We start from the raw sequence: 56,136 nt of genomic DNA, 5'->3' as shown, positions 1-56,136 counted from the left end.
GGCGCGAGCATGACGGGCATTTCCAAGGTGGTGCCCACACCGGTGTAGAACTCGACGTTCACCAGGTGGATGTTCTTGCAGTCCAGGGCGTACGCGAGCCCGCCGGCGACGAAGACACCCCCACGGGCGATGCTGAGCACGATGTCGGGCTCGTACCCGTCGTCGGCGATGGTCTGGGCGAGCTCACGGACGGCGGCACCGAATCGCTCGTAGGTCAGATTCTCCCGCACGGCGCTCATGTCGTTCATGGGGCTCACACCTGCGTCCGATGGAAATTGAGGAAGGAACGGGAGGCGGTGGGACCGCGCTGTCCCTGGTAACGGGAGCCGTAGCGCTCGCTGCCGTACGGGTAATCGGCCGGGGAGCTGAGCCGGAACATGCACAGCTGCCCGATCTTCATACCCGGCCAGAGCTTGATGGGGAGGGTGGCGAGATTGGACAGCTCAAGGGTGACGTGCCCGCTGAAGCCGGGGTCGATGAATCCGGCGGTGGAATGCGTGACCAGCCCGAGCCGCCCGAGCGAGCTCTTGCCCTCCAGCCGGCTCGCGAGATCATCGGGAAGCGAGATGACCTCGTACGTGCTGGCGAGGACGAATTCCCCGGGATGCAGAATGAACGGCTCGTCCCCCTCGGGCTCGACCAGCCGGGTGAGATCGGCCTGCTCGATGGAGGGGTCGATGTGGGGGTACCGGTGATTCTCGAACACCCGGAAGAAGCGGTCGAGGCGCACATCGATACTGCTGGGCTGCACCATGGATTCGTCGTAGGGATCGATCCGCACCCGCCCGGCATCGATCTCGGCCCGGATGTCCTTGTCTGAGAGAAGCACGCCCCGAGGATACGCAAGCGCGCGGAGTCGCCCCAATCGGGACGACTCCGCGCGCTGCCTGCGGTGACGTGCTACCGCTTCTGAAGAACCACCGGCACGGCGCTGCGGAGCCGGGCACACCGAGGACAGCGGACGAGGCGTCCGGGGCCGAGTCGCTCGGCCTGCTGCATCGGGAACGAAGCGGTGCTGAACACGTGCCCATCGGCACAGCGGACGAGGGTGCGTTCCATCAAGTCCTAGAGTCCCTTCCCCAAGAGCCGCGTCACGTGTGGCTGGGATGCCGTGACGACAAAAGCCACATTACGGGACGAGGGGTACGGCCCTCCAGGCGGCACTCCGACCCCGGCGGGACCCTCTTGACCACCCCCACCGTACGCCCCAACTCCGGTCCCCCGCAGCCGGATCCCACCCCTGAAAACCACTCAGACCCCGCGGCTTCAGCGCCGGGGGTCTGGGATGAGGTAGAGTGACCGAGCAGTTCGGACACCGACTCGGTCGGCGTCTTACGCGGGTGTAGTTTAATGGTAGAACATCAGCTTCCCAAGCTGAGAGCGCGAGTTCGATTCTCGTCACCCGCTCCATGCGAAACCCCCAGGTCAGAGACCCGGGGGTTCTTTGTTGTCTGGACCGGTGGGCGGCCATCGGGACCATCCTCAGGGTGCTTCGCACGCTCTGCACGGGCCAAGTCGTCGAGGCCGGCGACTACCTCGCGCTGCCGTTCGTCCGAGCGCTGACTCACTGCGCCCTTCTCGGAGCATGGGCCGACGCTGACCGTCGTGTCGTTGAGTGTGATGCCCGAGCGTGCATTGTGGCTCGTCCGCCAGCCATTCGACCGATCCGCCCCCGCCGTGGCCGGTGAGGATGAAAATATGGGCGAGTCGGAGGGGGTACGGGGGCCGAGTGGAAGAGAACCGACGCATAGCCCTGCTCATCGGGGTGCGTGAGAATCCGGGGGCTGAACACCTTTTGCCCTCTCTGGCTGCGACGGTCGACGCGGATCTACAAGTGCTGGGCGCCTCCTTGGAGGGCAGTGGCTACGCGGTAGAGACCCTCCTGGAACCCACCCGCAACGCGATCACCGAACGTATCTCCGCTCTCTCCGCGAGCGCGCCGCCCAGCAGCACACTGCTCCTCTACTTCACCGGGCACGGCATCCGGATCGGCACCACCGACTACTTGGTGCCCTCCGATGCCCGCGTCCCTGCCGACCACAGCGACGGCACGGCCGGCTGGGAGCAGCCCCACGTGCGGGAGTCGCTCCTGGAGGCCGACATCAGCCGTTATCTGGCCAACTGCTCGGCCGGCACCGTGCTGTGGTTGATCGACGCCTGCCGCTGGACTGGGGACGAACAAGGAGCCGCCTTCGGCAGCAACGTCGTCAAAGGTCCCCCGCACAGCGGTTTCGCCATGATGACAAGCTGCGGCCCAGGTGAACCCAGCGGCTTCGCGGAGGCGGGCAGCTTCTTCACGTCGGCGCTCGCCCGGGCCTTCGACCCGCTGACCGAGGCCACGACCGTGGAGCAGGTGTACGAGAAGACCAGACGCGATACCCGGGCCCTCGCCATACGGGCTCTGGCCGACCCGCAGAAGGTCCTGATCCACTACGGCAATGATCTGGCGGACCAGACCAGGACCCTGGCAGTCGCCGACGGCAGGCGGTTGCTGGAGGCCTGGCAGGACGCCGTACGCACCTCTGCTCTCTGGGAACTGCTCCCGGACGGCGACGCGCAGGCAGTCGCCCACCTTCAGGGTTGTCTGTCGGACCTGGCCGCACAGGCTGCCCGCCACGTCCACCGTGCTCAGGAGCGGCTGCCCGATCCATGGGCCGATGAGGACTACCCGGTACGGCTGCTGACCGACCGCCTTCCCCAGCTTCTGCCCAAAGACGCCGAGCTGTCCGCCTTGGAGGTCACGGCGCTGATCGCCGGCGTCCTGCTGCACGAGACGGCCTGGGCCGAGCGGTTGAGCCAGGCCGCCGAGTTCCGTCCACACTTCGTGCGGCGCCGTGCCGAGGCCGACGACCGGCGACGGCACTACGAGCAGATCACCGAGCACTACCCCCAGATCACCGAGAAGCTCGCGGACTGGTACCTATGGCTGGCGGACCCCGCGGACGACCGCCACGCCGTCACGCTGTGGCTGGTCCACCGCTGGATCGAGGAACGCTTCTCGACCGACGAGGAGGCCGTGCCCGCGGTACTGGCCGACGGCTTCGTGGCCCGCCTCCTCGACGTAGCACAGCCGATGACGAGCGAGCCGCTCGGCGGCCGGGCGGAAGCACTCTCCACAGCGCTGCGCACGGTCGCCGCGGGCCTCGCCGTCGGAGCCCCCGCGGAGGACCAGCGGCTGCCGCCGGATCGCCACATCGTCCGCAGAAAGCCGTGGCGCTTACGGGTACACCCCCTCGCGGCGTTGCTGCGGCTCGCGGGGCTGCTCGCCTTTGACGCCCGTTGTCTGCCGGAAGTCCTCGCCGAGCATCTCGCCGTCTCCGACCCGGTCGTGCCGAGCAAGGTGATCACCGTGCTCCGGGACGCCTTCTGGGACCTCGACCACGACGGGAGCGCTCCGTATCTGCATCTGGACGCGGTCTGCCCTCATCCGGCCATCCACGCGGCGCTCACCTCGGTCGTCGAGGATGCCGACGACCTCGGGCACCTGCTGCGGGAGTCGGCCCGCCGCCTCCCGCACGACGAGGCCGCGCTGCTGCGCGGACTTCCCGCTCGGCTGTCCGACCACCGGCTCCGACCCGGCCGCGAGCACGGCATGGACGCGTACGACGTTCCGCTCGCCCGGTTCTCGCTGGCGCAGACGGAGATCCGCCGTCTGCTGATGGGCGAGAGGCTGTACGAGGGCGAGCCCGAACTCGCGCTGCGGGAGCTGTACCAGAACGCCATGGACGCCTGCCGCTACCGGGAGATGCGCGTGCGGTATCTGCGCGACCTCGGCCGGGAACCGGCCAAGTGGGCGGGCCGGATCCGTATCGAGGTGGGCGAGGACAGCCGCGGTCGTTACGTCGAGTGTGTGGACAACGGCGTCGGCATGACGCTCGACCAGTTGAAGAACACCTTCACCCGGGCCGGCCGCCGCTTCGACCAGTCCCATTCCTTCCGCCGGGAGCAGGCAGCGTGGCTTCGCCACGACAGTTCGCTGCGGCTCTACCCCAACAGCCGTTTCGGTATCGGCGTCTTCAGCTACTTCATGCTCGCCGAAGAGATGACGATCGTGACCCGGCCGGTCGGCCCGGACGGCCGCCCGGCCGAGAAGGCGCTACGCGTCGAGATCCCGGTCAGCGGCAGTCTCTTCCGGGTACGGGAGGAGGACGAGCGCGGCGGCACGACGTTACCCGAGGGCGGCACACGCGTGCGGCTGCACCTGCGCGATGCGGGGGCACTGCCCGGGGGCTCCGCCGTGTCCGTGCTGCGCTCTCTCATCCTGATCAGCGAGTTCCGGCTGGACGTGTGCGACCAGGACGGCACGGAGGAGACCTGGCTGCCCGGATGTCTCAAGTTCGGGGAGGAGCCTGGGTCGTTCTCCACCCGGTTCGCCGTCGAGGCCGTCCCGGGCACGTTGTGGTGGGTCTCGGGCGACGGGGCGATCGTGTGCGACGGGATCGCCACGGACAAGCGACCCTTCGGGTACGTGCTCAATCTGTCGGGCGCTCACGCGGGCGAACTCAGCGTCAATCGCAAGAAGTTGGAGAGATACGACACCCTGTGGGCACGGAAGCAGTTTCAGCAGGGCGCCCAGGCGCTCTCCAGCAGCGCGGGGTTGAGCCTTCAGTGGCTGTGGAGCATGGAATCCCGAGAGCCCTCGGTCGCTCGTATCCTCTGGATGGCCCTGCGGGATCAAGGATTGCTCGCGTCTGCCGACCTCGGTCGACAGGTGAACCTCGACGAGGTCGGCTGGTTCAGGCTGGACGCCTCCTTGGACGACCGACGCGGGAGGCACGAAGAGGAAAAGCTCTCCGAGACGGTCCGGCCCTGGCGGCTGGCCGTCCTCGGCCCCGAGTACCGCACCCGCAACGAAGCGGCTCCGCTGTCCCTCTCCGGCCACCCCGTTCCACAGCCGGGCTGGTCGGACATCGCTGCGAAGGTCGAGGGCGACTGGCGTACCGCGGTTCTGGTGGCCCACGAACAGGACACCACCGTGGCGGAGGTGCTCCGCGCGACGCGAGGCCTGCGCATCGCCCATCCGCGGCTGGCGGGCCCGGCCGTCGTCGGTGACGGCGACCTGGAATGGAAACCGGAATTCACCGACTGGTACGTGATGAAAGGGCTCCTGGGCAGCAAGCCGGATCGACTGGACGGCCTCTCCATCACTGTCTGGGGGCGCCCCCTGCCGCCCAAGCGTCGGGCCTCAAATGAGATCTACTACCGGCACCCGCCCGAGGATCTCTCCGGCATCGTCCGGGCCTCTGCGAGTTTCCGTGAGCCACTGGGCAAGCTGGCCGAAGCGTGCACCCGGTACGCGCCGTTCGTCGGCGAACCGCTGCGCGCCGTCCCCGAGCATCACCGCGACCACGTCTGCACGGACGCCGAGCTGAAGCTTCTGTACCTCCAGGAGGACAAGCACCACTGGCGACCCGCCGTCCACCCCTGGGACGTACCGGTGGTGGCAGCCACGACAGGCCTCGACACGGACGAAGTACACCGGCGCATGGCCGAGTTCGCCTGGCTGGGCCGACCCGCACCCGATCCCGTGCTGGCTGCCCGATGGGCTGCTGTGTCGCCGGAGGTACTTCCGTTTCTGCGCCACTACATCGTCCTCGGCACCGACGGCCGCCCCACACTGCCCTGGGCCGCCACCATCGAACTGGCTGCGGAGTGCGACATGTCCGTGTGGGAGGCCGAGCGCGTTCTCGCCCGCGAGGCGGAGCGCCTCGGAGTGGCCCACCGCCGGCGCTACACCAAGCGCTCCTCCGGACGTGACGTGGCCCCCTCACCCGACACGGGGAACCTCGTACGGTGGCTGCACCAGGAGAACATCCGCCTGGAGGACGGCGTCTCACTCCGGGACCTCGCCTTCGTCCGCTCGCACCAGACGACATCTGAGGAACTGTCCTGGTACCTGGACGAGTTGAGAGCGGCTGAGGTGGATCTCCCGGACGCGGCGAACCTGCTGCGCGCCTGGGACGATCTGCCCACGCCGAGCAGATACGCATTCTCCGGGGAGGACCCCAGCTGGGATGGCGCCGACTATCCCGTACCGGCGACCTCAGCCGTGCTGTTCACCGGAAGCCAGCGGCTGAGGCAGCAGCTGTCGGTGCTGTGGAACACCGCGCAGCGGGAAGCCCAGAACCTGGGGCTGGGCACCGAACTCGTTGCCCCACGCCCGCCCAAAGCGCTGAGGAAGTTCGTCCCGACGGGGGACGAGGTCGCCGCGCTGGTCGACGAAGGCATGCGCGAGGACGTCGATTATGTGTGGTTCGAGACCCCTCGCTGGGTCCCGCTCACCGCGCAACGGTTGGTGGGCTACGCCCGCGCCCGCACTCTCGGTGCCCGGGCGGCGTACCGGGCTCTGGCGCCCTTCCGGGCCATCGGCGCTCTCGTACCGGAACTGACCGCCGAGGCAGAGGCGGCACTGCCCGACGAGGTGCCCACCGTGCACGATGCCGTGGCGGTCGACCCGGCGCACCGCGTCTCCGAGCCCGGCACCCCGCTGCTGCCTCTCGACCTGATCAGCATCGCGGGACGTCTCGGTGAATCGGTACGGCACACCTGGCAACGGCGCATCACGCCGTACCTCGCTCTGGAGGAGACACCGCCGTCGATCACCGATGTCCCCGACGTCGTACCCGGCTGGCAGGACCTGGCACTCCTTTCCGAGGGCCTCGACGGAAGGCTTCCCGCGCTCACCGGTCCCGTCCGGCAGGACTGGATCGAACACTGTGCCCAGGCGGTGGGTGAGACACCCGAATGGGTGCACGAGCGTCTTGAGGTGTATGCGGGCCTGTTCGGTCTCCAGCTGAAGCCTGCCGCCGAGAAGGGAGAGAAGCGATGACGCAGGCCCACCGCCACGATCACCGCATGCCGTACGCCGATGAGGATCTCGGTGAGCTCGATGCCGCCCTGTTCACCCAGCAGCCGGCCCCGGACGGTGGGGGTGTGATCGTCGCAGGGACGTGTCCCCGCTGTCACGGCGCCACCAGAACGCTGTTCCCGTGGGCCCGGCCGGGAACGGGGACGAAGGGCGGACTGAGGTTGCTCTTCGGGAGGGGGAGGACGCTGAGGGAGGAGGGAGCGGAACCCTTGCTGGCAGAGGTGCACCTGTGCGAGTGCGGACACGCACATCCCCATGTGCCCCCGGACACGTCGTTCTTCGGGTGCGGCGCGGTCTGGCGAATCCGACGATGAGCACCCGTTCCGAGCGCCGCTGGGCCGAACTCGCCCGTGAACTGGAGTTCACCAGGCTTCCGGAACTGCGCAGACAGGCGGAAGGGTGGCGTAACGGTCTCACGGGACTCACAGCCCTGCTCGCGGTCCTCGTGCTGCTGAAGGGGCGCGACAACCTCGACGACCTGCCGGACTCTGCCAGCGCGACCGCCACCGGGCTACTGATGACCGCCTTCGTGCTGTTGGTCACGGGCTCACTCCTGGCCGCACGAGCCGCACACGGGGCTCCGGAGCGAGAGATCCTCCTGGGCGGGCAGGCCCTGCGTCGCTGGACCGAGCAGGAAGTGGCCCGAGTGACACGAGCACTGGCTTGGGCCTACCTGTCCTACGTCTTCGGAGTAATCCTCGTCGTCGGCGCACTCATGGTCGCATGGGTGACGACCCGTGATTCCGGCACGCAACTGGTCGTGGTGCGGACGAACACGGATGTGGTGTGCGGCGAGTTGATCCAGGCAGACCGGCATCACGTGGAGATCAGCTCCGAGGACGGCAAAGTCTCCTTGCCATGGACCGCTGTGGTGCGCGTGAAACCTGGCAAGACCTGCGATGGAGTCCCGTAGCGTACTGCCGTGGGACGCATGACTTGCGTAGGTCACGTCCGCGGGAGTGATGTATCGACACCGCCCGGTGATCTCCAGCCGAGGTACTGCGTCAGAGCGGGAGGTCGTCGGGGAGTACCCGGAACGCCTTGTAACGGCCCAACGGGCGTACGGCCCGGAAGTCTCGTCGGTCGAGGGTAAGAATCGCGTCCGTGTCGTAGTCGGCGGCAAGCGCCACGTTCACCGCGTCGGCGAGGTCGAGGTCCAGCGCGCGGTAGCGGACACGAACGGACTGTGCGGCGCCCAGGTGATCTTCCGTGATCTCCGGCAGGACGACACGACCCCGGCTCATCCAGCGCCGAAGGTCGTCGACCGCGCTGACGGCAGCCTCCCTGCCGAGCTCGCGCGTCGCCACGTGATCCAGTTCGGCCAGCAGGAGCGGGGACATGACCAGCAGGCCCGCCGCCATGATGGCCTCGTTCGCCGCCCGGTGTTCCGGGTGCGCCGAATCCAGCGCTGCCAGAAGGCCGGACGTATCGGCGATGACAATGATCACGCCGCGGATCCGGAGCCCGAGCCGGTCTCACGTCGGACCGCTTCGGCGACCGTGTCGCGGACTTCCGACTTGGGCAGCGTGCGCCCCGGCCCCTCGAAGGTGCGCGAGAACAGCGGCTCGTCCCAGACCCGGTTCGCCATGGCTGCGAGGTGGATGCCCTGGCGGATGATCTCGGCCTCGCTTATACCCCGGCGCTTGGCAGCCTCTTTGATGATCGCCAGGTCCTCGGGGTCCGCGTAGACGTTCGTGCGCTTCATGGACATGTACCAATACTAGTCCATGTACCGGATTGATGTATCCGCGCAGCTACCTCTCGTCCCGTTGTCGAGGTCCGGCCGAGCCGACCTCACAGGCCCCGTCCGAGTGCCAGACCGATCCTGGGGAGACGGGTGTGTCATGGGGTTCGGTTTCCGTGTCGGTGTACCTGGGATGAGTGTGCGGGTCTCGACTCGTGGAGTGCGCACCTCGGTCGGGCCACGTGGGCGAGGCTCAGCATGGGCAGCGGCGGCGCCAGGATGTCGACCGGGTTCGGCCCCTTCTACGCCTCGAGTTCCCTCGGCGGCAATCGACGGCGCACCAGTACACGGCGTACGACACGCTCTCGTGCGGTCGCCCCCTCAGCCGCGCAACTGGACCGGGCGCGCCATCAGGCGGAGCGGGCTCAGCAGGAGGCGGAGCGCGATGCCGCCATCACTCAGTTGCGCGAGCTGAGGCGTCAGATGACCAGCGTTCACCTGGGGTCCTTCCCCGCGGCGCATCCGCCCGTCATCCCGGACGCTCCCCAACTGAGCCTGTCATGGGCGCTCGGAAGCCGAACCACCTGCGCACCCGCAACCACGCATCTCCTGGGCAAGAGGCACCTGGACGCAGGATCCTCCGAATGTCCGCCGCCCCGTCTCCCAGACCAATGGCTCGGGAAAACCACGGTCAACAGCGGTGCAATCCGGCCTACACGACCACCTCAAGGACCAGGTATCTGCGCTGGTCAGGGCCTATGAACCCGCCCAAGCGCCGTCGTTCCCAAGCTGAGAGCGCGAGTTCGATTCTCGTCACCCGCTCCATGCGAAACCCCCAGGTCAGAGACCCGGGGGTTCTTTGTTGTCTAGACCGGCGGGCGGCGAGTGCACCACAACCGCACCACCAGGGCCGCCGCACCACTACCTAGGCGATCCGATCCAAGATCGGCTTCAGCCCAAGCTCCCTGGCGACAGACCGCAAGAACTGCTTCCGATGCTTACCGTTGATCATCTCGTCGAACGCCCTTCCGGCCCAGAGGAGGCACATGGCCGACGTCACCTCGACCGCGGATGCCTGAACCTTCGGCTCGGTTCGGAGGCTGGGCGGCTTGGTCATCGGCTCGAAGCCGTTCGGCCCGCCACCCGCGGACACGGGGTGCGGTGATCTCGTCGAGGTCGAGCGTGCCGAAGGTCGGAAGGATGTAGAGCCGAAGCAGGTGTTCGTACAGGTCGACCGTACGAACGGCCGGGGAGAGTGGTGGGTGCTGCTCGCGCAAAGAAGCGCGGCACCGCGAACGTGGGGCCGAACGGCACTAGCTGTCCTGTACTTACTGTCCGCGCTTGCGCCGCGGCGCCGCCGACCTCGGCGGAACGGCGCGCATGTGATCGCGGACCCGGCCGAGGACGTCGCCGAGCACGGTGACGTCCTCGTCGTTCAGCGGCGTGAAGAAGAACCGCCGCACCATCTCGACGTGACCGGTCATCACCCGCCCCAGCAGCTCGCGGCCCTTCGGCGTGAGCACCACGACGACGCTGCGCTCGTCCTCCGGCGAGGACTCCTTGGCCACGAGGCCTGATTCGGCGAGCTGCGAAACCTGGTAGGTCAGCCCGCTGCGGCTGTGCACCAGCTGGTTCGCGATGTCCGTCATCCGCTGCCGGCCCTCGGCGCTCTCCCCCAGCGCGGCCAGGATCTGGAACTGGATGTAGCTCAGCCCGCCCTCCTCGCGCAACTGCTGCTCGACGGCGTGCTGGAGCAGATTGCCCACCTCCATCACGGCGAAGTAGGCGGCGAGCTGGTCGGGGCGCGGTTGCGGGCGCGCGGAGTCCTCGGGCATGCAGACCATTTTACTTGCTACGAATTCGAAGCACATGTAGCCTCGGCTTGTGCTTCGAATTCGAAGCACCGAGGGCGAACGAGCTGGAGGCTCCCCCATGTCCACCATGAAGGCGATCCGTTTCCACGCGTACGGCGACTCCGACGTACTGCGCTATGAGGAGGCCGCGCGGCCCGAGCCGGCGGCGGGCGAGGTGCTGGTCGAGGTCGCGGCGACCTCGTTCAACCCGCTCGACGCCGCGCTCCGCGCGGGCTACATGAGCGGGATCTTCCCGCTGGCACTGCCGCACATTCCCGGCCTCGACGTGGCCGGCCGCGTGGCCGCGCTCGGCGAGGGCGTGACCCGTTGGCAGGTCGGCGACCAGGTGTTCGGCCCCGTGCCGCCGCTGAGCGACGGGGCCGCGGCCGAGTTCGTCGCCGTGCCCCAGGACTTGCTCGCCGCGGCGCCCGGGAGCATCCCGCTGACGGACGCCGCGGCCATCCCGCTGGTCGGCGTGACGGCCTGGCAGGCGGTCTTCGAGCACGCCGGAATCGAGGCGGGACAACGGGTCCTGGTCAACGGCGCGGGCGGCATCGGCGGAATCGCGGTGCAACTGGCCAAGCGCGCGGGCGCCTACGTCATCACGACCGCGAGCCCGCGCAGCGCCGACGCGGTCCGCGCGCTGGGCGCCGACGAAGTCATCGACTACACCGTGACGAGCCCGGCCAAGGCGATCACCGAGCCCGTCGACGCGGTGCTCAACACCGTCGCCGCCTCCGAGACCGACATGGCCGCGCTGACCGGCCTGATCAAGGACGGCGGCGTGATCGTCAGCCTCACGACCCCGGCGGCGGGCGACACGGCCCGCGACGTGCGCGGCGTGAACATGCAGACGCGCGGCGACGCGAACCAGCTCGCCAACCTCGCGAAGCTCGTCGACGCCGGAGAACTCCGCATCGAGATCAGCGCGCGGTACCCGCTCGCCGAAGCCGCGACGGTCCACGACATCTACGCGCGCGGCGACATCCGCGGAAAGGTGCTGCTCACGCCGTGAACCGAGCGCTCATGCGAACTCCCCAACGGCCTGCCCCTGACGATCCAGGAGTTCGGCGAGAACACTGACGGCAGCGCGGTCCCGGAGCTGCACGCGGGCTCCGGACCGCGGACGATCACCGGGTTCTCGGCCACGCTGTCCGCCTTCGCCAAGAAGGCGTTCCGCCCCGACTTCTCCGCCTTCCCGCCCGAGCTCGCGAAGCCACCCCTGGAGCGGGCTGAGAGTGCGGCAGAAAGCCATACGTGCCCGCTGCGTGCCCGATCGAGCGGCGACCGGCGGGGAAATGAACTGCGCTGCGGCAGATTCGCCCGCTCCCTCCAGTGGGCTGGGTCGCGGGATCCGCTAAGCCAGTCCACCAGGACGTGCGCAGCCACTTCAAACGCCTAATCCAGCGAAGTGGTGTCGTCGACAGGCACGTTGAGAAGCGGGGCGTAGTGGGTCCCGTGATCCTCCGGGCACCAACACGCAATGCCCCTCGCTGCGCAGACGTTCAGCCGGCCAGCAGGCGTCCACTCGACATCGATCGCCGCCTCAAGCCAGTCGCCGCCCTCGTCGTAGGGGGAGATCTCAGAGAGCAGGATCTCCGGAACAGCACCGTCACTCTGGACGTCAGGGCGCTCGATGTGGTCCGGAAACCACTGCCACCGAGGCACCTGGCCCGTGGGGCGAGCGGCATCCACCGCGGCTGCGGCATGGAGCATGCGTTGTCTTTGCCAGGAGCATCAAGGCCATGGAAGAGACCCTCCAGCGGCACGCTGTCGAGGGGGCCACACATCATGGTCATGTAGGCGAGCATGGTTCCTTGGACGGCATTGGACAAGGTCGCAAGCGGGGCCATCTCCGGGTCGGCCAGAAGCAGCCGCTCTGTCGGGGCCCGTCTCAGTTTCCGTCTCATTCAACCCCGTTCACGGCCGTTCAGAGGGGACCGCACGCCGTCCTCCTCTCACAGGCCAATCGCCCATGAACGCAGGTGAACGCCCTTGCACACAGCGCCAGACGCCACCAACACAGTTGGAAAGCGTGTTGGCATCGGAGTTGGGCAACGACCCCCGGAGGACGGCGATGCGTGATCAGCTTGAGATGTGGAGACCATCATCGCCAGCGGCATAGCCGTCCTGGGGACGCTGCTCGGTTCGGGGATCACTCTGGCGTTCCAGCAGCGCACCACCGACAGGAGTCACCAGTTCACCCGTCGCGAGAAGCTGCGGCAGGAGCGACTCGACGCATACTCTGCCTACGCTGGCGCGTTGGTCAACTACCGCCGATGCCTTGTGCACCTCTGGTTTTGCGAGCACGAACAGCCACCACCGGAGGATCCTGACACGGTGCGGATCCGAGCCTATGACCTACGCTCCAACGCCCAAGAAGCGCTGTTCCGAGTACAGATGCTCACCGATGACGAGACGCTGAGTCAGTCCGCGGAGGATGTACTCGCAGACGTTACGGCTCTGTCCAAGACAGACAGCAGAACGGAACTCGACGAAGCCAGGGTACGGACCCGTGACGACATCAGCCGACTGGTCCGAGCAGCCAAGGAACACCTCTGAGACTCGTGCAGACGCACCGGACTGCACCACAAGCGCACCAGATCGAGCGGGGAACAGCGGGGAATCACGGTGAAACAGCCGAGCCCTCAGAGACCGCGAACATGCCGTTCGAGCAGGTCAGCGCCTACAACGGGACCCGGTGACCGCAGCTTCCCAAGCTGAGAGCGCGAGTTCGATTCTCGTCACCCGCTCCATGATGAAACCCCAGGTCAGTGGCCTGGGGTTTGTTTGTTATGTAGACCAATTTGGGGGTGGCGTGCCCTCTGTGTGCCCTGAGTCGAGGCGAAGCGGCCGCTTCAGAGGCATTCAGGGGCCCCTTTGGGCAGCCCGGCCCCCAGGCATCAGGCCCAGACCTACCTCGACGAATCCGCCACGTACGCCGGCCTCTCTCAGGACGGCCCCACCGAGATGCGCGTGTGGGGCAACTTCTCGATGCTCGCCTACGCGGGCCTCGGGGACAGGCGCGCGGGCCTGCGGTCCCTCGAAGCCGCCCAGGACACCTTCACGAAGGTGGCGGAACGAGGTGTTGCGGTCGGTACAGGCGGGCGAGGTCAGCGGTACTGGAGGCGGGCCTGCCGCGGGACGTCGCCGAACTCGCCGGCGTGGAAGTCCATGAACGCCTTGGTGATCTCGGTCTTGGTGTTCATGACGAACGGGCCGCCCATGGCGATGGGCTGCCGGATCGGCGGGCCGCTGAAGGTCAAGATGCGTACCGGCCGGTCGCCGTCGGCGGCCTGGAGGCTGATCGTGGACGGTCCGGTGCGGCCGATCGGATCCGACCAGGCGGTCTGACCGGTGCGGACCGTGCGACCGGCGACGGTGACCGGACCGGCGAGCACCGCGAAGAACGCACGGTCGGCCGCGGGCAGCTGGTGCTCCAGGGTCCGGCCGGGTTCCAGGGTGAGCATCGCGCCGCTGATCGGCCAGTGGGTCAGCGCGGGCCCGTCGGCCCCGCCGACCTGCCCGGCGATGAGGTCGATCTTTGCGCCGTCACGTTCGATGACCGGCCGCTTCGTGACGAGCAGGTCCTGGTAGCGGGTGTCGATCAGCTTCTTCTCGGCGGGAAGGTTGACCCACAGCTGCAGAATGTGGGCCCGTTCGTTGCGGAAGGCCAGCTCGCGGTGGATGATGCCGCGCCCGGCGGTCATCCACTGCACGTCACCGGTGGTCAGAGCGCCGGCGTTGCCGAGGCTGTCGCCGTGCTCGAGGACGCCGTCGAGAACCATGGTCACGGTCTCCAGGCCGCGGTGCGGGTGCCACTCGAACCCCGGCGAGGAGAACAGGTCGTCCACCAGCAGCAGGAACGGGTCGGTCAGCTCCGGCGCGGTGGGCGGGAAGAATACGGCCTTCTGGTCGACCTGGGCGTCCGGGCCCAGGTCGATCCTGTCGTCCACCCGGGCGACCGTGCGATGGCCAGGAAGTCGCTGAGCCTGCATGGGGTGCCTCCACGATCACGAAAATCGAGTTGATGTGTCACCTCGGCCTCAGCGGCCCGCTTGCCAGGAGCAGGTGGTCGCCGACACTGGGGGACGCTTCCGAGGCTGGGTTCGGGACCCTCCATCGGATCTGATCGGGTCAGTGGCACCGGCACCCCTCGGATTGCACGGGTCCGCAGCCGATTTACCGCCCCGCCCCGGCGGTCGCCGGGCAGCTCGCGGTGGCCCACGCGGGTCTGGGTCGGCCTGCCTGCGTCGCCAACGCGCGTGCCGCGCGCAGAAGGTGGGCCACCGCCGGAGGTTCGCAGGTGGCCGTCAGGCGCCGGCGAGGGCGTCCTTGTGCGCGGCGACCCACTGTTCGAAGGTCTGCAGATCGGGGTTGAGGCTGCGCACGAGGTCGAGGTCGCGTGCCGCGACGAACTGCGGCACCTCGGCGTAGTACTGGAACATGTTGCCGTTCTCGGTGGCGCCGGGCCACGGCTGGGCGCGCAGCGCGTCGAAGGGCACGGGCACGTAAGTGACCTCCTCGCCGAGGGCCTTGCCGAGGACGGCCGCCATCTGCGCGCCGGTCAGGTGCTCGCCGGCGATGCTCACGGTCCGGCCGACGAGCTCCTGGCCGCGCTTGAGGATTCCGTAGGCGGTGCGGCCGATGTCCTCGGCGGCGATGCCGGCCAACTGGCTCTCGCCCATCGCCAGGGGCAGGATCAGCCGCCCGTCCTGGTCCCGCTGGACCCTCATGAAGTTGAGGAAGTTGTCCCAGTAGAACGTGGTCTGCAGGAAGGTGGTCGGCACTCCGGCGTCGGTGAAGAACTGGTTGGCCTCCGCCTTCGCGTCGAAGTGCGGCACCTTGTAGCTGTCGAGCAGTGTCGGCATGCGCTCGTCGCTGAGCGGGATGTGCTCGCGGGTGTCCTCCAGCGTGGACCAGATCACGTGGCTGAGGCCCGCGCTCTTCGCCGCGCCGGCCATGGTGGCCGCGTCCGACTTCTCCTTCTGCGGGGACGCGTGCTCCCAGAAGTTGGTCACCAGGTATGCGCCGTATGCGCCTTCGAATGCCTTGGTGAGGCTTGTTTCGTCGCTGATGTCGGCCTCGACCACCTCGACGCCCTGTGCGGCGAGCTCTCGGGCCTTGTCCGAGGCGGCGTTACGGGTCAGGGCGCGGGCGACGAACCCGCCGTCCGGGTCGGCGAGGATCGCGCGCACGAGGCCGCCGCCCTGGGCGCCGGTCGCGCCGACCACCACGATGATCTTCTGCTCGGTCACGGGTTTCTCCTGGAGTTCCGAGAACAATTTGGTTGACGTGTTATCCAACGTATCGACGAAAGGTTAACGCGTCAACCAAGTTGGCGTGGGCGCGGTGGCGACCCGGTGCGGCTCGGAGTGGTTGATGCGTTAACCAAGTGTCCTGTACGGTTTGGTTAACACATCAACCACCCTCCCAGGGAGTCGCCATGTTCATCGCCGCCGCCGTCCTCAGCGCCCTGCTCGCCCTCGCCGCCCTCGGGGCGGGTATCCCCAAGATCACCCTGAAGGGCAGCGTGCCCGAGCTGTTGCAGGAGCACCTGGGAGTCAGCGCCTCGCTGACCCGGCTGATCGGCGTGGCCGAGGCCGCCGCCGCCGTGGGCCTGGTCGCGGGAATCTTCTGGCACCCGCTGGGCATCGCCGCAGCGGCGGGCCTGGTGATCGTCTTCGCCGGAGCCGTGGTCTACCACGGCCGCGCGGGGGACTACGCCGACCCCAAGGCCCGCGGCGGAGCGATCGGCCCGATCATCCTCGGCCTGGTCGCACTCGCCGCGATAGCCACCAGCGCGCTCGCGATCTGACCCGGACCTCGAACAAAGGACAAGGGACACAGGGCAAAGGACCGCCATCATGGAAATCGGCATCTTCGGGGTAGGCGACGTCCACCCCGATCCGAACACCGGCCAGGCACCCACGGAGTTCGAGCGCATCCACGCGATCACCCGGATCGCCAAGCACGCCGAGGACGCCGGATTCGACGTCTACGCCATCGGCGAGCACCACAATCCGCCGTTCATCTCCAGCGCGGGCTCCACGCTGCTCGCGTACATCGCGGCGCGCACCGAGCGCATCACCCTGTCCACCTCGACCACGCTGATCACCACGAACGACCCGGTGAAGATCGCCGAGGACTTCGCCACGCTCCAGCATCTGGCGAACGGCCGGGTCGACCTCATGCTCGGACGCGGCAACACCGCCGAGGTCTACCCCTGGTTCGGCCAGGACATCCGCCAGGGCATCCCGCTGGCGGTGGAGAACTACGCCCTGCTGCGCCGGCTGTGGCGTGAGGAGAACGTGGACTGGAGCGGTCGCTTCCGTACTCCACTCAAGGGCTTCACCGCCATGCCCCGCCCGCTCAACGGCACCCCGCCGTTCGTGTGGCACGGCTCCATCCGCAGCCCGGAGATCGCCGAACAGGCCGCCGTCTACGGCGACGGCTTCTTCGTCAACAACCTGTTCATGACGATGGAGTACTTCCAGCAGTACGTGAACCTCTACCGGGAACGCTACGCCCACCACGGCCACGGACGCCCGGAGGACGCCATCGTCGGAGCCGGAGGGGGCGTCTTCGTCCGTCCCAACTCCCAGGACGCCTTGACCGAATACGCCCCCTACTACTACGGCCACCCCATCAACCAGGGCGCCGACCTGGAACACGCTGTGGCCAACACGGGCCTGACCGTGGGAAGCCCCCAGCAGGTCATCGACAAGGTGCTCCGCTTCCCCAAGTACTTCGGCCGCACCTCACGCATCCTGTTCGGCCTCGACTTCGGCGGCATTCCCGAGAAGACCGTCCACGAGCAACTCGACCTTCTCGGCGAGCAGGTCCTGCCCGTACTGCGCCGCGAACTCGGCGACGCCTGAGCCTTCCCCACCCACCAGAGAGTCACCCCATGTCCGCCGTTCTCGCTCTCAGCGGCAGCCCGTCCCCCGTCTCACGGACCGCGAGCGCCGCGCAGGCCACCCTTGCCCTGCTCGAAGCCCGCAGACAGCCGGCGCGCTGGAACGGATCGCGCAGGCCGACGGCCTGATCGTCGCCACGCCGATCTTCAAGGCCTCCTGTTCCGGACTGCTCAAGTCCCTCCTGGACCTGCTCCCCCAGGAGGCGCTGGCAGGAAAGGCCGTCCTCCCGCTGGCCACCGGCGGCACGCCGGCGCACCTGCTCGCCGTCGACTACGCGCTACGCCCCGTGCTGTCGGTGCTCGGTGCACGGCACATCGTCGAAGGGACGTTCCTCCTCGACTCGGCCTTCACCGAACGCGCAGCCGGCTCCGCCCACCAGCACGTCCCCACGGCCGAGGCACACACCCGCTTGGCCGACGCCGCCGACCGGCTGGCCGACGCGCTCGGTTCCACACCCTCCGCCTCGTCGGCGCCTCCGAAACGGCTCGTCGTCGAGCTCCCGCTGGAGCCACATCGAGCGGGACGGCAGGCACACGGCTCGAGGGGTTCACGTGTCAACCATTCCGTATCATGGACTCATGGGTGACGGCGACTGGTTGAACGAGCGCGAGCAAAGGGCGTGGCGGGGGTTCATCGAGCTGGCACAGTTCCGTGACCGGTTCGGACGGGAACTTCAGGCCGAGACCGGGCTGTCGGGCGCGGACTACGCGGTTCTGGTAAGCCTCTCGGAGGCCGCGGACGGCCGAATGCGCGCGATCGAACTGAGGAAGGCGATCGACTGGGAGAAGAGCCGGCTCACCCAGCATCTGAACCGCATGGAGCGCCGGGGCCTGGTCACCCGGGAACCCTGCCACACCGACAATCGCGGCATCCACGTCTCGCTGACACAGGCGGGCCGCGAGGCCATCGAGGCGGCCGCGCCCCACCACGTGGGCCATGCTCGCCGCTGGTTCGTCGACGCGCTCACCCCCGACCAGCTCGACACCTTCGCGGATCTCGCCGAAGTCATCCTGGCGCACATCGCGGCGCAGGATCCCACGGAGCAAGCAGACTCGGACTGACCGCCCGGGCCGGGCCCCGACGGCGGGACCGCTGCGCCAGCCTGAAGATTCCTGTACTGGCGCGATCCGGGAGCTGTCCAAGTCGGCGGCTGACCACGGCAGCCGGAAAGGCCGGCAAGTCGGACTGGCACATTGGGTCGTCGTGACCGATGCCCGGGGTGGTGACCGGAGCCTAGGTTCGGGCTGTCCTCGTCGGCCGCCCGCGGCCCGACGGTCACCCAGCGAAGTGATCAACAATGTCCGCCCCCGCATGCCGGCCCGGGCTACAGGCGCGCGGTCGGCGTCGCCGTCCTGTTCGGCGCGGGTCACTTCCAGAACTATCTGTTCTTCGGTGCCCCGCTCGACGACACACTGTGGCAGATGCTGTCCGCCGGCTTCTTCGGCTTCACCTGTGCCGCTCTGCGCTTCGCGATCGGCTCGGTGTGGCCGATGGTCGTCGTGCACGGGCTCGACGACTTCTTCCAGGTCCGCTCGCCCGGCTCGGCGCCGGACTGGTGGCAGGCGGGCGTGTACGTCTTCCATGCCGCCTACGGCCTTTGGCTGCTGCGCCGATACGGCCCTGACGTCACGCCCGTACCCCACGAAGCCGTCCGTACGGACCCCGACGAGCGCTCCGAGGGAGCCGGGGCGCTCGATTGACGCCTGCCGCAGGCCGGCGGCTGGCCTGTGGTTGCAGGAAGCGGGCCAGCAGGTCACATCGTCCCCGGTGTGCGACCGGCCGTCCCTCGCGACAACCGCGGCACGGACGCCGAGGTACTCCTGGTATTCGACGTATTCGACAAGAGCGGCACTTTTGGAGACTCGTGAGCCGCTGCCGGATTCTTCAGGCCGATCGTGTTCTCCCCGATGACACCCGCGCATCGTGGCGTGTTCATGCCCTGCTTCTAGCGTCGCTGTCGCCTGGCCCGTCCGGGCGCGCTCGCGACCGGCACACCAGGGGGGTCGGGTCGCGACGCCCACAGTCCAAGGAGCATCCCGCATGCGCAGACCTGTCAGGATCCTGACGGTCCTGGCCACGACCGGCGCGTTGGCCGCCGGTGTCACCGTGGCCGCCCATTCCGCGCCCCAGCAGAGCGACCGCCACCAGGAGATCCGTAACGTGATCTACCTGCTCGGCGACGGCATGGGCCGCACCCACGTCACCGCCGCCCGAGAGCGCTACTACGGCGCGAGCGGCAAGCTGAACATGGAGCGGCTGCCGAACTACGGCGCCGTCGCCACGTACGCCGTCGAGAAGGGCGGCAACCAGCCCGCCCTGGTGACCGACTCCGCCAGCTCGGCCACCGCCTGGTCGTCCGGCGTGAAGACGTACAACGCCGCCATCGGTGTCGACGCCTACGAGAAGAAGGTCGCGACGCTGATGGAGCAGGCCCACAGCGCGGGCTTCGCCACCGGCAACGTCTCCACCGCCGAGGTCACCGACGCGACCCCGGCCGCGCAGTACAGCCACGCGCTGCTGCGCGGCTGCCAGGGCCCGGTCTACTCCGACGCCTCCTGCCTGCCCAAGAAGGCCGACGGGACGTACGAGGACAAGCCCGCCGACCAGACGCTGATCACGCCGATCGCCGAGCAGATCGCCCGCAACGGCACCGCCGACGTGATCTTCGGCGGCGGCCTGGCCCGCTTCGAGCCGGACGACCAGAAGGCGCTGCAGGCGCAGGGCTACCAGGTGCTCGGCAGCTTCGGCGACCCGGCGCTGCCCGCCCAGACCGCCGCCAGCCAGAAGGTCGCCACCAAGGCCGACCTGGACAAGGCCACGGGCAAGAAGGTCATCGGCCTGTTCAACCGCGGCAACCTGACCGTCGAGCAGGCCAAGGCCCAGCTCCCCGCGGACGCCCCGCAGAAGCAGGAGCCGACCCTGGCGGAGCTGACCAAGAAGTCGCTCTCCCTGCTCAACGGCCGCTCCAAGAAGGGCTTCCTGCTCCAGGTCGAGGGCGCCCAGATCGACAAGCGCTCGCACGCCAACGACGCCGCGCAGACCCTCGCCGAGGTCAAGGCGTTCGACGACGCCGTCAAGGCCGCGGTCGACTTCGCCAAGAAGGACGGCCACACCCTGGTCGTCGTGACGGCGGACCACGAGTGCGCCGGCTTCAACATCATCGAGAAGGGCTCCTTCACCAACGCCGAGGCGGCCGCCCCGCCGGCCAACACCGACGCGGGCAACCCGGCGAACAACTCCACGCCGTCGCGCTCGTCCTCGGCCAACGTCAAGGACCCGGCCCGCTCCTCGGGCATCGTCAACGGCGCGGGCTCCGGCGACGCGAAGAACTTCGGCCCCGCCACGTTCCGTACGCCCGACGACCCGGCGGACGTCAAGGACGGCAGCCCCGAGGCCAGCCTCTGGCTGACCTACCTCTCCGGCAACCACACCGGAGCGGACGTGCCGATCTACGCGTACGGCCCCAACGGCAAGCGGTTCGCCGCCAGCCAGAACAACATCGAGCTGTACGGCAAGATGTACCGCTCCCTGTTCGGCACGGCGCCGCGCAGCTGATCCACCCGCGGGGCCGGGCGCGACGTCCGCACCCGGCCCCGCGCCGGTTCCCGATGTACCGACCGCCCCCGACGCCCGCCCGGGAGTACGCCCGATGAGTCCGCTCACCCGCACCAAGGCCGCCGCGCTCGGCCTCCTCGTCCCCGCCCTGGTGGCGCTCTCCGGCTGCAGTGGCGACAAGGCGACCGACAGTCCGAGCACCCCGGGCGCCTCCGCCGCCGGGGTCGCCCTGCCCGCCCCGCGCACCGCGCCGGCCCCGGCGCCCACGCTCTCACCGGCCCCGGGCAAGGACGAAGTCCGCGTCGAGGATGGCCCCTTCACCGATCGGGTACGCCTCACCGCCCTCACGCTCACGAACAAGCCCACGGTGACCGGCCACCTGGCCATCACCGCCGATGTCAGCGACGTCCTCGCCCTCGAACTGCGCGCCGCCTACTACGACTCCCACGGCCGCCTGCTGGGGACCGGCACCTTCCAGTACCAGGAGGAAGGCGAGGACGCGAACGGCAGCGACCACCACGACGGCCCACACGCGGCAGGCGACGGCATCGACGTCACCATCCCCGCGGAGCACCTCACGGGCACTCCGGCCGCCGCGGTCGTCTCCATCCCCGTGCTGGTCAACGAATAGGGCAGTGGAGCGTCGGGCGCGTTCGCCGTTGTGGCGTCAAGGGAGGTCAGAGGGCCGTGGGCGGACGTCACGGCGGGAAAGCCACGCCTACGGAGAGCAATATCTGTACCCGTGAAATGAGAAATAGGTGCGGGGTACGGCGAGTATTCCTCGACCGCCTGGCGGAGCGGAATTATCCACCACGCAAGGCCGATCGCACCGTGCTACTGTCGAACTCAGTTGCAGGTGTGGTTGCCAGAAGGTTTTTCCGACGGCTGATCATCACGGCGACACGGAATGCGCACAGGGCGCATTCCCGTACACCGTCTCCGAAGGAGAAACAGCATGGCTACTGGCACCGTGAAGTGGTTCAACGCGGAAAAGGGCTTCGGCTTCATCGAGCAGGACGGCGGCGGCGCCGACGTCTTCGCCCACTACTCGAACATCGCCACCCAGGGCTTCCGCGAGCTGCTCGAGGGCCAGAAGGTGTCGTTCGACATCGCGCAGGGCCAGAAGGGCCCGACGGCCGAGAACATCGTTCCCGCCTGACGCGCCGGCACCGACGCATACTTCGCAGCTGGGGCCCGCACCTTCGAGGTGCGGGCCCCAGCTCGCTTCATTCCAGGTGATTAGCCCCTGTCATTTTCCGGCCCGTTTTCGCGATTATCTGCGCCGCTGATTCCGCTGCGGTAATTCCTTGGTACGTGCCCGACGCGGATTCGCCTGCGGGACGTCCTCGACGGACATGCGGCCGGGCGCGGCCGGCGTCTCACCGGTCGAAATGGACGAGATCTCCGACGGTCCATGCGCTGACGTCCTTGATCGCGACGCGATACATGCCGCCCGTCTCCGGGATGCCCAGGCTGCCCTGCAGGATCCGAGCGAGATGAAAGTGCAGATGCGTGGGCGCCTCGCCGCGACCGGACCGGTTCCCTCGCTGACCGCGCGCGAAGACGTCCGAGAACGCACCGACACGGTCCGAGTCCTTCAGGATCTCCGCCACCCGCTCCCTCCACACGGCCTCCGGAGCCAGCCGGCCGGTGATGACGGCGCCGCCGACGACCACGGTCAGCGACATCTGGTTGCTTCGCTCCGACTCCACCGCCGCGCAGATGGCGACGAGCAGCTCATCAGGGTTCGACATGACAGCGCAGCTTATTCGGCTCACCTGTACCTGGGACCACCCGTGGGGCTGAAGCACGTGCGTGCTCGGCAGGAGGCGGCTTCCGTCAACCGGTGAGGCCCGGTCCCGGCAGGCTTCCTGCTCCACCAGAAGGGTGAAATCTACTTCTGCTGGAGTAGATTTTCGTGCGCGACATGGGTACGCTTCTTCACGTAGACACGGTCTGAGGAGACCCGCCAGACACGAACTGGCGGGTGGCTGAATACGAAGTACGCAGGTCAGTGCGGCTCTCGAGCCTCGAAGCCAGAGATTTCCCAAGATGGTGACGGGACTGAGAGCCGCACTGGGCGGCTCGCACGTCGAGGAGCTGCCAACAGCAGTAGTGGTTGGTTCGGATCAGAGAGGAACGGAGGAGCAGACGCCATCAGGATCGCCCGGCCCGAGAAGCACTCGGCCCGGGTACCGCAAGACCCCGGAATGGATGGTGGTCCCCGGTCAAGCAGCTGCGATCCCCCCGCACCCCCCTCTGCCGGGCCGGGTAGCGGAAACAGAAGGTCGGCACAGCAGTAGGGCCGACAGATGGTGTTCAATTTCCTTCGGGGCCCTGGTGCCGTACGGCGCCAGGGCCCCTCGACGCGTTGCACAGCGAGGTGACATGACATCGGACAACCCCCTGAATGATCGTCTGGACGACGACGATTACCCCGCGTACACCATGGGCCGGGCAGCCGAGATGCTCGGCACCACCCCGGCCTTCCTCCGGGCCATCGGCGAGGCTCGGCTGATCACTCCGCTCCGCTCGGAGGGAGGACATCGCCGGTACTCCCGCTACCAACTGCGGATCGCCGCCCGCGCCCGCGAGCTCGTCGACAAGGGGACTCCGATCGAGGCCGCGTGCCGCATCGTCATCCTCGAGGACCAGCTCGAGGAAGCGCAGCGCATCAACGCCGAGTACCGTCGTGCCGCCAGCGAGTCAGCGAGCCGTGCCGGCTCCGGCTCCGCCTGAACACGCGTGCGCGTGCCGTATCCGAAACGCCGCCCTGCGGCCGTTCCCCAGCTGGCCTTTGCAGGACCCCGTCACCCACCCGGTTCAGCGGGACAACCACGTCAGCACCGTTGTCACCAGGAACACGGCGATCGCCGCCAGCCAGATCGCGAGGTGTGGCCACACCCGCCCCGAGGGGCCGGGCGTTCGCTCGTCTTCTCCTCGTGACAGCAGTGCGTCCGCGAATGCCTGTGCGGTTTGTGGGCGGTCCTCGGGTTCTACGGACAGTGCCGTACGAAGAAGTGCCGCGATGCCGTCCGGGACCTCGAGTTCTTTGGGGATCGTCGGCAACGACGACGACGTCGAGGTCTCCTGCGGTACGAGGAAGGCGCGGCCGCCCGGGCCGAACGGCTTGTGTCCGGTCAGCAGCTCGTACGCGACGACACCGAGGGCGTACACGTCGGCTCGGCCGTCGAAACCGCCGGTCTGGAAGGCCTGTTCGGGTGCCATGTACGCGGGCGTGCCGGTGGTCACGGTCAGCCCCGACGCGTCGGCCAGTTGCTTCGCGCTGCCGAGGTCCGCGACCAGGACGGACATGGGCGTGCGGTCGGTGTCGAGGAGGAGGTTCGACGGCTTGATGTCGCGGTGGATGACGCCCGCTTCATGGAGCACCTGAACGGCGTACGCGGCCTCGGCCGCCAGCTGGAGCGCCTCCGCGGGGCGGCAGTGCCCGATCTTCTCGGCCAGCGTGCCACCCCGGACGTAGTCCATGACGAAGTACGGTCGGTCGTCGTGGACGCCGACGTCGTGCACCCGCACGACACGCGGGCTGGAGATCCTGCGCAGCAGCCTCGCCTCCGCCAGGAAGCGTTGTCGCACATCGGCGTTCGAAGCCCAGTTGTCGGCCAGCACCTTGACCGCGACATCGGTGTCGAGCTCGGGGTCGTATGCCCTCCAGACCGTGGCGAACGAACCGGCTCCCAGCCTGTCCTCGAGGAGATAACGACCTAGCTTCTGCATGCTGCAACATTTCCTGGGGTGATGCGGTGGGGGCGGTTGATGCGGCGGGTGCTGTTCGGAACTACTGTGCGACCTTGGGTCCAGGTCGGACGATATCGGGGGGACAGCAAGGTGTTCGAAGAGGATGACCTGACGCAGCTCGTGGCGTCTGCGCAGGCGGGTGACCGGGCGTCCCTGGAGCGTCTCCTCGTCAGGCTTCGGCCCACGGTCATGCGCCGCTGCTCGCGGTTTCTTCCGCACCACGCCGACGCCGAAGAGGCCGCGCAGGACGCCCTGTTGTCCATCAGCACGCATCTGCACGAGTACAGCGGGCGGGGTTCGTTCCTCGGTTGGGTGACCGTGATCGCTTCGAACGCCGCCAGGTCCACGTATCGCTCGATGCGCCGGCGCGCGGAGGACAGTCATGCGGTCCTTCCCGACGGGGTCGACCCGCGGACGACGAGCGTCATCGCGGGGACCCGCCTGGACCTGATGGAGTCGCTGGCCGCGCTGGAGGAGCGGCACCCTGCCCTGGTGGAGTCCTTCGTGCTCCGCGATCTCGGTGATCTGACCTATCTCCAGGTCGCCGAGATCACCGACGCTCCCCTCGGCACGGTCAAGGACCGTATCCATCAGGCTCGTCGCTTCATGCGGGATCGTCTCGGCGGTGGCGTGTGAGACGCCGCCGGACGATCGTCGTCATCCTGTCGGTGGCCGCCGTACTCGGTGTGCTGACCGGCCGGTTCGTCCTGCCGACGCCCTCCGCTCGGGCCACCCCGCCCGGCCGGCCGGGCGCCGCGGTCTCCCCGTCGAGTAGCGCCTCTCCCCTGCCGAAGCCCGCGAGCGGCCCCATGACGTACCGGCACTTGGTGACGGCGGCCGACTTCACGACGGTCGGCCTCTCCCGGCGCATCTACGTCCGGGACCGGGTCGGAGACGGCAACTACGCCAACGCGGCCTGCACCGGCGAGAAGACCCTCGCCGAGACCTTGGGATCGAACGACGCGCACTTCCGCGGATTGGTGACGAGCCAGGACACGGGCAGCGACGACCCGACCATCGCGACGCACGTCGACGATCAGGTCGCGCGCGAGGTCGCCGCGGACGCCGGAAGCCGGGCACTGGCCCAGAACTTCGCCCAGCGCCTGCTGCTGGAGGAGGTGCCGTGCCAGGACGAGCCGGCCACCCACTGGGTCTACGGGCCGACGCACACGATCGACATCACCGCGGACATCAGCGCGAGTTGGATGGGTTCCTACGCCGGTGACCTGAACACCACAGGGACCGCACCACGAGGCAAGGAGCCCTGTGGAGGCATCGCCGTGCTCCGCAACGGCTCTCACTACGGGGTCCTGGAGGTGCATGCCTGCCTGGACACGGCCGCGATGACGCGGATCGTCCGGGCGGCCGTGACACGGCTCTGAGGCCGCTCCCGCCTCGCCGACACAGCGTGATGTGGATCACACCAAACTCGGCAGGCCGTCATCCAACATCTCCCGCACCTGCGGCATCTCCCCAGGTGTACGACGACGCCAACCGCGTCGCGACAGACAGGAGATGAGATGTTCGACAACCAGGCAGCCGGCAGCAAGTCCTCGCGTCGCCGTCGTATCGCGGGAGCAGCCGCCTCGGTCGGGGCCGCCCTGATCGCGGTCGGGATCGCCGCGCTTCCCGCCGCCGGCGCGAACGCGAACCCGGCGGGCCGGACGGCCACCGCGCACACCACCGCCGCTGCCGCGCCCGCCCTCGGATCCGCCGCCCTGCTGCAGAGCGAGGACTTCTTCCAGCAGGGTCTGACCCCGGTCGGCGCGACCGTGGACCTGACCGGGAAGCAGGCTCTGTCGGCGTGCTCCGGCGAGGAGACGATGCGCTCGCTGACCAAGGGGAAGGCCGCCGCCTACGCCGCCGTGACCTGGTCCTTCGACACCGGCCGCACCTCGCTGACCGAATCCGCCGCGGACGGTTCCACCGACACGTCGGCGGCCTCGTACGAGAAGAAGCTCAACACAGTGGTGCGCGGCTGCCAGGACGAGCCGCAGGGCCACTGGTACTACGGCAAGGGGCACGCGATCACCCTCAAGGCCGGTAGCGGTACGTGGTACCCGGCCTTCAACGGCGACGGCAAGGTCTCCGGCGGCGTCGCGGTGATCCGCAGTGGCCACAGGTTCGGCATCGTCGAGCTCTCCGGCCAGCCCAGCGACGACCCCGGCTACATGGCGGGCATCACCGCCGGTGCCGTCAACCGACTGGCCGGCTGACCCCGCTCACGCGGTCACGGCGAAAAAATCCGGGGATCTTCGCGGCAACCTTCTCGGCTTCTGGGACCACTCAGTGTTGTCCGGCCAAGTGGTTCGGTCAGAGCGACAGCTGAAAGAGAGCACAGGCATGTCCCTGGAACGAGAGCACAGACATGTCCCCGGCCCACCCACGGCATCGGTGGCGTCCGGCGGCGGCAGCCACCGTGCCGACGGCGGCGCGCGCGGTGGTCGCCCGAAGCATCGGGGCCGTCGGTTGCTCGCGCGTCGGGGTCTGTGGGCGGGTATCGCCACGGTGGTCGTCGCCGGCTCGGCTGTCGTGGTCACCCAGGCTTCGGCGGACCAGAAGACCGTGGATCTGAAGAAGTGGTACGTGCTGGTCAACCGCAACAGCGGCAAGGTGCTGGACGACAACGCCTACGCCAAGAACGACGGCGCGGCGGTGGTGCAGTGGGCGCGCCACGGCGGGGCCAACCAGCAGTGGCGGTTCATCGACGCGGGTGACGGCTACTACCGGCTGCAGAACCGGAACTCCGGCAAGGTGCTGGACGACCTGGGCTGGTCGAAGACCGCCGGCTCCGCCCTCGTGCAATGGAAAGACCTGAACGGCACCAACCAGCAGTTCAAGCTGGCCAAGTCGTCGGACGGCTACGTGCGGCTGGTCAACCGCTTCAGCGGCCTGGCCGTCGATGTCCGCAACGCCGCCAAGACCAACGGAAGCGGTGTCGTCCAGACCCGCGACCGGGGCGCCGTCGATCAGCAGTGGCAGCTCGTCCCGGTCGGGAGCGTCGGCAGCTCCGGTACGCCCACCACGCCGGGCGGCGGCGCAACCGCGAGCCAGACGCCGAGCGGCACCCGGCCGTCGACGTCCCCGTCGTCGCCGTCGCCTTCGACGCCCGCGGCCGGTGGCGGCAGCTCGACGAAGCGCTTCCTCGGCAGCGACAAGGTGCTCATCGGCGGCTCGATGGACGACGCCTCGGCGAAGGCCGCGCCGTTCGACGGGCGCTACGCCTATGTGCACAGCCAGCCCGCGCCCTCGTCGGACTACTACACGGCGGCGAAATGCCACGACGACTGGACGGGCTGGTGGGGCTGCTGGAACGGCAGCACCACGGCGCCCGGCACGTACGTGACCTGGCGGGACGACGTGGTGTCCCAGGCGACGTACAAGGGCAGCGCGCGTCCGCAGAAGATGCTGTGGACCTGGTACTCGCTGCGCGACCTCGGCGACGCGGCGGGCGAGGGCGACGGTCCGGGTGAGGTCAAGGCCATCAACCGCACCGACCTGCTCACCCGCTACCTGAACGACTACCGCTTCTTCCTCCAGAAGATCGGCAAGACGCAGGCCGCGATCGACCTCGAGCCCGACTTCTGGGGCTACGTCCGGTCGCTCGGCGATCCGCACCAGGTTCCCGCACAGGTCAAGAGCGCGAACCCGACGGACTGCGGATCTCAGGAGAACAGCGCCACGGGGCTCGCCCAGTGCCTGATCTCGATGGCGCACAAGTACGCGCCGAACGCCGAGGCGGGGATGCACCTCTCCTGCTTCGACTGGGAGACCAACACGCAGGCGTGCGTCAAGTCCTACGAGAGCTTCGGGGCGAAGAACGCCGACTTCCTGGCCACCGATGTGTCGGACCGCGACGCGGGCTGGTACGCGCAGCCGGCCCACGGCGGCAGCAACCACTTCTGGACCGACCAGAAGGCCGCCACCACGCTGCAGTTCTACAAGACGATGGCCGAGTCCGTGGGCAAGCCGGTGGTCCTGTGGCAGATCCCCGTGGGCAACATGGCGCAGAACAACACCCTCAACCACTACAAGGACGACAAGGTCGACTGGTTCTTCGGACACATGGACCAGGTCGCCAGCGCCCACATCGCCGGCCTGTTCTTCGGTCCGGGGCAGCAGGAACAGACCTCGGTGGAGACCGACGGCGGAAACCTGATCAACAAGGTGATCGCCTATCACAACTCGGGCGGTACCCCGCTCAAGTAGTGAAGACAGCGAAGTAGCGAAGACAGCGAAAGGCGCCCCCATCGAAGAGATGGGGGCGCCTTTTGGTTGGGCTGAGGTCAGCGCTTCAGGGTGAGCACGCCCGGACGGTACGGCAGGCTGTCGTAGGAGGTGTTCGGCGGGGTGTTGGGGGACTTGCCCTGGTAGAGGAACTGCAGGTTGCAGGGGTCGATGGTCATGGTCTGGTCGGGGTTGGTGCGGACCAGGTCACCGTGGCTGATGTCGTTGGTCCAGGTGGCGCCGCTGTTGGCCTTGCCCGCGAAGGGGTTGGACTCGGTGGCGGCCTGCGGCGTCCACGGGCCGTTCAGGCTGGAGGCGGTGAAGGAGCGGAAGTAGCGCTGCTCGCTGGCACCCCGGGCCTCGACGATCATCAGGTACTGGTTCTGGCCCTTGACCTTGTAGACCTGCGGCGCCTCGAAGAGGTTCTTCACCGTGTCGCTCATGACCGTCGTGTACGAGGAGCCGAAGCTGCCCGGGAAGTTCCCGATCGGCATGGACGCCTTGTAGATCTTGCCGTTGTCACCGGCGAAGAACAGGTACATGTTCTGGCCGTCGGCGATCAGCGTCTGGTCGATCGGGCCGGTGGAGGAGTCGGTGCGGGGGATGCTGCCGGTGAACAGCGGCTGCGGCGCCGACCAGCCGTTGGGGTTGGTGGGGTCGCTGGAGGTGCGGTAGCTGAAGGGCGCGGCACCCCACTGGTACGCCAGCACCCAGATGTTCTTGGGCGCGAAGTAGAACAGCGTCGGCGCCACCGCCTTCTCGCTCATGCCGGTCTGGCGGGCCGACGCCATGTCCGACCAGTTCGTGAAGGGGCTGAACGCCATGGAGCCGTAGCCCGATCCCGAGTAGTCCGTCCCGTAGACCAGGTGCTTGCCGTTGTACGTCACGGTGGTGAAGTCCTTCAGCGAGGCCCACCCGTTAGCCGGCTGCGCCAGCGCGTCCGTCGAGGTCCACTTGTACGTCGACGGGAGGGCGCACGTGTCGCTCTTCGGCGGCGTGGTCGTGTCACTCTTGGGCGCCGCGGTCGGCTTGAGGTTCCAGTGCTGGTTGGCGCCGCCGACCGAGTCCCAGATCTGGACGGGAGTGCCGTTGGCGGTCCGACCGCCGGGGAGCTCCAGCGCCCGGCCGCTGGCGACGTTGGTCAGCGTGTAGGAGCCGTCGCTGTTCCGGCCGGCCTTCCAGTGCTGGTGGGCGCCGCCGTTGGCGTCCCAGACCGTCATCCTCGTCCCGTTGGCCGTCTGACCGGCCGGCTCGTCCAGGACCCGGCCGCTGGCGACGTTGGTCAGCGTGTAGGAGCCGTCGCTGTTCCGGCCGGCCCGCCACTGCTGGTTGGCGGCGCCGCTGGCGTCCCACACCTGGAGCGGGGTGCCGTTGCCGTTGTATCCCGCGGGCTCGTCCAGGACGCGTCCACCGGCCGCGTTGGAGAGCGTGTAGACGGTGCCGGAGGTGATGCCCCCGGCCTGCGTGCCGCTGCCACCGCTACTGCTGCTGCCACCGCCCAGGGCCGTGAGCACGGCGTTGTAGGCGGGCTTCTTGTTGCCGCCCGCGTCGAACAACAGGGCGTTCTCACCGGTGCGCCAGGAGTCGCTGTCGCGGATGCCCCACACGGTGATGCCCGTGCAGCGGGCGACGTTCATGCACGCCTGGACGGCGTTGGTGTACGCCGAGGCGGACGCCTGGGCGATGTCGAGTTCGGTGATCTGGACGTCCACGCCGAGCGCGGCGAAGTTGGAGAGGGTGGTCTGGAAGCTGGCCGGCGGGCCGCCCGCGCTGAAGTGGCTCTGGAAGCCGACGCAGTCGATGGGCACACCGCGGGACTTGAAGTCCTTGACCATCTTGTAGACGCCCTGGGTCTTGGCGTCGGACCAGTTCTCGATGTTGTAGTCGTTGTAGCAGAGCTTGGCGGAGGGATCGACGTCCCGGGCGGTGCGGAAGGCCTCCTCGATGAAGCCGTTGCCCAGCACGTCCTGGAAGACCGAGCTGCGGTGCTGACCGCTGCCGCCGTCGGCGAACGCCTCGTTGACCACGTCCCAGGCGTAGATCTTGCCCTTGTAGTGGGTCATCTCCTGGGTGATGTGGTTCTTCATCACAGCGCGCAGCGTGTTGGCGTCGGTGATGGACTTGACCCAGCCGGGCAGTTGGGAGTGCCAGACGAGGGTGTGGCCGCGCATGCGCTGGCCGTGTGCGGAGGCGTGGCTGACGATCTGGTCGGCCGGCCCGAAGTTGAAGTTGCCGCGGGAGGGCTCGATGGCGTCCCACTTCATCTCGTTCTCCGGGGTGATCATCTTGAATTCCCGGTCGAGAAGGGCGGAGTAGGTGGAGTCACCGAGCCTGCCCGCGGCCACTGCCGTGCCGAAGTAGCGGCCGCTGCCTGCCGCCGCGTCGGCGGCCGTGGCCGGTGTGCCGGCCTCCGGACTGCGTGCGGCCAGCGCGACCAGGGGTACGGCGGCACCCGCGGCGGCGACCACCACGGCGGCGGCGAGCACGCGGCGGGTTGCCGGGCGGCGGCGATGAGAGCGGTTCTGATCTGACAACGGGATGTCCTTCTGGCGCAACGGGCCTTGATCAGGCCCCGGTTGCCTGCCAGTTGCCGCCCCGCACTGAAAGGTTGCCGCGATCGGGGGAAGAATTTCCCCATGGGGGCCGGCTGTGCGGCAAGGGGACTCATCCCGCCTTGCCGCACAGCGGTGTTCACCGGGCCGGGACGAACCCTCCCCGGACCGACGCCGTGCCGCCCGAACCCTGGGCGTCGACGCGGTAGCCGTCGCCCGTGGCCTTGCGCACGCCGGGGCCGTTGTTGAACTGCGCGGCGAACTCATGGTTCCCGGCCGGCACGGTCAGACCCGGCTTGAGCACCCAGCGGTAGACCAGCGCGCCGCCGGCCTCCTGGACGGTGACGGTGAAGTCATCGCCCGGCAGGGTCTGCCAGGTGCCGGTGCTCTTCGCCCCGCCGGTCTGCGCGATCCGGATCTCGACGGTGAGCGAGGTGAGCGGCTGCGCCGTCGTGAGGACGAGGTTGCTCTGCGTCCAGTAGACGGTGCTCTTCGGATCCAGCGAGCCGGACGACCGCAGCGGTCCGTCCTGGCTCTCGTCGGCGGTCGGCGAGGAGCTGGGGGCCGACGGAGTCGGGTTCGGCCGCGGGCTGCCCGGGGTGGTGGCCGGGGGCGGCGCGACCGGGGTGGGGCGGGCCGAGGTCGGGGGCGGGGAGCTGACGGCCGGTGCCAGGGTGGCGGGCGTGGTCACGGTGGGCGGCGGGGACGGGTTCGCGACGATGGCGGCGACGGCGAGGCCGCCGGTCGTCAGGATGCCGCCGGCGGCGAGCCCGGCGAGGGTGATCCTGGTCCAGGACTTCGCGAACGGTCGCGCGCGGTGCCGGACGGCGGGGCCGGCCATGCCGCGTTCCACCCGGGCCAGCATCCGCGCGCGGTCGGGCCGGTGGGCCTCGGCGGCCTCGCGCAGCCGACGGTCGATCTCCTCGTTCACCGGTTCCTCCTCCCTGGCACCAGGTCCCCGGCCGCTCGTGCGCCCAGCATCTTTTTCAGTTCGGCCATTCCCTTGGAGGTCTGGCTCTTGACCGTTCCGACCGATATGCCCAGCGCCGCCGCCGTGTCCTTCTCGGACAGGTCGAGGGCGTGTCGCAGCACCACGCAGGCGCGCTTGCGGAACGGCAGCCGGTCGAGCGCCGCGCGGACGTCCAGCACGGCCGCCGCGTCCGGCCCCTCCACCTTCTCGGGGCTGCGGGACCAGAACAGCGTGATACGGCGTCGCTCGCGCACCGCGCTGCGGATCCGTCCCCGCGCCAGGTTGGCCACCACACCGCGGGCGTAGGCGAGCGGGTGGTCGGCCTGCCGCAATCGGTCCCAGCGCTGCCACAGGGCGAGGAGGGCATCCGCCGCGAGGTCGTCCGCCGCGTCGGTCTCCCCCGTCAGGAGGTGTGCCAGACGGGCGAGTTCGGCATAGTGGCGTTCGAAGAATTCGTGGAACTCCGCGGACGCGTCTTCGAGGACCATCCCCGGGTCGCCCTCTCCTGGCAATGATGTGCGTGTTGGTTGCACGTTCAACAAAGGGGAGTGCAGCCTAACAGCGCCCGGCCCGGGATTCGAACGGCGGTCGTACTCGGTCGCGGGGCGGTGAAGGCTGACCGGCAGGCTGGTCAAGGGCGGGCGCACCGGACGCCGGTCGGCTGCGCGTCAGCGCCGTCGACGGTCAGCCGCTCCCCGTGGATGCCGGCGATCCCGGCACCGGTTCCGCTCCCGGGGAGACGGTACGCCGGCGCCCCGACGCCCCCTGACGCCAAGGGAATGCCCGTGACCGGTCCGCGCCTGCGCCACGGTTGCGGCGCGGCGGCGTGCTTCGTTGCCCTCATGCCCGTCCATCCGGTAGTTCGACTCTGCCTTCCGGATCCCGGTTGCCGCGGAGGACGAGAAGGTTGCCGTCCCCGCCGCTGTTTTCTCGGCGACCTTCCGCGCGGTGGTGAGGGTGCCGGTCGTACGACGGCGCGTCGTCCGGTCAGTCGGCTGTGCGGCGCTCCCTGAAGCGGGCGGCGGCCGCGCGCAGATCCACGAGGGGGGCGGGATAGCCCAGGCCCGCACGGGCCGCGGCGTCGAGCTGGGGGACGCGGTGGACGGCCGTGGCGTCGAGGTGGCGGAGCTCGGGGACCCAGCGGCGTACGTACTCGCCGCGGGGGTCGTACCGGCGTGCCTGGACGAGTGGGTTGAGGATCCGGTTCGGGCGGGTGTCCGTCCCGGTTCCGGCGACCCACTGCCAGTTGAGCTGGTTGTTCGCCACATCGCCGTCGACAAGGAGGTCGAGGAAGTGGCGGGCCCCCGCCCGCCAGTCCACGTACAGCGTCTTGGTGAGGAAGCTGGCCGCGAGCAGGCGGGCCCGGCCCGGCATCCAGCCCTCGTGGCGAAGCTGTCGCAGGGCGGCGTCGACGACGGGGTAGCCCGTGCGGCCGTCCTGCCAGGCCTCGAACTCCTTCGGGGCGCGGCGCCAGCGGTCGTGCCGGGGCCGGTAGTCGTGGTCGGCGGCGTCGGGGCGGGCCGCCAGGACCTGGTGGTGGAAGTCCCGCCAGGCGAGCTGGCGGACGAAGGCACGCGCACCGGGATCGTCCTGGGCGCGGGCCCGGTGCAGCAGTTCGGTGGGTGAGAGGCAGCCGAAGTGCAGGTAGGGGGAGAGCCGGGAGGTCGCGTCGGCGGCCAGGTCGTCGTGCCGGTCGTCGTAGGCGGACAGCGGGCCCGCCAGCCATGACCGCAGCCTGCGCCGGGCCTCGGATTCCCCGCCGGCGGGCAGGCCCGGCGAAGGGGAGCCCGACGCGAGGGACTCCGCGCGAGGAAGGCGGGCCGAGCCCACGTCCGGCAGCCGTACGACGTCCGGTGCGGGCAGGACCTCGCGCGTGGGGTAACTCTCCCAGCGGCGGAAGTACGGGGTGAAGACGGCGAAGTGGTCCCTGTCCCTGCCCGCGGGTGTCAGCGCTCCCGGCGGTACGACCGTCAACGAGGCCTCGTGGATCCGTAGTTCGCGTCGGTCGCCGGCCAGCTCCGTGCGCAGCCGGTCCTCGCGCCGTACCGCGTAGCGGCTCACCCCGCCCGCGATGTGCACCACGGTGGCCCCCGACTCGGCCGCCACCCGGCAGGTCTCCTCGACCACGTCGCCGACGCGCACCACCAGCCGGCCGCCCCGGGCCCGCAGGGCCGCGTCGAGGTCGGCCAGGCTGCCGGCGAGGAACGCCGCGCGGTTGGGTCCGGCGAAGCCGGCGCGGCGGATGCCGGTGTCCACGACGAAGAGCGGGACCACCCGGTCGGCGTCCCGCAGAGCGGCCTGGAGGACCGGATTGTCGTGCAGCCGCAGATCGGCGGTGAACAGGGCGACCGAGACACGCACAGTTGCTTGGGCTCCCTCAGTGCGTACGGGACGGTTCGGGGGCGGCCGATTCGGCCGCCGCGGCGATGTTGCGGGCCATGCCGCCGAAGACCGCGGCGTGGAAGGGGGACACGCTCCACCAGTAGGCGTGCCCGGCGAGGCCGTGCGGATGGAACAGAGCCCGCTGCCGGTAGACCGTGCGCCCCTGGGGGTCCCGGTCGACGGTCATCTCCAGCCAGGCCAGGCCCGGCAGCCGCATCTCCGCGCGCAACCGGAGCAGCCGGCCCGGCTCGATCTCCTCCACCCGCCAGAAGTCCAGGCTGTCGCCGACCCGCAGCCGGGTCGCGTCCCGGCGGCCCCGGCGCAGACCGACACCGCCCACCAGGGTGTCCAGCCGGCCCCGCAGGGACCAGGCCAGCGGCCAGGAGTACCAGCCGTTCTCGCCGCCGATCGCCTCCACCACCCGCCACAGGGCCTGCGGTGACGCCGCGACCGTACGCTCGCGGTGATCCGTGTAGAGGCTCCCGCCCGCCCAGTCGGGGTCGGTGGGCAGCGGGTCGCTGGGGGCGCGCGGGGTCGACGCCGAGGACCACCTGGTGGCGACATCGGCGTCCTGCACGCGCCGCAGAGCCAGCCGGATCGCCCGGTCGAGACCGACCGGTCCCCCCGGCGGGTCCGGCACATGGCGGACGATGTCCCGCTCGGCGCAGACCACCTCGTGCTTGAGCGACTCGACCAGCGGGCGCGCCAGAGCGCCCGGCACCGGGGTGACCAGCCCGACCCAGAGACTGGACAGCCGGGGGGTGAGCAGCGGAACCGGAACGATGACCCGTCTCGGCAGCCCGGCGACGACGGCGTACCGCCGCATCATCTCCTCGTACGTGACGACGTCCGGTCCACCGATGTCGAAGGCGCGGTTCACGTCGTACGGCAGCCTCGCGCAGCCCACGAGGAAGCGCAGCACGTCACGGACGGCGATGGGCTGGATGCGGGTGCGCACCCAGCTCGGGGTCACCATCACGGGCAGCCGCTCGGTCAGATACCGCAGCATCTCGAACGAGGCCGAACCCGACCCGATGATCACGGCTGCCCGCAGTACGGCGGTGGGCACGCCCGAGGCCAGGAGGATGCGGCCCACTTCGGCGCGGGACCGCAGATGGGGTGAGAGTGCGTGCTCGGGCACTCCGGCCGGGCTCAGACCGCCGAGGTAGACGATCCGGCGGACTCCGGCGGCCCGCGCCTGCTCACCGAAGACCTTGGCCGCGCGCCGGTCGGTCTCCTCGAAACGCCGACCGGTGCCCAGCGCGTGCACCAGGTAGTACGCGACGTCCACGCCCTCCATGGCCGCGCGTACGGCGCCCTCGTCCGTCACGTCCCCGCGGACCGCCTCCACCCGCCCGGACCACGGATGGTCCCGCAGCTTGCCGGGGGTGCGGGCCAGGCACCGCACGGAATACCCGGCGGCCAGCAACTCCGGCACCAGCCGGCCGCCGATGTAGCCGGTGGCACCGGTGACCAGACAGCGCTGCGGCCCGGGCGCGGGAAACGTCATGGCTCTGGAGTCCTCCCGGGGGCGCCTGCTGATCGGCCCTGTCGGTGTTCCCGACCCTATGCCCGGGACGACGACCGGGCACCGCAACCTCGCCGTCGCGACCGGAGGATGCTACGGACGTCGGCGCCGAGTGCCCGGGGGTCGCCGAGCGGCAACAGGGGACCTTGTCGCCCTCCGGAACATTCGCCGAGGTCACCTTCGACGGCCTGGACTGCGCGGGCATCGAGTTCAGCCGGGAGGAAGGCTGAGGTCCCTGTGCTCCGACCCCGGCGGGCGCGGTGGGGCGCGTGGAGGGCCGGAGCGTCCTACGGTGAAAGGGTGCGACGTGTGCCCAAGTGGGCCTTGCTTTCGTCGGCGTGTGCGCCCGTCGTGTTGATCGGAGGCTGGACGGTCGCGGCGCTCCTCGAAGGGCCCTCCTACGACCCCGCTACACAGACGATCAGCGTCCTGGCGGCCTACGGGGCGGCGGGATTCTGGATGATGACCGGAGCGCTGGTCGCCGTGGGGGTCTGCCATCTGCTGACCGCCTGGGGGCTGCGCGCGGCCTCGCTCGCCGGACGGGTGGCGCTCGGCGGTGGCGGAGTGGCGGCATTGGTGGTGGCGCTGCTCCCGGCGCCGAGCAGCGGGGGCTCCCTCCGCCATGGTTCAGCCGCCGCGGTCGGCTTCGCACTCCTGGCGATCTGGCCGGTTCTGGCCGCCGATCGCAGCGGAACGGCGCCGTGGGGACTGCGGCCCGTGCCCTCCCTCACGGCGACCGCGTCGATGGGCGCCGGAGCGGCCTGGTTCATGATCGAGATCCACCGCCACGGCGCCATCGGCGTCGCCGAACGCCTTGTGACGTCCCTCCAGTCCCTGTGGCCCTTGGTGGTCGTAGCGTCCTGCCTCCGCCACCCCGAGTCGCGGGAGGGGGCGTCCCTGAGGTGACCGGATCACGCCGGGTCACGGCCGCCGAGCAGCGCCTGGCTCACGGCGGCCGTCAGCGCGGTTGCTCACACCCCCGGCCGGTCCTTCTTCCCGCGTTCAGGCCTTCTTCCCGCGCCCCGTCAGCGCGTCCCGCATGCGGTCGACCAGGCCGGCTCCCGGGGCCAGCATCTTGTTGGCCGGGGGCTTGTCCGGGGCGGACGGGTGGGGGCGGGTCGGTGCCAGTTTCTTCGCCTGACGGACCTTGTCGCCCAGCTCGTCGAGCATGTCCGGCGGACACGCCGCCCGCAGCCTCGGAAACAGGTTCTCCTCCTCGTCGGCCACATGGGAGCGGATCTCGGTCATCAGCATCCCGATGAGCCGGTCGAACTCGGGATCGTCGGCCTCGCATCCCTCCAGGTCCTTCATGATCCGCTCGGCCTTGGAGTGATCCTCGATCTCCTTGTCGGCCAGGGCGTCCCCGCCCGCCACATGCTCCCGCACGGCCGGATACAGGTACTCCTCCTCGGCGACCGAGTGCCGCACCAGTTCCATCGTGGCCTGATCCGCGTACAGCTTGCGGTTCTTGTCACCGGCCGGAAGCGCTCCGATCCGGCCGAAGAGCTCCTCGACCTCCCGGTGATCGGTGACCAGCTCGTCGATGACGTTCCCACCATGCCCCATGTCCTGCACCTCCAGCTTCCGCGGGGTCCCGGGCGGACCTCCGCCGGCTCCGAGTGCCCGCGCTGGGCGGGCCGACACAGCAGTCGCGGGGATCTCCGTACCGACGCACACGCTCCCGCAGCGACGCGAACGGGCGCATTCCCGGAGTGCCAGGGGTCGGTGCGGCACGGTCCACGCATCCGGCGAGGTCCGACGGGTACTCGGCAGGTCGAACGGCGGAGCCACGAGAGGAGCGTGCGCCATGACGACTCCTGATCCCGACCCGAGGCGGACCCCCGGGCTCGGACCGGGCGGCGGGGTGCCCGCCGGCGAAACACCGCCCGCCGAGGGCGGCACGCACGGCATCTCCCATCCGGAGCCGCCCGAACTGCGCAAAGGATGGGCGGCGATGCCACTGATCGTCATCATGGCGATCGTGGTGCTGGTGGCCGTCGGGCTGATCGCGATGGTCGTCGCGCTGATCGCCTAGGAAGCCGAAGGAACTGGTCTCACCGGGTGCGGGACAGCGGCAGGGAGTGGACGGCCGCTCCGTCGAGCGGGTGCCGGGCCGTTCCGTCGACCGCGTCGACGGTCTCGACCCCGGTCCACCAGCCGGCGCCCTCCTCCAGGTAGCGCAGCAGGACGCCTTCCCGCAGGGCCCAGGGGCAGATCACGAGGGTTTTCACGCCGCTCAGCTTCATCGCGGTGTGTCCGACGATCGCTCCCGCCAGGCTCTGCCGGGCCCTGGGCCCGGAGATGCCGGGCAGCGTGCAGCGTTCGGCGGCCGGGAGGACGGCGAGCCGGTCGATGGCGCGACGCAGATCACCCCGGTGCAGAACGCGGGGGGCGAACGGGCCCTCGCGGCCCGGGGCGGCGCCGCACAGCCGCGCGAGCTGCTGGAAGGTCCTGGAGGTGGCGACGGTGGTGTGCGGGCGTTCCCAGCGGATGCGGGCGGCGGCGTCGCGCAGCTGGTGCCGCACCTTGCGCCGCAGGGCCATCAGCTCCGTGTCGGAGGCCACGCCGTCGTGGGCGAGGAACTCGTTGGTCAGCCGGCCCGCGCCGAGGGGCAGGGAGGCCGCGAACTCCGGCATCCGGCCCCGTCCGAAGGCCAGTTCGAAGGAACCGCCACCGATGTCGAGGACGGCGAGCGGTCCCGCGCGCCAGCCCATCCAGCGCCGGACGCCGAGGAAGGTGAGCTCGGCCTCCAGCTCCCCGGGCAGCACGCGCAGGCATACGCCCGCCTCCTGGGTCACGGCACGCAGGACGGCCGCACGGTCGGGGGCGTTGCGCACGACGGCGGTGGCGAACGCCAGGGGTTCCGGCGCTCCCCACCGCCGGGCGACCTCGGCCGCCTTGTGGACCGCGTTGACGAGCTGCTGCGTGGCCTGTTCCCCGAAGTGACCGTCCGGGCCCACCTGTTCGGACAGCCGCAGCTTCCACTTGGCGGTGTGCACCGGCAGCGGCACCCCGTCCTTCGCGTCGGTCACCATCAGCCGCACCGTGTTCGAGCCCGCGTCCACCACGCTCACTCTCATGCGCTCCGGGTACCCGGCGCGGCCGGGCTGACGCGGGCCGTGCGCAGCGCGGTCCGGCCGGCACGCCAGGCGGGCAGCAGCCGGGCGGCCAGACGGTCCTCCAGGTGATCGGTCGCGCGGATCCCGAAGACCACGTCGGCGTCCAACTCCGGTTCGTCGGCCAGCAGTCCGGCGACGACCTCGTGCCGTACGACCTGTTCGTGCACCGCGTCCGCCTCGACGTGCTCGGTGTAGAAGCGGACCGCGGCCGGGCCCGCGTCCAGTCGGCGCAGCGCCTCGGCGAGGCGGCGGGAGGCCGGGGAGGAGGACACCTCGACGTGGGCGAAGTGTCCGACGAGCGCGCCGCGCAGGGCCCGGTGCAGACCGAGGAGGGACATCAGGTTGACCGTGGCGAGCGCCTCGGCGGGCGCCGCGTCCACGTAGTGCCCGTACGTCGTGTCCAGGCCCAGGTCGGTCATCAGGGCGGCGAACAGCTCGGCGTGGATCTCGTCCGCGCGGCCCGCGCCGAACTCGTCGAACTCCACCGCCGCCATGGCGGCCTTGGCGCGTCCGCGCAGCCTCGGGATCACCCAGGCGTGCGGGTCGGCCTCCTTGAGGTGGTAGAGCGAGCGCAGCGCCGCGTACTCGCGGAAGTGGTCGAGGGTGCCGTGGTCGTGGAGGAAGTGGGAGAGCCCGCCGTCGACCGCGCCGACCGGTTCGAGCTGGAGTTCGTCCAGGGCCCGTACGGCGGTGTCGGACGCGCCGATCGGGACGTCCGCGCGCAGCGCGCCGAGGAAGCGGTCCTCCAGCGCGGCGCGCAGGGCGAGGAGCGCGGGGTCCCATTCGCGGTCGTCGGGTACGCCGTCGAAGCCGAGGTAGTGGAGTTCGTAGAGGACGTAGAGGGCGAGGTGGAGGTCGTCGCCGTAGGGGTCGGCGGGGGGCGGTGAGCCGGGGGCCGGGGATCCGCGGAGCGCGCGGAGGACCCCGTACGAGAGGGGGCCGCGCGGCTCGGGCAGGAGGGCGCGCGTCATGACGTCCCGTCCCCTTTGGCGCGCCGGCGGTGGCTGGTGTCGCACCACGGCGGTGTCCGGGTGCGGCGGCAGGTGCAGATCGCCACCGTGAAGCGGCAGGACACCGTCGTCGCGCCGTCCTCGTCCACGACTTCGACCGGTCCCTCCACCAGGAGCGGTCCGTCGCGCTGGACCCGGACGCGGCGCGGGCCCTCAGACGTGTTCGGCACGGATGACCACCAGTTCCTCCGTCGTACGGTCGGCGCCCTCGGTGAGCAGGCCGCGTTCGCGCAGCCAGCCGAGCCGGGAGCGCAGGACGCTGCCGAACGGCAGCCGGGCGCGGTCGACGACCTGTGCGCGCAGGCCGGCCGCGCGGAGCCGGGCCAGGGTCTCCTCGACGCCGCTGAGGTGCGAGTGCACCATCAGCAGCCTCCCCGCGGGGCTCAGGATGGCCGGTGCGGCCGTGCAGATGCGGTCGATGAGCAGTCGCCCGTCCGTGCCGGCGTCCCAGGCCCGGGCGGCACCCCGGGGCGGGCCGTCGCCGGGCGGCGCGGGCACGTAGGGCGGATTGGCGACGATGAGGTCGAACCGGCGTCCCGGTACCGCGGACGCCAGGTCGCCGTGGCGTACGCGCACGGTGCGCCCGTTCAGCAGGGCGTTGCACCAGGCCGCGGCGAGCGCCCGCCAGGAGATGTCGACCGCGGTGACCCGGGCGCCCAAGCGGGCGGCGGCCACGGCGAGCGCACCGCTTCCGGTGCCCAGGTCCAGCACCTCGGTGCGGCCGGTGATCCGTTCCCGGCGCAGCGCCCGGCCGAGCAGCCCGGTGTCGGCCTGCGGCCGGTAGACCCCCGGCGGGGTCCAGCAGCGGAACGGGAGGACGGGGGCGAGCGATTCGACCGTCATCGGGGGACCCCGGTGAGCGTGCGGTCGGCGACGAGGGCTTTCACGGGGCTGCTCCATGCGGTGCGGGGGGATACGGCCGTGCCGGGCGGGACCGGCGGTGCCTCACGGGTACCCCTGGCGGACTGGCGTAACGAGGGTGCTTGTCTCTGGCGTACCGTCAGGGGGCCCGGACCTCGCGCTTCTCCAGGGGGCGTACGGCCGGGCCCTGGAGGACGCTGCCGTCGGGGGCGAAGCGGGAGCCGTGGCAGGGGCACTCCCACGCCTGTTCCGCCCGGTTGAAGGCGACGAGACAGCCGAGGTGGGTGCAGCGGGCCGAGACGGCGTGCAGCTGTCCGTCGTCGTCCCGGTGGACGGCGCACCGGTGTCCGCCGACCCCGATGACGGCTCCGTCCCCGGGCGCCAGGTCCTCGGGTCCGGGGGCTGTCACGGCCGGCAGCCGGCCGGCGACGAAGTGCTTGGCCACCTGGGCCTGGTGCTTGAGGAAAGCCCCGCCCTCACGGACCACGGAAGCCAGGCGGCGCGGGTCGTACAGGCCCGCCCACTCGGGTTCCTCGCCCGCGACGAGGTCGCTGATCAGCCGGCCGGCCATGATGCCGCCGCTCAGGCCCCAGCCGCCGAAACCGGTGGCCACGTAGGCGTGGTGACTGCCCGGGTGCAGCGGCCCCACCAGGGGGACGGAGTCGGTGGAGTCGTTGTCCTGGGTGGCCCACCGATGGGTCGGGGTCAGTCCGGGGAAGCGGTCGACGGCCCAGGCCGACAGCCGGGCGAGGCGCTCCTCGACGTCGGCGGCGCCGGGGGTGAAGTGTTCCCCCGTGACGATCAGCAGACGCTGTCCGTCGGCGTAGGGGGCGCTGCGCACGGACCGGGTGTTCTGCTCGGGGGTGATGTACATGCCGCGTGGCGCCCGGTCCGCGTCGACGGGCCCCGCGACCACCAGTTCGCGGCGCGGGGAGAGCCGGGTGAAGAGCAGCGCCCGGTCGAAGACGGGATAGTGGGTGGCGACCACGACCTCACGCGCCCGCACCTCGACGCCGGCGTCGGTGGACAGGACGCAGGGCTCGCCCTCGGTGAGGCCGGTGACGCGCGTCCCCTCGTACACGGCGCCGCCGCGTCCGCGCAGATCCGCGGCCAGGGCGTGCAGGTACCTCACCGGATGGAACTGCGCCTGCCCGGCCACCCGTACCGCGCCGGCCACCGGATACGGCAGATCCGTCCCGGTGACGAACTCCGCCGGCAGGCCCGCCTCACGGGCGGCCTCGGCCTCCGACCTCAGGGCCGCGACGCCCCGCTCGTCCTCGGCGTAGGTGCAGGCCGCCGCCTCCTCCCAGTCGCAGTCGATGCCGAGGTCCGCGACGATCTCGGCCGCCCGGCGGATCGCCGCCGACTGCGAGGCGGCATACAGGCGCGCGCCCTCGGCGCCCCGGGTGCGGCGCAGGTGGTCGTAGACGAGGGTGTGCAGCGCGGTCAGCTTGGCCGTCGTGTACCCGGTGACCCCACCGGCGATCCGCCCGGCCTCCAGCACGGCGACCTCCCGCCCGCGCCGGGCCAGCTCCCAGGCGGTGCTCAGGCCGGCGATCCCGCCGCCGATCACCGCCACCTCGACGGAGATGTCCCCGGCGGGCGGAGGGGCGGGGTCGCCGCCCGGCGCGGTCTCGATCCAGTACGACCCCCGCAGTTCTCGTTCGGCGTTCATGACCGCCGAGTGCCCGCCCCACCGCGGTGCCACGCGCGCGGTTCGGCGACCGGGGGTCGAACGGGCCTCGTGGGGAACCCGGCGGCCGAAGGAATACGTCGAGAGAGGTGGGCCCACGATGTCGAACCCCCAGCAGCCCCAGCAGCGGCGCAGCCGTAAGGGCGGCGCCACACCGCAGGACAGCGGCGAGCTCAAGGCCCGTCAGGCCGAGGAGACGGGCGAGGGCCACGCCCATGGCACGGACAAGGGGAACAAGGGCGGCGGAGAAGGCGGCGGAGTGCCTCCGGCCCAGCAGCCCGATCACCCTTGAGCCGGAGGTCACTGGACGCCGGGCGCCCTTGAGCCGAAGGTCACCGGACGCCCGGGCGGCCTTGAGCCGTCCGTCACTCCCCCGGCGGTCTGCCGGGTGTCACTCCTCGGTGACCACCCGGATCGTCCTCAGTTCGGGGTCGGCCGCGTCGGGCAGGTTCATGCCTGCCGCGACTCCGCTGGTCAGGTAGCGCAGGACGGGTTCGGTGAGGCGCTCGCCGGGGAGCACGGCGGGGATGCCGGGCGGATACGGCGTGATCATCTCGCCGGCCAGGCGCCCCGCCGCGCGGTGGGTCGGAACGTCCTCGTGCGGCTCGAAGTAGGCGTCGCGGGGCAGCCGGACCTGTTCCATCCGCAGCTCGGCGGGGGACGGCACGGCGACCCGCGGCGCGTCCCGCAGCTCGTCGGCGTGGTCGGCGAGGTCACGCAGCGCGGCGAGCAGCCGCGCGGTGGTGGTGTCGTCGTCGGCGTGGGTGAGCTGGGCGCTGATCCGCCGGTGGTCGAAGAGGTGCATGTCGAGGTGGTGGTGCTCGCGCAGCCAGTCGGCGGCCCGGTATCCGGTCGTCCCCAGCGCCTCGATGTCCATGACGACCGGCAGCGGGTCGAACCCGGCGGCGCGTCCGGGCCCGCAGTAGTCGTCGGCGTCGTCGACGTGGAAGCCGTCGATGTCCTCGATCGCGGCCCGGGTGCGTTCCGCCAACCGCAGGGCGTGGTCGAGGAGTTCCTGACCGTGCTGGACCATCTGCCGGCGCCAGGCGTCGATCCCCGCGTACAGCAGGACGTTGGGGCTGGTGGTGCCCAACAGATCGGCGCGGGCGGCGAGTTCGACGGGGTCGACGAGGTCGTTCTGGAGGTGGAAGACCGAGCCCTGTTCCAGGCCGCTGCCCATCTTGTGGACGCTGGTCACACACACATCGGCGCCCGCGTCCATCGCCCAGGTGGGCAGCCCTTCGTGGAAGGGCAGATGCGCGCCCCACGCCTCGTCGACGATCAGCGGTTTGCCCCGGCGATGGCACACCTCGACGATGCCGCGCAGGTCGGCGGCCGTGCCGTACGGGGTGGGGCTGGTGACGAGGGCGCCGTCCGCCTCGGGATGCTCGCTGAACGCCTTGTCGTAGGCGGCGGTCGACGGGGGGTGCGCGAGATGGCGCTCCGGGTCCCACTGCGGCTCGACCCAGATCGGCTCCACGCCGGAGAGGATGAGCCCGGCGACCACCGACTTGTGCGCGTCCCGGCCCACGATCAGGCCCCGGCGGTGACAGGTCACCGCCAGCATGGCCGCCTTGACGGAGAGCGAACTGCCGCAGGTGGAGAAGAACGTGCGCTCCGCGTGCACCGCGTCCGCCATCAGCTCCTCGGCCCGCTCCAGCACCCGGCCACGGGACAGCCGGTCGTCCAGACCTCCGCTGGCCAGCACGTCGCCGAAGTACACGGCGTCGCCCAGCACGGCCCGGGCCCGGGGGTCCGCGCCGCGGGCCTGTTTGTGGCCCGGCGGGGAGAACCCCAGCTCATCGGCCTCGTGATAGCGGGCCAGGGCGTCCAGTACGGGTGCTTCGTCATGGTTGAGGACCATCGTTGCGGAGTTCCCACGACGGACGAGCGCATGCCCGTTGCCCGGACGGCCCGTGGGTACTCGTCCGGCACGGGACCCCGGTGCGACGCGTGGTTCGCCCACACGTGCGCCACGTCCGTCTCGTAACGACAGCGGGACTTGGTGGATCATGTCCAGTGACCGTGCCGGCCGACGGGGAGGTGACGACCGTGCCCGCTGACGCGTCCGCCCGCTTCCCGGGCCCGGACGGGCCGTCCGAGGCGGAGGAGAAGCGACGGGTCGTCGAGGCGCTCTCCACCGCCGCCAGAGGCATCGAGCCGCTCCAGGTACCGGAGGCGTTGTGCCGGGCCTGCGTGGGGTTGCTGCCGGTGACGGGGGCGTCGGTGTCGATCTCCGGCGGGACGACGGTACGGGCCACCTGGTGTGCCAGCGACGAGGTCGCGGCGCGACTGGCGGAGACCCAGTACACCCTGGGGGACGGCCCCTGCCAGTCGGCGCTGGAGGCGGCGGCCCCGGTGCTCGCGGCCGATCTGACCGACGGCCCGGACGGCCGGCGGTGGCCGGTGTTCGCCGCACAGGCGGTCGAGCTGGGCGTGCGGGCGGTGTTCTCGCTGCCGCTCGGCGTAGGGGGAGCCGCGATCGGCACCCTCGATCTGTACCGGGACCGGCCGGGCGGTCTGTCGACGCGCGAGCTGAACATCGCCCTGTGGGCGCGCGACACGATGACCTTCGCCGTGATGAATCTCCATTCCCGGCTCGACGACGGCGAACAGCCGCCCGACGAAGGAGTAGCGTCGTGGGTGGAGGCGTCGGAGGCCGCGCACGGTGAGGTCTACCAGGCGATCGGCATGGTGATGGTGCAGCTCGGTGCCGGTCCCGAGGAAGCCCTGGACCGGCTGCGGGCCCGGGCCTTCGTCGAGGGACGTACGGTCACCGAGGTGGCCCGGGACGTCGTCGCCCGCACACTCCGCTTCCGGCCGGAGGCGGAGGACGGATCCGACGACCAGCAAGGCCGGAGTGGGTCCGGCGACGACGGACTGGACGGTGAACGGTCATGAACCGCGAACAGCAGCTCGCCGAGGCGCTCGTCGGGCTGGCCGACTCCTTCGCGGACGACGTCGATCCGGTCGTGCTCCTCGACCGTCTCGCGTCGAACTGCGTGGAGATCACCGGCGCGGACGCGGTGGGCGTCATGATGGCCCCGCTCCGCGGCGGCCTGCGCACCATGGCCGTCACCGACGACCGTGCCGCCCTCCTGGAACTCTTCCAGCAGCAGACCCAGGAAGGCCCCTGCGTCGACTCCTACCGGTTGGGTGAGCGCGTGGAGGCGAGGGATCTGGCGGCGAGCACGGACCGCTGGCCGGCCATGGCGCCGCTGGCCCGGGCGGCGGGCTTCCGGTCGGTGCACGCGGTGCCGCTGCGGGTCCACCACCAGACCATCGGCGCGGTCAACCTCCTGCTCACCACGCCCGGCGGGCTGCCGGCCCCGGACCTGGACCTCGCCCAGGCCCTCGCGGACGTCACCGCCGTGGCCCTGGTGAACTGGAACCCCGACCCCGTCCGCGCCGACGACATCAGCACCCGTGTCCAGGCCGCGATCGCCGCGAAGGCGACCGTGGAGATCGCCGGCGGCATGATCGCGGAGTACGCCGGTCTGAGCCTGCCCGAGGCCCACCACACCCTGAAGACCTACGCCCTGCTCACCGACGACCGCCTCACCCGCGTCGCCCACGCCCTGGTCCGGCGCACCCTGTCCCCCGACACCATCCTGGCCGTCCCCGCCTGAGCGGGCCCGGCCGCCGGGTACACGTGCCGACGGCACCCCGGGCTGTCCGGCCACCCGGGGTGCCGTCGAGGAAGCCGTTCTACGGCTCCTCGCGTAGCCGGTGCGCGCGGGCTCCCCGGCGGTCGCCGTGAGCGCCGGCCATACATGAATCGTGTTTCATGTAATTGTCTGCGTGAAAAAGCGGGCGTAGAATTTTCGCCATGGTGGAAGCCGAGGGACTGCCCGAGCCGCACGTCGGATGGACGTTCCTGACCAACCACGCGCGCGTGCTGGCCAGCATCGCCGACAACCACCACACGCGGATCCGGGACATCGCGGCGCGCTGCCGGCTCACCGAGCGTGCCGTCCAGAAGATCATCGCGGATCTGGAGCGGGACGGATACCTCTCCCACACGCGCAACGGCCGCACCAACCACTACCGGATCGACCCCGCCAGGGTCCTGCGCCATCCGGCCGAGGCCGGCCTGACGGTGGCCGCCCTGCTGTCGATGCTGGTCAGGGACGAGGCCGAACGCCAGGGCTCGGCACCCGTGCTGGAAGCCGACTCGTAACGCCGACGGTTCAGCGTGCCGGTGGGGACGCGAGGGCCGGGCGCGACAGCTGGGCGACGGCGAGGAGCAGCGCACCGCAGCCGGCGACCAGGATCCAGCCCGGGCGGGACGCCTGGGCCAGGCCCGCCGGGGTGACGCCGGTGACCAGGCCGCCGGCGAGCGCGATACCGAGGGCGGAGCCGAGCTGCCGTGCCGTGGAGGTGATCGCCCCGGCCACACCGGCCCGGGCGGGCGGCAGCCCGTCGACCGCGGTGTTGGTGATGGGGGCGTTGGCGAAGCCGAACCCGACGCCGATCAGCGCGTACGCGGTCAGCAGCGGCAGCAGGCCGGTGTGCGAGGTGAGCCGGACCAGGCAGAGCGCGCCGGTCATGATGAACCCGCCGGCCAGGAGCAGCGGCAGCCGAGGCCCCGTGCGGCCCACCATGCGGCCGGACCAGGGCGCGCAGACCGTCGCCCCGGCGGCCAGGGGCAGGGTCGCCACGCCGGCGGCCAGCGGCGTCCAGCCCCGGGTGTGCTGCAGATAGAGGGTGTTCAGCAGCAGGGTCGTGCTCAGGGCGACGAAGACGGCCACCGCGCCGACGACGGCACCGCTGAAGGCCGGGCGGGCGAAGAGCCGGGGATCCATCAGCGGCTCCTCGCGGCGGGACTCCACCCCCACGAATCCGGCGGTCGCCACGACGGCCGCCGCGTATCCCGCGAGCGCCGCGGGTGACGTCCAGCCGATGCGCGGCCCTTCGATCAGGACGCCGACGACGGCCGCGAGGAGGACGGTGAGCAGGATCTGGCCGGGCACGTCGAGCCGCCGGGCCCGCGGTGCGCGGGACTCGGGTACGAACACCGCGCTGAGCAGCAGCGCGGCCGCGATGACGGGTGCGTTGATCCAGAACAGCGCCCGCCAGTCGAGCCCGGCGAGCAGCGCGCCGCCCGTGACGGGGCCTGCGGCCATGCTCAGTCCGAACACCGACGCCCAGATGCCGATGGCCTGCGCCCGTTCCCTCGGGTCCGGCATCGCGTTGACCACGATCGCGAGCGCGACGGGGCTGAGCATCGAGGCGCCGACGCCCTGGAGGGCGCGGGCCGCGACGAGGACACCCACCGACGGGGCGAGCGCGCAGAGCAGTGAGGCCGTGCCGAACACGGCCAGCCCGCACTGGAACACCCGGCGGCGCCCGAAGCGGTCGGCGAGCGCGCCGGAGGAGATCAGGAGGGCGGCCAGGACGAGGGTGTAGGCGTCGACGACCCATTCGAGGCCGCGTGTGCCGACGTCCAGTCCTCGGCCGATGGCCGGCAGTCCCACGTTGACGATGGTGGAGTCCAGGCCCACCAGGAACATGCTCAGGCAGCAGACGGCCAGGACCGTCCAGCGTCTGCGCGCGCTGAGCGCGGGCCGGACAGGGGGGAGTGTCGTCGCGGTCACGGTCTACCTCTGGGATCCGGGAACAGTGCCCGGCAAGGCTCGGCCCGGAGGAGGCCTGCGGCCCAGCGATTTTGCGAACACCGCAAAACCGCTCGGCTTCAGCCGTGGCCATGAACGCTCAGATCGGCTCGGGCTGGGTGTCGGGCTGGCGTTCCGGGCGGCGGGACGGTGCCGGTATCGCCGGTGCGGGGATCGGCGCCTGCGGGGTCGTCGCGGTCGTCCGTACGTAGCCGTAGATCACGGAGGTCATGGCCAGGATGAGGAGCGGGCCGGCGAGCCAGGCGTGCCGGGCCATCTCCACCGGCAGGAAGCGGTACGCCAGCAGCAGCGCGGCGAAGACCGCCGTGCCGTGGGCGACCAGCCGGACACCGGAGCGGTCCCAGCCGTGGGTGACACAGCGCATGGCCGCCTCGATGGTGAGCACGAAGACGACTCCGGCGACGAGGTCCGCGCCGTAGTGGTAGCCGAATCCGAGCGTCGCGCAGACCGTGGCGACCAGCCAGAACGTGCCCGCGTAGCGCAGGGCGCGCGGGCCCTTGCGGGTGTGCAGGAAGATCGCGGTGGCCCACGCCGTGTGCAGGCTGGGCATGCAGTTGCGCGGGGTGATCTGGTCGAACGGGATGGGGTGCGGGGCGGTGATCGGCGTCGGCGTGGCCGGCCAGAGGTCCGCCACCGCCCACTGCTGGGTGGGCCAGCTGTCCGACCACAGGCTGACCGACTCCCAGTGCTCGGTGCCGGTGCCGAAGGCGAAGATCGGTCCGACCACCGGGAAGAGCATGTAGACGGCCGGTCCGAGCAGGCCGATCACCAGGAAGCTGCGCACCAGGTGATGGCTGGGGAAGCGGCGCTCGGCCGCCACATGGCGCAGTTGGTAGAGGGCGACGAGGACGGCGGCCACGGGGAGCTGGCCGTAGACGAAGTCGAGGACGTTGAAGCCGACGGAGCCGGTGGACTCGACGATCCGGCCCATCACCCAGGACGGGTTGGCCAGTGCGTGGTCGGCGGTCGCCACGTACTCGTCGAGCACGTCCGGGCGGGTCTTCGCGGTGATGAGCAGCCAGGTGTCGCCGGTCTTGCGGCCGGTCATCAGCACCAGGCCGAGGCCGACGCCCTTCAGCAGCAGGGCGCGTTCGCGGCCGGTGCGGCGGGTGAGCGCGATGAGCGCGACGCCGAGCATCACCCACAGCGCGCCGTTGCCGAAGGGGTGCCCCTGGGCGATCTTGACGCCGGCGGCCCAGCGGACCAGCGCGATGGTGACGTCGATGCCGATCGCGGCCGCGAGCGCGATGAACCGTTGCCGCCAGGTGAGGACCACCATCATCAGCGCCATGCTGGCGTAGAGCAGGCCGCCGGACTTGGGCGGGAACAGCAGCTCGCGCGCCTGGTTGGTGATCGGTCCCGGTACGCCGTAGTGGCGCGCGGCGAGTTCCAGCGCGATGAGGAATCCGACGCCGACGACACCCGCCGTGGCCCACAGTGCGGTTCTGCTGTTTATTCGCGAAAACACCCGCGAGGCTATAGGTATCAACTGCTTTGACCGTTTTGTTAGGTTCTGGCTAATTGGGTTACTTATCGCGCTGTATTAGGGGCGTTCATCGCGAGTTTCGAACATGTTAGCGGAGCAGTGGGGGTGAGTTGGCTGAAAACATTCAGGCCCGCCGAGCCTAGAGGTAGTCCTCCAGACGGGCGATCGTGAAGCCCTGCTCCTGGACGTGGCGCAGGAGGTTGGCCGTCATCTCGGTCATCGTCGTGCCCTTGAGCTCGGACGGGCCGCGGAAGTGGGCGAGGATGATGTCGCCCGGGTGGAGCTTCTTGCCCGGCGACTGGTACTGCATGTTCGTGATCTGCATCGACTCGCGCCACAGGACGATCGCATCGAGGCCGCAGGAGGCCACGGCGGCGCGGGTGTTCTCGTTCCAGTTGCCGTAGGGCGGGCGGAACAGCCGGGGCGCGGTGCCGTAGTGGTCCTTCAGCTTGCTCTGCTGGCCGCAGATCTCCTGCTTCTGGGCGGCGGCGCCGAGGGTGCGGAGATTCGGGTGCGTCAGCGTGTGGTTCTGGACGGCGTCGCCGAGGGCCTGGAGTTTCTGGAAGTAGCCGTAGTCGCTGCGTATGGCGGCGTCCGTGAGGAACATCGTGAACGGGATCTTCAGCTCCCGCATCATCGTCACGAACCGCGGGTCCTTCTCCGCGCCGTCGTCGAAGGTGAGGAAGACGATCTTCTCTTGGGTGGGTATCTCGCTGATCACCGGCACCTGGCCGCCGCCTCCGAGCTTCACCGGCTTGACGGCGGGCGGGGCGGGCGGCGCGGCGAGCGGCTTGAGACCCCACTTGCGGTAGGCGGCCTCGACACCCGCCCGCGCGCCCGCGGCACCACCGGAAGCCTCGGCGGGCGGCGCGGCGGCACGCTGCGACGCGGTCGGACGGGGATCGCCCGAGGAATCACCGGCCGAGCACCCGGTCACGAGCCCGACCACCGCCAGAGCACAGGCCACCACCCCGACCGCTATCCGCCCACCCATCCCGCAGCCCTCTCTTCCCGCATGCCACACCCTGTCCATCTGCTTGATGCCGAACGGGCGTGCGGGGTTCCGATCCTCGGGCGGTCGGTCAGGGGGTCATGGCCTGGGGGATGAGGGCTGCGTCCGTGAACTGTTCTCCTCAGGTGCCGGCCTGTCAGACGTTCACGTCTTGACCATGAAGTACAGCCAGCCGCCCCACGTACTCACGTTAGTCGTGTCCTTCGTGCCGCGCTCGTACTCGGAGCGGACCCGGAACTTCTGGTTGAGCGCGTTGGTCAGGCTCAGTTGGGTCGTCGCCGTGCTGGTCGAGGACAGGGCGAAACAGCCCGACGTGGTGAGCGTGTGCCAGGCGCCGCTGTAGTACTGCTGGGCCTGGAAGCGCTCGCACTGGCCGGCCTTGTTCGGCGTGACGGTCGCGCTCACCGTCGGCTTCACCGTGCGGTGGTAGACGCGGTAGGTGACGCCGCCGGACGTGGTGCTCGTGTAGGAGCCGGAGAGCGTCGTCGCGACCTTCACATAGCCGTTGACGGCACGGGCCGCCGAGGCCGGCGCGTAGCGGTAGTCGCCCGCGAAGCTCGCCGTGAACGTGGTGTTGCGGGTGACCTTGTACGTGGCCGCCAGGTTGCCGTTGGCGTCCACGACGCCGGTCTTGACCAGGGTCTTCGTCCCGCCGGCCGGGGTGGCGTAGAGCGACACCGTGCGGCTGTTGTTCGTCGTGCCGAGGTGGGCGGTGACGCCGGCCGTCGCCCCGTACGCGTACGAGGAGGCGTTGGCGGTGACGGAGACGGCCGTGGCGGCCCGGGACACCTGGACGATCGCCGTTGCGGTGGCCGCCTTGTGTGTGGCGTCGCCCGGGTAGCTCACCGTGTACGTGTTGGCGCCGCCGATGGTCGGCTTGTCCTTCACGGTGATCGTGCCGTCGGTGTTCACGGGCGCGGTCCAGGTCACCGGCGTGGTGGGGTGAGCGGCGTCCGTGCGGGAGACGATGACGGTCCGGCCGGTGGCGTACGGGGCGTCGGTCAGCGTGCCGCCGAAGGAGAGGGCGGCGTCCCGGGTCGCGGTCGCGGGGGCCTTCAGCGTGAGGGCCGGGGCGTAGGGGGCGACCATGACGCCCATGCCGGCCTCGGTCGGCTGGTGGGTGGCGTCACCCGCGTACGTCACGATGTAGGTGTAGACGCCCGAGCCGCCCGGCGCGTCGGTGACGTCGAACTGCGTGGTGACCGGGTCGACCGGGACCGACCCCACCGGCACCGTCTCCTGGGTGGCCTCGTTCCTCCTGGCCACCTGGACGGTGGTGCCCTGCGGCAGGCTGCCGAAGCCCAGCTGGGTGAAGAGCGCGCCCTTGAAGGCGACCGAGCCGGGCGTGGCCGAGCCGAGGTCCGGGCCGGTGATGGTGGTCGGCAGCCGCGACACGGACAGCGTCAGCGACGCCGTCGCGGCCCGGTGCGTCGCGTCACCGGTGTACGACACCTGGTAGGTGTACGTGCCCTCGTCCTGCCGGGTGTCGTCGAAGGCGAACGATCCGTCCTGGCCGACCGTGGTGTCGGGCAGATCCGTGCCGTCGCGGGTGACCTTCAGTCGCGCGCCGGCCGGGACGAAACCCCGGGTGGCCAGGGTGCCGGTGAGCGTGTACTGCTCGGTGGGCACGGCGTACTTCGGGTAGGCCAGGGTCAGTTCGGTGTCGCTCAGCTTGGCGGCGGCGTACACGCCGAGGGAGTAGGCGCCCGAGGAGTCCCGGGTGACGGCGTAGAGGGTCGTGCCGTCGCCCGCCCACTTCAGCCCGTCCGGCGCCACGGCCGTCCCGCCGGGGAGGGTGATCCGGTTCTCGGCGAGGGTGTTCGGGCCGGCGTACAGATAGACGCCGGAGGCGCCGCCCACGGCGATGGTCCCGTCGGTGTCGACCGCGACGGAGTTCGGGGCAGAGCCCGCGCCGCCGGTGAAGTACACGTTGGGGCTCGCGGCGGCGAGGTCCGAGGTGCGGTACGCCTGGAGGGCGGGCCGCTGCGGGGCGGCGAGCAGCAGTCGGGCGCCGTCGCCGGTGACCTGGAGCCCGGTCGCCGTGCCGCCGTAGACCTGGGTGTCCGCCTTGGCCGTCGCCCCGCCGGAGGACACGTCGAAGGTGGCCACATGGCTGAGGTTCTGCTGCGGCTCCTCGGCCGCGAGCACACCGCCGCCGGTGGCGAGCTGCGGCGCGGCCGTCCAGTGCGACAGGGCGGGCTGCGGGGTCGCCGCCGGGGTGCCTGCGGCCGGGTCGACCGATCCGATGGCGCCGTGGCCGTCGGCGGTGTACCCGTACCAGACCCGGCCGCCCGCCACCGCGACGGAGACCGGGGCGCTGCCGGGTCCGGTGGACCAGCGGGCGGACTCGGTGAGCGTCGCCGTGTCGATCGCGGCGATCGCGTCGCCGTCGGCGAGGGCCGCGTAGAGCGTGCCGCCGTCGGCGGACAGGGCGAGGCCGGTGGCCCCCTGCTCGCCGGTGAGGGTGGTGACGGGTGCGCCGGACAGGTCGGTCACCACGATGCCGGTCGAGCCGGCGCCCTGGCTGACGAAGAGGTGCCGGTGAGCGGCGTCGACCAGCAGGTGCGCGTAGCCGGACAGCGGCAGCGCCGCGGTGCTGTCGGCGTACGCGGCGGAGCCGGTGAGGCCGACGGTGGCGGTGGTCAGCCCGGCGACGACCGAGAGGGCCGCGGCGAGTGAGACCTGCTTGAGACGCATGGAGCTCCTGTGCGAAAAGTGAAACAAGCAGGTCGGACGATATCCGGTGCCCCTGGCACGGATGTCACCGAGGGTCGCCCCGGAGCGGGTGACGCGGCTGTCAGGTCCGGGGCGTGCTGTCCCACCGCCAGCCGGTCGGGCGCGGGCGGCCCGGCAGGTCGGTGCGGCCGGTGGCCCACAGGAGGGTCGTCCAGGGGTCCGTGGACGTCGGGGCGTGGGGGAACAGGCGGTGCAGGACCCGGGCGCAGAGGTCGGCGGGCGGGTTCCACCCGGCCGTCCCGAGCCCGAGGCCCAGGGCCAGGTCGTAGGTGTGGACCAGGGTCTCCACGATGCCCATCGCGGCGAAGCCCTCGGGGTCGGAGACGCCGAAGGCGTGGTAGGCGCGGGTGTCCGGAGAGGCCGTGCGCACCATGGCGACGAGCAGGGCGCCGCTCGCCTCCAGCACCTGCATCAGGCCCGCCGGGCCCGCCGCACGGTCCGCGTGCACGGCGTTCGCCGGACCGCCCGGACGCCGGCTCTCCCACACGAAGGGCACCTCGCCGTCCAACGGCGGTGTGCTGGGGCCGAGTTGGACGGCGTAGGCGAACAGGTCGTCGCTGAGGTGTTCCACCGTCTCCCAGCAGTCCCACTCCAGGGAACCGGCGTTGGCGTCCCAGGCCGCCGGGGGCGCCTCGCGCAGCAGCGTCACCGCCGACCGCACGGCGTGGTCGAGGTCGTCCGCGGTGACGGGGGAGGGAGCGTTACGGTCCATGCCGCAAGACGATACCTACGGCGCCTTCCGTCGGCCCGCGATGATCGACGCGATCAGCGGGCCCGCCGCGAGCAGCGCCGCGAGCGTCCCGTAGCCGTGGGTGAGCGTGGTCGCCGTGGCGACGGCGGCGACCAGCAACGGGCCGCCCGCGTCGCCCAGTTCACGGCCCAGCTCGGCCGCGCCCATGGTCTGGCCCAGGCGTTCGGGCGGGGTCGACGAGGCCAGGGCGGCGAAGCCCAGCGGGGTGATCAGGCCCGTCCCCGCGCCGGTGACGGCGGCGGCCAGCAGCACGCCCGTCAGGCCCGGCAGCATGGCGCACGCCAGACCGGCGGCGGTCAGCAGCAGGCCGGCGGTGAGTCCCGTGCGGGTGGTGAGGCGGCCGTCGTCGAGCGCGCGGCCCGCCCTCGGCTGGACGACGGCGGCGCAGGCGGCCAGGAGGGACACGGCGGCACCGGTGGCGACCGTGCCCAGGCCGGCCGCCTTCCCGGACACGGGCAGGAAGCCCACGCCCACGGACAGCGCGGCGGTCGCTCCGGCCAGCGCGGACGTCGGCACGAGGAAGGGCGGCTCGGCCAGCCGCCGGGCGAGATCCAGCACCGTCTGCCGGGGCTTCGGCAGCGGCGGTACGACGGGTACGGCCGACGCCGCCCATCCGGCGACCGCCGCGCCGAGCACCGCCAGTACCCCGAACAGCAGCCGCAGACCGCCGGCCCACACCAGGACCCCGCCGAGCAGCGGGCCGAGGGTGTAGCCGACCGACTTGCAGAAGCCGTAGCCGCCGAACGCCCGGCCGTGCCGTGCCGCCGGGTTGAGGCGGGCGACCAGGGCCGAGGCGGACGGGGAGAACGCGGAGGCCGCGGCGCCCTGGCCGAGGCGGGCCGCCCACAGCCAGCCGGGGCTGCCCGCGAGGGCGTACACCGCGGAGGCGGCGGCGAAGGCGACCAGTCCGCCCAGCAGCACCGGCCGGGCGCCGACCCGGTCGGCGAGGGTGCCGAAGAGCGGCTTGAGCAGCACCTCGGCCCCGTCGTACAGGGCGAGCAGGCCGCCGAGGACGAGCAGCGAGGTGACCGCGCCCTCGGTGTCCCCGCCGAGGCTCGCGGCGACACCGTGGGCGCCGAAGGCGGTGGTGAGCCCCGCCGCGTACAGCGGCCACATCTGCCGCGCCGGCGCAGTCCGCCCCGCATCCTGGATCCGCGTCACACAGTGAATGTAGGACGCCACCCGGGTGCCGGCCGGGCAGGGTCCGTGGGCTCAGCCCGTAGGACGCCGCCCGGGTGACCGCCAGGCTGGGGCCGTGGCCGCAGCCCGTAGGACGCCGCCCGGGTGACCGCCAGGCTGGGGCCGTGGCCGCAGCCCGTAGGACGCCGCCCGGGTCGCCGTCGGACGCGGTCCGTGACCTCAGCCCCTACGACGCCGCCCGAGTGACCGCCGGACGCGGTCCGTGGGCCCAGCCCCTACGACGCCGCCCAAGTGGCCGCCGGGCAGGGTCCGTGGGCTCAGCCCGTAGGACGCCGCCCGGGTGACCGCCAGGCTGGGGCCGTGGCCGCAGCCCGTAGGACGCCGCCCGGGTGGC

General features: G+C 70.6%; 50 protein-coding genes, 1 tRNA gene and 2 pseudogenes (1 of these 53 only partly in view). 24 read left to right on the top strand and 29 right to left on the bottom strand.

Going from position 1 to position 56,136, the window contains the following annotated elements:
• Positions 1-239: the 5' portion of a phosphoribosyltransferase gene (locus tag ACZ5NW_RS15180; protein ID WP_468744497.1), read on the bottom strand. Its footprint begins 259 nt before the window's first position; the window shows 239 of its 498 coding nt (coding positions 1-239); it begins with the start codon at positions 237-239; its stop codon lies off the left edge, out of view.
• Positions 240-253: 14 nt separating this feature from the next.
• Positions 254-829 (bottom strand): dCTP deaminase, encoded by a 576-nt coding sequence (dcd, locus tag ACZ5NW_RS15175; protein ID WP_468744263.1) that lies wholly within the window; start codon positions 827-829, stop codon positions 254-256.
• Positions 830-1,336: 507 nt separating this feature from the next.
• Between dcd and ACZ5NW_RS15170 the strand changes: the two genes are divergently transcribed.
• The 3 genes from ACZ5NW_RS15170 (at position 1,337) to ACZ5NW_RS15160 (ending at position 7,781) form a co-directional block, all read left to right on the top strand.
• Positions 1,337-1,410, top strand: a tRNA-Gly gene (locus ACZ5NW_RS15170).
• A 280-nt stretch (positions 1,411-1,690) separates the two neighbouring features.
• On the top strand, positions 1,691-6,829 hold the full coding sequence (locus tag ACZ5NW_RS15165) for an HD domain-containing protein (protein WP_468744262.1): 5,139 nt from the start codon (positions 1,691-1,693) through the stop codon (positions 6,827-6,829).
• A 349-nt stretch (positions 6,830-7,178) separates the two neighbouring features.
• Positions 7,179-7,781 (top strand): hypothetical protein, encoded by a 603-nt coding sequence (locus ACZ5NW_RS15160; RefSeq protein ID WP_468744261.1) that lies wholly within the window; start codon positions 7,179-7,181, stop codon positions 7,779-7,781.
• 91 nt (positions 7,782-7,872) lie between these two features.
• Here ACZ5NW_RS15160 and ACZ5NW_RS15155 read toward each other — a convergent pair whose 3' ends face one another.
• The 4 genes and pseudogenes from ACZ5NW_RS15155 to ACZ5NW_RS15140 form a co-directional block, all read right to left on the bottom strand.
• The gene (locus ACZ5NW_RS15155) at positions 7,873-8,316 is read right to left on the bottom strand and encodes a PIN domain-containing protein (RefSeq protein ID WP_450827575.1); all 444 of its coding nucleotides are present in this window, start codon (positions 8,314-8,316) and stop codon (positions 7,873-7,875) included.
• Positions 8,313-8,579: a ribbon-helix-helix domain-containing protein gene (locus ACZ5NW_RS15150; RefSeq protein ID WP_030734427.1), complete on the bottom strand. Its 267-nt coding sequence runs from the start codon at positions 8,577-8,579 to the stop codon at positions 8,313-8,315. Before ACZ5NW_RS15150 ends, ACZ5NW_RS15155 begins: the two co-directional genes overlap by 4 nt.
• A 1,091-nt stretch (positions 8,580-9,670) precedes the next feature.
• Positions 9,671-9,799 (bottom strand): annotated as a pseudogene (locus ACZ5NW_RS15145) (tyrosine-type recombinase/integrase); the annotation flags it as partial.
• An 81-nt stretch (positions 9,800-9,880) separates the two neighbouring features.
• Positions 9,881-10,387 carry a MarR family winged helix-turn-helix transcriptional regulator gene (locus tag ACZ5NW_RS15140; RefSeq protein WP_468744260.1) on the bottom strand — a complete coding sequence of 169 codons (507 nt, stop codon included), beginning with the start codon at positions 10,385-10,387 and terminating at the stop codon, positions 9,881-9,883.
• A gap of 97 nt (positions 10,388-10,484) precedes the next feature.
• Between ACZ5NW_RS15140 and ACZ5NW_RS15135 the strand changes: the two genes are divergently transcribed.
• Complete coding sequence (locus ACZ5NW_RS15135; protein ID WP_468744259.1) at positions 10,485-11,420, top strand: NADP-dependent oxidoreductase; 936 nt, start codon at positions 10,485-10,487, stop codon at positions 11,418-11,420.
• 383 nt (positions 11,421-11,803) lie between these two features.
• On the opposite strand, the gene ACZ5NW_RS15130 is transcribed toward ACZ5NW_RS15135, so the two are convergent.
• The gene (locus tag ACZ5NW_RS15130) at positions 11,804-12,121 is read right to left on the bottom strand and encodes a hypothetical protein (protein WP_468744258.1); all 318 of its coding nucleotides are present in this window, start codon (positions 12,119-12,121) and stop codon (positions 11,804-11,806) included.
• 381 nt (positions 12,122-12,502) lie between these two features.
• Here ACZ5NW_RS15130 and ACZ5NW_RS15125 point away from each other — a divergent pair, with 381 nt between their 5' ends.
• The gene (locus ACZ5NW_RS15125; protein ID WP_468744257.1) at positions 12,503-12,967 is read left to right on the top strand and encodes a hypothetical protein; all 465 of its coding nucleotides are present in this window, start codon (positions 12,503-12,505) and stop codon (positions 12,965-12,967) included.
• Positions 12,968-13,518: 551 nt separating this feature from the next.
• On the opposite strand, the gene ACZ5NW_RS15120 is transcribed toward ACZ5NW_RS15125, so the two are convergent.
• Together ACZ5NW_RS15120 and ACZ5NW_RS15115 are read right to left on the bottom strand one after the other, a co-directional pair.
• The gene (locus ACZ5NW_RS15120; RefSeq protein WP_468744256.1) at positions 13,519-14,361 is read right to left on the bottom strand and encodes a pirin family protein; all 843 of its coding nucleotides are present in this window, start codon (positions 14,359-14,361) and stop codon (positions 13,519-13,521) included.
• A gap of 357 nt (positions 14,362-14,718) precedes the next feature.
• Positions 14,719-15,663, bottom strand: coding sequence for an NmrA/HSCARG family protein (locus tag ACZ5NW_RS15115; protein WP_468744255.1), 945 nt, complete (start codon positions 15,661-15,663; stop codon positions 14,719-14,721).
• A 188-nt stretch (positions 15,664-15,851) separates the two neighbouring features.
• On the opposite strand from ACZ5NW_RS15115, the gene ACZ5NW_RS15110 reads away from it, so the two are divergent.
• The 8 genes and pseudogenes from ACZ5NW_RS15110 (at position 15,852) to ACZ5NW_RS15075 (ending at position 22,039) form a co-directional block, all read left to right on the top strand.
• Positions 15,852-16,223: a DoxX family protein gene (locus ACZ5NW_RS15110; RefSeq protein WP_468744254.1), complete on the top strand. Its 372-nt coding sequence runs from the start codon at positions 15,852-15,854 to the stop codon at positions 16,221-16,223.
• A gap of 49 nt (positions 16,224-16,272) precedes the next feature.
• On the top strand, positions 16,273-17,286 hold the full coding sequence (locus tag ACZ5NW_RS15105) for a CE1758 family FMN-dependent luciferase-like monooxygenase (protein WP_468744253.1): 1,014 nt from the start codon (positions 16,273-16,275) through the stop codon (positions 17,284-17,286).
• A 29-nt stretch (positions 17,287-17,315) separates the two neighbouring features.
• Positions 17,316-17,800 (top strand): annotated as a pseudogene (locus ACZ5NW_RS15100) (NAD(P)H-dependent oxidoreductase); the annotation flags it as partial.
• Between the two features lie 103 nt (positions 17,801-17,903).
• Positions 17,904-18,386, top strand: a complete 483-nt coding sequence (locus ACZ5NW_RS15095; RefSeq protein WP_468744252.1) for a MarR family winged helix-turn-helix transcriptional regulator — start codon at positions 17,904-17,906, stop codon at positions 18,384-18,386.
• A gap of 183 nt (positions 18,387-18,569) precedes the next feature.
• Positions 18,570-19,025, top strand: a complete 456-nt coding sequence (locus ACZ5NW_RS15090; RefSeq protein ID WP_468744496.1) for a CPBP family glutamic-type intramembrane protease — start codon at positions 18,570-18,572, stop codon at positions 19,023-19,025.
• 340 nt (positions 19,026-19,365) lie between these two features.
• Positions 19,366-20,880, top strand: a complete 1,515-nt coding sequence (locus ACZ5NW_RS15085; RefSeq protein ID WP_468744251.1) for an alkaline phosphatase — start codon at positions 19,366-19,368, stop codon at positions 20,878-20,880.
• 94 nt (positions 20,881-20,974) lie between these two features.
• Complete coding sequence (locus tag ACZ5NW_RS15080; RefSeq protein WP_468744250.1) at positions 20,975-21,511, top strand: hypothetical protein; 537 nt, start codon at positions 20,975-20,977, stop codon at positions 21,509-21,511.
• Positions 21,512-21,835: 324 nt separating this feature from the next.
• The gene (locus ACZ5NW_RS15075) at positions 21,836-22,039 is read left to right on the top strand and encodes a cold-shock protein (RefSeq protein WP_028799214.1); all 204 of its coding nucleotides are present in this window, start codon (positions 21,836-21,838) and stop codon (positions 22,037-22,039) included.
• 220 nt (positions 22,040-22,259) lie between these two features.
• On the opposite strand, the gene ACZ5NW_RS15070 is transcribed toward ACZ5NW_RS15075, so the two are convergent.
• On the bottom strand, positions 22,260-22,634 hold the full coding sequence (locus tag ACZ5NW_RS15070) for a hypothetical protein (protein WP_468744249.1): 375 nt from the start codon (positions 22,632-22,634) through the stop codon (positions 22,260-22,262).
• Between the two features lie 634 nt (positions 22,635-23,268).
• Between ACZ5NW_RS15070 and ACZ5NW_RS15065 the strand changes: the two genes are divergently transcribed.
• Positions 23,269-23,619 (top strand): MerR family transcriptional regulator, encoded by a 351-nt coding sequence (locus ACZ5NW_RS15065; protein WP_468744248.1) that lies wholly within the window; start codon positions 23,269-23,271, stop codon positions 23,617-23,619.
• An 84-nt stretch (positions 23,620-23,703) separates the two neighbouring features.
• Here ACZ5NW_RS15065 and ACZ5NW_RS15060 read toward each other — a convergent pair whose 3' ends face one another.
• Entirely contained in the window at positions 23,704-24,618 is a 915-nt protein-coding gene (locus ACZ5NW_RS15060; RefSeq protein WP_468744247.1) for a serine/threonine-protein kinase, read from the bottom strand.
• 111 nt (positions 24,619-24,729) lie between these two features.
• On the opposite strand from ACZ5NW_RS15060, the gene ACZ5NW_RS15055 reads away from it, so the two are divergent.
• The 4 genes from ACZ5NW_RS15055 to ACZ5NW_RS15040 all read left to right on the top strand — a co-directional run bounded on the left by ACZ5NW_RS15055 (position 24,730) and on the right by ACZ5NW_RS15040 (position 28,848).
• Positions 24,730-25,275 (top strand): RNA polymerase sigma factor, encoded by a 546-nt coding sequence (locus ACZ5NW_RS15055; RefSeq protein ID WP_468744246.1) that lies wholly within the window; start codon positions 24,730-24,732, stop codon positions 25,273-25,275.
• The gene (locus ACZ5NW_RS15050) at positions 25,272-26,021 is read left to right on the top strand and encodes a hypothetical protein (RefSeq protein WP_468744245.1); all 750 of its coding nucleotides are present in this window, start codon (positions 25,272-25,274) and stop codon (positions 26,019-26,021) included. Before ACZ5NW_RS15055 ends, ACZ5NW_RS15050 begins: the two co-directional genes overlap by 4 nt.
• Before the next feature lie 138 nt (positions 26,022-26,159).
• Positions 26,160-26,855, top strand: a complete 696-nt coding sequence (locus tag ACZ5NW_RS15045; protein WP_468744244.1) for a hypothetical protein — start codon at positions 26,160-26,162, stop codon at positions 26,853-26,855.
• 127 nt (positions 26,856-26,982) lie between these two features.
• Positions 26,983-28,848, top strand: coding sequence for an RICIN domain-containing protein (locus tag ACZ5NW_RS15040; protein ID WP_468744243.1), 1,866 nt, complete (start codon positions 26,983-26,985; stop codon positions 28,846-28,848).
• Between the two features lie 77 nt (positions 28,849-28,925).
• Here the strand turns inward: ACZ5NW_RS15040 and ACZ5NW_RS15035 are convergent, their stop codons facing one another.
• The 5 genes from ACZ5NW_RS15035 to ACZ5NW_RS15015 all read right to left on the bottom strand — a co-directional run bounded on the left by ACZ5NW_RS15035 (position 28,926) and on the right by ACZ5NW_RS15015 (position 36,280).
• Complete coding sequence (locus ACZ5NW_RS15035) at positions 28,926-31,400, bottom strand: non-reducing end alpha-L-arabinofuranosidase family hydrolase (protein ID WP_468744242.1); 2,475 nt, start codon at positions 31,398-31,400, stop codon at positions 28,926-28,928.
• 157 nt (positions 31,401-31,557) lie between these two features.
• Positions 31,558-32,349, bottom strand: a complete 792-nt coding sequence (locus tag ACZ5NW_RS15030; protein ID WP_468744241.1) for a hypothetical protein — start codon at positions 32,347-32,349, stop codon at positions 31,558-31,560.
• Entirely contained in the window at positions 32,346-32,876 is a 531-nt protein-coding gene (locus ACZ5NW_RS15025; RefSeq protein ID WP_468744240.1) for a SigE family RNA polymerase sigma factor, read from the bottom strand. The genes ACZ5NW_RS15030 and ACZ5NW_RS15025 overlap by 4 nt, the downstream gene beginning before the upstream one ends.
• Before the next feature lie 499 nt (positions 32,877-33,375).
• Positions 33,376-34,749: a cryptochrome/photolyase family protein gene (locus tag ACZ5NW_RS15020; protein ID WP_468744239.1), complete on the bottom strand. Its 1,374-nt coding sequence runs from the start codon at positions 34,747-34,749 to the stop codon at positions 33,376-33,378.
• A 16-nt stretch (positions 34,750-34,765) separates the two neighbouring features.
• On the bottom strand, positions 34,766-36,280 hold the full coding sequence (locus ACZ5NW_RS15015; RefSeq protein ID WP_468744238.1) for an SDR family oxidoreductase: 1,515 nt from the start codon (positions 36,278-36,280) through the stop codon (positions 34,766-34,768).
• A gap of 318 nt (positions 36,281-36,598) precedes the next feature.
• Between ACZ5NW_RS15015 and ACZ5NW_RS15010 the strand changes: the two genes are divergently transcribed.
• A complete protein-coding gene (locus tag ACZ5NW_RS15010) occupies positions 36,599-37,204 on the top strand; it encodes a DUF998 domain-containing protein (protein WP_468744237.1) in 606 nt (201 codons plus the stop codon).
• A gap of 96 nt (positions 37,205-37,300) precedes the next feature.
• Here the strand turns inward: ACZ5NW_RS15010 and ACZ5NW_RS15005 are convergent, their stop codons facing one another.
• The gene (locus tag ACZ5NW_RS15005) at positions 37,301-37,864 is read right to left on the bottom strand and encodes a hemerythrin domain-containing protein (RefSeq protein ID WP_468744236.1); all 564 of its coding nucleotides are present in this window, start codon (positions 37,862-37,864) and stop codon (positions 37,301-37,303) included.
• A 241-nt stretch (positions 37,865-38,105) separates the two neighbouring features.
• Between ACZ5NW_RS15005 and ACZ5NW_RS15000 the strand changes: the two genes are divergently transcribed.
• Entirely contained in the window at positions 38,106-38,333 is a 228-nt protein-coding gene (locus ACZ5NW_RS15000; protein WP_468744235.1) for a DUF6480 family protein, read from the top strand.
• 19 nt (positions 38,334-38,352) lie between these two features.
• Here the strand turns inward: ACZ5NW_RS15000 and ACZ5NW_RS14995 are convergent, their stop codons facing one another.
• The 5 genes from ACZ5NW_RS14995 to ACZ5NW_RS14975 all read right to left on the bottom strand — a co-directional run bounded on the left by ACZ5NW_RS14995 (position 38,353) and on the right by ACZ5NW_RS14975 (position 42,963).
• Positions 38,353-39,378 carry a Ppx/GppA family phosphatase gene (locus ACZ5NW_RS14995; protein WP_468744234.1) on the bottom strand — a complete coding sequence of 342 codons (1,026 nt, stop codon included), beginning with the start codon at positions 39,376-39,378 and terminating at the stop codon, positions 38,353-38,355.
• On the bottom strand, positions 39,375-40,388 hold the full coding sequence (locus ACZ5NW_RS14990; protein ID WP_468744233.1) for an iron-containing redox enzyme family protein: 1,014 nt from the start codon (positions 40,386-40,388) through the stop codon (positions 39,375-39,377). Before ACZ5NW_RS14990 ends, ACZ5NW_RS14995 begins: the two co-directional genes overlap by 4 nt.
• Positions 40,385-40,597, bottom strand: coding sequence for a CDGSH iron-sulfur domain-containing protein (locus ACZ5NW_RS14985; RefSeq protein WP_468744232.1), 213 nt, complete (start codon positions 40,595-40,597; stop codon positions 40,385-40,387). Before ACZ5NW_RS14985 ends, ACZ5NW_RS14990 begins: the two co-directional genes overlap by 4 nt.
• A complete protein-coding gene (locus tag ACZ5NW_RS14980; protein WP_468744231.1) occupies positions 40,581-41,270 on the bottom strand; it encodes a HemK2/MTQ2 family protein methyltransferase in 690 nt (229 codons plus the stop codon). The genes ACZ5NW_RS14985 and ACZ5NW_RS14980 overlap by 17 nt, the downstream gene beginning before the upstream one ends.
• Before the next feature lie 157 nt (positions 41,271-41,427).
• On the bottom strand, positions 41,428-42,963 hold the full coding sequence (locus ACZ5NW_RS14975) for an FAD-dependent oxidoreductase (RefSeq protein WP_468744230.1): 1,536 nt from the start codon (positions 42,961-42,963) through the stop codon (positions 41,428-41,430).
• Between the two features lie 118 nt (positions 42,964-43,081).
• On the opposite strand from ACZ5NW_RS14975, the gene ACZ5NW_RS14970 reads away from it, so the two are divergent.
• Complete coding sequence (locus ACZ5NW_RS14970) at positions 43,082-43,273, top strand: hypothetical protein (RefSeq protein ID WP_468744229.1); 192 nt, start codon at positions 43,082-43,084, stop codon at positions 43,271-43,273.
• 99 nt (positions 43,274-43,372) lie between these two features.
• Here the strand turns inward: ACZ5NW_RS14970 and ACZ5NW_RS14965 are convergent, their stop codons facing one another.
• On the bottom strand, positions 43,373-44,845 hold the full coding sequence (locus ACZ5NW_RS14965; protein ID WP_468744228.1) for an aminotransferase class I/II-fold pyridoxal phosphate-dependent enzyme: 1,473 nt from the start codon (positions 44,843-44,845) through the stop codon (positions 43,373-43,375).
• A gap of 188 nt (positions 44,846-45,033) precedes the next feature.
• Between ACZ5NW_RS14965 and ACZ5NW_RS14960 the strand changes: the two genes are divergently transcribed.
• The 3 genes from ACZ5NW_RS14960 to ACZ5NW_RS14950 all read left to right on the top strand — a co-directional run bounded on the left by ACZ5NW_RS14960 (position 45,034) and on the right by ACZ5NW_RS14950 (position 47,161).
• Positions 45,034-45,882 carry a GAF and ANTAR domain-containing protein gene (locus ACZ5NW_RS14960; protein WP_468744227.1) on the top strand — a complete coding sequence of 283 codons (849 nt, stop codon included), beginning with the start codon at positions 45,034-45,036 and terminating at the stop codon, positions 45,880-45,882.
• A complete protein-coding gene (locus ACZ5NW_RS14955; protein WP_468744226.1) occupies positions 45,879-46,610 on the top strand; it encodes a GAF and ANTAR domain-containing protein in 732 nt (243 codons plus the stop codon). Before ACZ5NW_RS14960 ends, ACZ5NW_RS14955 begins: the two co-directional genes overlap by 4 nt.
• Positions 46,611-46,810: 200 nt before the next feature.
• A complete protein-coding gene (locus tag ACZ5NW_RS14950; RefSeq protein WP_468744225.1) occupies positions 46,811-47,161 on the top strand; it encodes a helix-turn-helix transcriptional regulator in 351 nt (116 codons plus the stop codon).
• 10 nt (positions 47,162-47,171) lie between these two features.
• On the opposite strand, the gene ACZ5NW_RS14945 is transcribed toward ACZ5NW_RS14950, so the two are convergent.
• The 6 genes from ACZ5NW_RS14945 to ACZ5NW_RS14920 form a co-directional block, all read right to left on the bottom strand.
• The gene (locus ACZ5NW_RS14945; RefSeq protein WP_468744224.1) at positions 47,172-48,578 is read right to left on the bottom strand and encodes an MFS transporter; all 1,407 of its coding nucleotides are present in this window, start codon (positions 48,576-48,578) and stop codon (positions 47,172-47,174) included.
• A 118-nt stretch (positions 48,579-48,696) separates the two neighbouring features.
• Positions 48,697-50,085, bottom strand: coding sequence for a phosphatase PAP2 family protein (locus tag ACZ5NW_RS14940; RefSeq protein WP_468744223.1), 1,389 nt, complete (start codon positions 50,083-50,085; stop codon positions 48,697-48,699).
• Between the two features lie 157 nt (positions 50,086-50,242).
• Positions 50,243-51,097: a polysaccharide deacetylase family protein gene (locus ACZ5NW_RS14935; protein ID WP_468744222.1), complete on the bottom strand. Its 855-nt coding sequence runs from the start codon at positions 51,095-51,097 to the stop codon at positions 50,243-50,245.
• 162 nt (positions 51,098-51,259) lie between these two features.
• On the bottom strand, positions 51,260-53,812 hold the full coding sequence (locus ACZ5NW_RS14930; RefSeq protein ID WP_468744221.1) for a hypothetical protein: 2,553 nt from the start codon (positions 53,810-53,812) through the stop codon (positions 51,260-51,262).
• Positions 53,813-53,912: 100 nt separating this feature from the next.
• A complete protein-coding gene (locus ACZ5NW_RS14925) occupies positions 53,913-54,563 on the bottom strand; it encodes a hypothetical protein (protein WP_468744220.1) in 651 nt (216 codons plus the stop codon).
• A 15-nt stretch (positions 54,564-54,578) separates the two neighbouring features.
• On the bottom strand, positions 54,579-55,718 hold the full coding sequence (locus tag ACZ5NW_RS14920; RefSeq protein WP_468744495.1) for an MFS transporter: 1,140 nt from the start codon (positions 55,716-55,718) through the stop codon (positions 54,579-54,581).
• Positions 55,719-56,136 lie beyond the last annotated feature (418 nt).

Source organism: Streptomyces sp. NPDC032126 (assembly GCF_055580085.1).
Note: the sequence above shows the minus strand (reverse complement) of the source record. Positions and strands in the feature narration are given on the sequence as shown.

What these genes read in the sequence shown, in the direction of transcription:
- ACZ5NW_RS15165 (WP_468744262.1), top strand. Translation starts at nt 1,691, where the DNA reads ATGAAAATATGGGCGAGTCGGAGGGGGTACGGGGGCCGAGTGGAAGAG.
- ACZ5NW_RS15160 (WP_468744261.1), top strand. Translation starts at nt 7,179, where the DNA reads ATGAGCACCCGTTCCGAGCGCCGCTGGGCCGAACTCGCCCGTGAACTG.
- ACZ5NW_RS15150 (WP_030734427.1), bottom strand. Translation starts at nt 8,579, where the DNA reads ATGTCCATGAAGCGCACGAACGTCTACGCGGACCCCGAGGACCTGGCG.
- ACZ5NW_RS15140 (WP_468744260.1), bottom strand. Translation starts at nt 10,387, where the DNA reads ATGCCCGAGGACTCCGCGCGCCCGCAACCGCGCCCCGACCAGCTCGCC.
- ACZ5NW_RS15135 (WP_468744259.1), top strand. Translation starts at nt 10,485, where the DNA reads ATGTCCACCATGAAGGCGATCCGTTTCCACGCGTACGGCGACTCCGAC.
- ACZ5NW_RS15130 (WP_468744258.1), bottom strand. Translation starts at nt 12,121, where the DNA reads ATGCTCCATGCCGCAGCCGCGGTGGATGCCGCTCGCCCCACGGGCCAG.
- ACZ5NW_RS15110 (WP_468744254.1), top strand. Translation starts at nt 15,852, where the DNA reads ATGTTCATCGCCGCCGCCGTCCTCAGCGCCCTGCTCGCCCTCGCCGCC.
- ACZ5NW_RS15105 (WP_468744253.1), top strand. Translation starts at nt 16,273, where the DNA reads ATGGAAATCGGCATCTTCGGGGTAGGCGACGTCCACCCCGATCCGAAC.
- ACZ5NW_RS15095 (WP_468744252.1), top strand. Translation starts at nt 17,904, where the DNA reads ATGGGTGACGGCGACTGGTTGAACGAGCGCGAGCAAAGGGCGTGGCGG.
- ACZ5NW_RS15085 (WP_468744251.1), top strand. Translation starts at nt 19,366, where the DNA reads ATGCGCAGACCTGTCAGGATCCTGACGGTCCTGGCCACGACCGGCGCG.
- ACZ5NW_RS15080 (WP_468744250.1), top strand. Translation starts at nt 20,975, where the DNA reads ATGAGTCCGCTCACCCGCACCAAGGCCGCCGCGCTCGGCCTCCTCGTC.
- ACZ5NW_RS15075 (WP_028799214.1), top strand. Translation starts at nt 21,836, where the DNA reads ATGGCTACTGGCACCGTGAAGTGGTTCAACGCGGAAAAGGGCTTCGGC.
- ACZ5NW_RS15070 (WP_468744249.1), bottom strand. Translation starts at nt 22,634, where the DNA reads ATGTCGAACCCTGATGAGCTGCTCGTCGCCATCTGCGCGGCGGTGGAG.
- ACZ5NW_RS15065 (WP_468744248.1), top strand. Translation starts at nt 23,269, where the DNA reads ATGACATCGGACAACCCCCTGAATGATCGTCTGGACGACGACGATTAC.
- ACZ5NW_RS15060 (WP_468744247.1), bottom strand. Translation starts at nt 24,618, where the DNA reads ATGCAGAAGCTAGGTCGTTATCTCCTCGAGGACAGGCTGGGAGCCGGT.
- ACZ5NW_RS15045 (WP_468744244.1), top strand. Translation starts at nt 26,160, where the DNA reads ATGTTCGACAACCAGGCAGCCGGCAGCAAGTCCTCGCGTCGCCGTCGT.
- ACZ5NW_RS15040 (WP_468744243.1), top strand. Translation starts at nt 26,983, where the DNA reads ATGTCCCTGGAACGAGAGCACAGACATGTCCCCGGCCCACCCACGGCA.
- ACZ5NW_RS15025 (WP_468744240.1), bottom strand. Translation starts at nt 32,876, where the DNA reads ATGGTCCTCGAAGACGCGTCCGCGGAGTTCCACGAATTCTTCGAACGC.
- ACZ5NW_RS15015 (WP_468744238.1), bottom strand. Translation starts at nt 36,280, where the DNA reads ATGACGTTTCCCGCGCCCGGGCCGCAGCGCTGTCTGGTCACCGGTGCC.
- ACZ5NW_RS15005 (WP_468744236.1), bottom strand. Translation starts at nt 37,864, where the DNA reads ATGGGGCATGGTGGGAACGTCATCGACGAGCTGGTCACCGATCACCGG.
- ACZ5NW_RS15000 (WP_468744235.1), top strand. Translation starts at nt 38,106, where the DNA reads ATGACGACTCCTGATCCCGACCCGAGGCGGACCCCCGGGCTCGGACCG.
- ACZ5NW_RS14995 (WP_468744234.1), bottom strand. Translation starts at nt 39,378, where the DNA reads ATGAGAGTGAGCGTGGTGGACGCGGGCTCGAACACGGTGCGGCTGATG.
- ACZ5NW_RS14990 (WP_468744233.1), bottom strand. Translation starts at nt 40,388, where the DNA reads ATGACGCGCGCCCTCCTGCCCGAGCCGCGCGGCCCCCTCTCGTACGGG.
- ACZ5NW_RS14980 (WP_468744231.1), bottom strand. Translation starts at nt 41,270, where the DNA reads ATGACGGTCGAATCGCTCGCCCCCGTCCTCCCGTTCCGCTGCTGGACC.
- ACZ5NW_RS14975 (WP_468744230.1), bottom strand. Translation starts at nt 42,963, where the DNA reads ATGAACGCCGAACGAGAACTGCGGGGGTCGTACTGGATCGAGACCGCG.
- ACZ5NW_RS14970 (WP_468744229.1), top strand. Translation starts at nt 43,082, where the DNA reads ATGTCGAACCCCCAGCAGCCCCAGCAGCGGCGCAGCCGTAAGGGCGGC.
- ACZ5NW_RS14965 (WP_468744228.1), bottom strand. Translation starts at nt 44,845, where the DNA reads ATGGTCCTCAACCATGACGAAGCACCCGTACTGGACGCCCTGGCCCGC.
- ACZ5NW_RS14955 (WP_468744226.1), top strand. Translation starts at nt 45,879, where the DNA reads ATGAACCGCGAACAGCAGCTCGCCGAGGCGCTCGTCGGGCTGGCCGAC.
- ACZ5NW_RS14950 (WP_468744225.1), top strand. Translation starts at nt 46,811, where the DNA reads ATGGTGGAAGCCGAGGGACTGCCCGAGCCGCACGTCGGATGGACGTTC.
- ACZ5NW_RS14935 (WP_468744222.1), bottom strand. Translation starts at nt 51,097, where the DNA reads ATGGGTGGGCGGATAGCGGTCGGGGTGGTGGCCTGTGCTCTGGCGGTG.
- ACZ5NW_RS14930 (WP_468744221.1), bottom strand. Translation starts at nt 53,812, where the DNA reads ATGCGTCTCAAGCAGGTCTCACTCGCCGCGGCCCTCTCGGTCGTCGCC.
- ACZ5NW_RS14925 (WP_468744220.1), bottom strand. Translation starts at nt 54,563, where the DNA reads ATGGACCGTAACGCTCCCTCCCCCGTCACCGCGGACGACCTCGACCAC.
- ACZ5NW_RS14920 (WP_468744495.1), bottom strand. Translation starts at nt 55,718, where the DNA reads ATGTGGCCGCTGTACGCGGCGGGGCTCACCACCGCCTTCGGCGCCCAC.